The organism is Streptomyces sp. FXJ1.172, from assembly GCF_001636945.3.
Classification (GTDB): Bacteria; Actinomycetota; Actinomycetes; order Streptomycetales; family Streptomycetaceae; genus Streptomyces.
Genome location: NZ_CP119133.2, coordinates 2461139 through 2518315 on the forward strand (window position 1 = coordinate 2461139; position 57177 = coordinate 2518315).

Genomic DNA, 57177 nt, shown 5'->3' on the forward strand with positions numbered 1-57177 from the left:
CACGGCGACCGTACGGGGGCGGGGGCGGCGGTGCGGGGCGGCGGCCGGCGCGGGGCCGGTGTGCGGGGCGCTCACCGGGGCCTGAACCGGTAGTCGTCGATGTGCCGCCGCAGTCCCGTCTCGGCGAGGGCCATGAGCACGATGCCTCCGATCAGGATCCATCCCGCGGCGGACGCGCGGAAGCCGGTCTGTGCCAGGTACGAGGCGGTGTGCCGCCCCGCGTCGGTGATGAGCTGCCCGGTCAGCGGGCGGTCGAGCAGCGCGCGGGTGTGCGCCATGCCCCGGTGCGTCCACACGGTGAACAGCAGCGCGGTGCCGGTCCCGGCCACGAGCAGGGTGCCCGCCGCGAGGATCCCGCGGTTGTACCGGCGGCGCAGGCGGCGGCGCAGGAAGAGCTGGGCCTCCAGCAGGGCCGCGGCGAGGGCGGCGGCGAGCAGCAGGGTCACGGTCCAGCCGCACCACAGCAGCGGCCCGAACGAGGTCTGGCGCCGCACCGCGTCGCGCTGCTGCGCCCGCAGGGCGGTCAGCCGGGCCTGGATCCCGGAGCCCGGATCGGTCAGCACGCTGGTGGCGTAGCTGAGGTAGGCCTCGCGCAACACGCTGTCCGCCGACTGCAGTTGGGCCTGCTGGACCTTGACGGCGTACACCGTGATCAGTCCGGCGACCGTCTGCAGCGCCTGCCGGCCCGCCGGGCCGCCGACGCCGTCCCCGGCGGCGGCCGCCAGGCTCTGCGCGGCGACCGAGATCTGCTTCTGGAAGTCGCTGGTCGGCGTCGCCGCGCCGGCGTCCTGCTGGGCCTGGCCGAGCGCGTACAGCGCGGTGTCGAGCGACAGCACGGCCGGGGCGCTGGAGGTGCGCAGCGGGTCGGCGTCGCCGTGCACCCCTTCGTAGGACAGGAACAGCGACAGCGTCAGCAATGCCGACAGGGCGAGCAACAGGCGGTGCCGGACGGCGAGATCACGGGCGGTCGTGCTGCCGCCGTCGGCGGGCGGGCGCGGGCCGAGCCACAGGAGGAGGCGGGTCAGGAGAACGAGGCGGCGGCGGGGGCCGAGCGGGCGAGCGGGCCCTTGACGGTCGGCAGCGCCCGGCTGCCTCGGGGTGTCGGGGGTCGGGGTGGCGGGGGTCATGCGGGGGATCCCCTCAGGGGGCGGCCGCAGTCGCCTCCGCAGTAGGCGGAGTCGGCCGGGCCGAGCCACTTGCAGTCCGGGCACTCGATGAGGCCGCCGGGATCGGCGCCGCCCTCCGCCGCCGCACCGGGGCCGGGCGGCGTCGCGGGCGGCAGGCCGCAGGCGGGCGACTCGGACGGCGTCGTCATGGCGCTGGAGAGGATCAGGTGCTGCCAGTCGACGTCCTTCAGCCCCGCGCGGACCCGGCCCGTGCCCGCACCGGCCCCGCTGTCACCGCTGTCCCCGCCGTCCCCGCTGTCGCCCCTGTCCCCGCTGTCTTCGATTCGCCGCAGCGCGCCCAGGAGTTGGGGGTCACCCAGCTCGCCGGCCAGGACCAGCGCCCGTGTCAGCGCGCGGTCCGCCGCCGCCCGGCCGTCGGTGCCGCGCAGCCACGCCCGGTAGGCCTCGGCGACGGCGGCGCTCGCCTGCTGGTACAGCTCGTGCCGGCGGATGCCGGGATGCTGCCGGGAGGCGTCGAGCGGGTTGTCGGTCCAGCGCACCAGGACGGGGCGCGGCGCGGGCAGCCGTACCGGGCGCCCGAAGTCGGGTACGACGACCTCCACGGCGGCGAGCTGGAGGTCCTCGCCGGTCTCGCGGCCGGTCGGGTCGGCGCTCAGGACGGCCTGGAAATGCCGTACCTCGTCGCCCCAGGCGCGGGTGACGTACTCGGTGCCGCGCCCGCCGTGGCCGGCCGGGACGGCGGGCAGTTCCTGCTCGTTCGGCACCACCTGGGTGACCCGGCGGATCACCGTCCCGGGGGTGGGGGTGAGCCTGATGCGCAGCTCGGGAACGGCCGTGCCGAGCAGTCCCTGCACCAACTCCTCGTAGGCGGCGGTCAGTTCGGACTCGTCACGGACCGCCCCGGCGCGGCCGTGCAGCCGCCGGGTGATACCGAGCAGGAGTTCGGCGTCCCAGTCGTCGCCGATGCCCCAGGCGTCGCAGACGAACCGGCCCTCGCAGGCGTCCAGCGCGTTCTCCAGGCTCATGGCGGCCCGGTGGTCGTGCTCATTGCGTCCGTCGGTGAGCAGCAGGACGTGCTTGACGGGGGCCGGCTGCTGCTTGAGCAGCCGCCGGGCGAGGTCGAGCCAGGTGCCGATGGCGGTGCCGCCGTCCGCGTCCAGGATCCGTACGGCCCGCTCGGCGGCGTCCCGTTCGGCGGGCCCGGCGACGGCCAGCGGCGAGCGGCCGGGGCCGGGGTGGACCACAGTGGCGTCGAACCGCCCGGAGAGCACGGCGAAGGCGGTGCCCTCGGGCAGCAGCCGGACCGCGGCGACGGTGGCGTCCTTCGCGGCGTGCAGTTTGGCGGCGGGGTGGAGCATGGAGCGCGAGGTGTCGACGATCAGCACCTCGGCGAGCGCGGGCCCCGCCCCGTGACCGGGGGCGGCGGCGAGCCCCGGGCCGCCGTGGCTGCGCACGCCGATCTCCAGGATGGCGTGCATCTCCCGGCCCGCGGGCCCCGCGGCCCCGGGCGGTGCGGCGGGCAGTTCCTTCTGCTGGCCGACCGCGAGCGTGACCTCGATCTGTCCGGGCGCGGTCATCGTTGTCGTCCCCCAGGTCGTCGCGGGTGCTTCTCGGAGATCTGTACGAAGGTCGGTATCGGGGTCGGTACGCAGGCCGGTGGCGCCGGTCAGAAGGTGGTCATCGGCCGGACCCCGTGAGCCAGGTCGAGCAGCCGGCCGTGTTCCCCGGCGGTGCGGGCCTGTGCGGCCAGTTGCCGGAAGGAGTGCTCCAGCAGGCCCCGCAGGCTGTCCTCGTCGCCGGGGCCGAGCAGGTCCCCGGCCGGGAACCGCGCTCCCCGGCCCGGCTCGGGCGGGCCGTACAGGGCGTTCTCGCGGACCTCGGCGGCGAGCCGGGCCCGGGACTCGCCGTCGGCGGCGCCGCCGTCCAGGCGCAGCTCGGGCAGCCGCCGGGCGGCGTCCTCGAGGTCGGCCGGCGAGGGCGGGCGGCCGTGCAGGATGCCGGCGCGGACGCGTACGGCCGCGATGCGGGCGGCGTCGTGGTGACGGGAGGTGGCGGGCACGTCGTCGAGCACGCGGACGGCTGCATCCCGGTCGTCGCCGGCCAGATGGCACCGGGCCAGTCCGAACGCGGCGGCGGTGTGCGCGAAGTCCCGTTTCCACACGGCCTCGTAGCAGCGCATGGCCCGGGCGATGCGCTGCGCGCGGGCCTGCCGGGCACCACGGCCGGCTCCGGGCCCGGGTATGGCTACGGATGCGGGCGCGGGCACGGGTGCGGCTGCCCGTTCGGCGTCGGCGCCGTCCCCTCCGGTCCGCCCGGCGGCGTGTTCCGCGCAGTAGCCGAGGGCCAGCTTGGGGACGTACTCGCCGGGCAGGGCCCGGTGGACGGCGTCGAAGTGGGCGCCGGCCTCGGGGACTTCGCCCTTGCTCAGGTGCAGCACGCCGCGGTGCCAGGCGATGCGCCAGTCATGGGCGGCGGCTCGTTCGCCGAGCTGGGTCTCGGCCTCGGCGAGCCAGCTCTCGGCCTGCTGCTGCTCGCCGCGCCTGAGGTAGGCGCGGCACAGCCACAGCGCGGTCTCGGGGGTGCCGAGGCGGGACTCCCGGGGCCACTGCAGGGCGACCTGGTCGGGGGCGTCGGGAGAGAAGGTGTCCAGCAGTAGGGCGGCGCCGTCGTCGGGGTCGGGAACCGGCTCCGGGAGGGCGCCGGCGACCTCCGCGGCGTGCGGCGGGGAGACGTCCAGCCCCTCGGGCCGCTCGCCGGGGCGTGCGGTCCAGTGGTCCAGGGCCGGGATCGCGCCGAGTCCGGCGTCGAGGCTGGCGACGGTGGCGCGGAACCGGGTGGAACTCTCCGGCAGCTGTTCGCCGAACTGCAGCGAGCGGAACTCCCGCAGCACTTCCCAGAGTTGACGGGACATCTCGGCCGCCGAGCGGAACCGGGCGGCGGGCTCGGCGTGGGTGGCGCGGTCGACGATCCGGCGGAAGGAGTCGGGGGCGAGACCGCGGGCCGGTTCGATGGCGCGGGCCAGCGCCTGGAGGGTCATGCCGACGGTGTAGAGGTCGCTGTCGACGTGCCAGCCGCGCCGGTCGATCTCCTCCTTGGGCGGGGCGAAGCCGCCCGTGTAGACGTAGGCGGAGGTGCGGTCGCCGATCGCGCGGACCGCGCCGAGGTCGATGACCTTGACCGCCCGGCCGAAGTGGATGACGTTGGCGGGCTTCATGTCGCAGTAGAGCAGGCCGCGTTCGTGCATGTACTGCAGGGCGCCGAGGATCTTGCAGCCGTAGGTGAGGACGTGGTCGAGGCGGGGGCGGCCGTGGAAGATCCGCTCGGCGTCGTCGGCGTCGAAGAGCTGTTGCAGGGATCGGCCGCCGATGTAGTCCATGACCAGGTAGCCGGCCGGCGGGCGGCCGGGGGCCTGGTGGTCGGCGTAGGTGATGATGCGGACGATGTCGGGGTGGTGCAGGTCGGTCAGGGAGCGGCGTTCCTCGACGGCGCCCAGGCGGGCGAGCGCGTCGTGGACGTTGATCTGGCCCTTGAGGACGACCCGGTAGCCGTCGGCGCGGGTGTCCTCGGCGAGGTGGATCCAGCCGAGGCCGCCGCGGGCGAGACAGCCGAGGACGCGGTAGTGGCCGGCGACCATGTCGCCCTTGTCCAGCTGGGGCAGGAAGGAGTACGGCGTGCCGCAGCGGGGGCAGCGGCCGGTGGCGCGGGCGCTCTGGCCGCCGTAGCCGATGCCGACGGTCATGGTGCAGCCGTCCGCCCCGCAGCGGCGGCCCCCCGTGGGCGGGCTGGGGTCGGCCACGAGCACGCCGTCGGGGACGGGCACCTCGGGGAGTACGACGAGCCCGTGCTGGTCGAGTTCCCCGACCCCGGCGACGGCGTGCACGGCGGGCGGACCGGGGCTCTCCTCGGCGCCTTCCGCGACGGCCGGGGGCTCGGCACGCGGCGCCGGGTACGGCCGCGCGGGCGGCTCGGCAGGCGGCTCGGCACGCGGCTCGATGTGCCGGTGGCCGCAGGTGTCGCAGTAACCGGTACCCATGATGCGACCCGCACAGCCGGGCCGGGCGCACGAGGTCACGACGCGCTCTCCTCTCCGGAACGGGGCATGCGGCGCGGCGTCACTGCCTGCCGGGAGGCCGCCGGGTGACTGCGGGCGGCGGCCTGGTGACGGGGGGCGGTGGCCTGGTGGTCCGCGGCCGGGGCCGAATTCCCCGGCGCCCGGGCCGAGTTGTCGGGCGTCGCCGGACCGCCCGGGGCCGGGCCCGGCCTCAGGCCCGGACTCGGACTCGGGCTCAGGCCCGGACTCGGACTCGGGCTGTCCGGGGGCGGATTCCCTTCCTGTCCCTCTCCCTGATCCCCGGCTCGCGGGGGGCCCGTCGGCATACCCGGTCCTCCCGTCGCGCCCGCGGCTCCCGTCGTGCCCGTCGGGTCGCCGGGCGTCGGTGCCGACGTCGACGCCGGTGTCGAGCAGAAGGTGACGAAGCGTTCGACCGCCGTCTCGGCGCGCTCGATGTCGCACGGGGTGTGCCGCAGCAGCGAGAGGGCGTCTTCGTAGAGCCGGTACGCCTCCAGGACCGGGTCGCCCGGCACGGCAGCGGGCGTGCCGGACGAGGAGGTTTCGCCGGGTGCGCCCGACGCGGCGGCCGCTCGCCGGCGGCACAGGGGCCATTCGGCGCTCACCCGGCCGAGGAGTTCCTCGCGGCGGTGCAGCCGGGTGTCGAGGTGGCCGATGGCCCGCTCCAGGCGCGTGCGGCGGCGCTCGGCCGCCTCCTCGAAGGTGAACAGCAGGTCGGCGCGGCCGGGTTCGCTCTCGCGTTCCGGGGTGTGGGCGACCCAGGCGCGCAGCATCCGGGTGCGCCGTACGCCGCCGTCGGCCTGGTCGACCAGTTGCCGGGCACCGGGGCCGGGCAGCACCCGGTCCCGGAGCCGCTCGAGGGCCGGGCCCAACTCGTCCGCGATCCGGTCGAGTTCGCCGTGCAGCCGGACCCAGCGGTCGTGCAGCGGCCGGTCCACGAGCGCCTCGGCGGCCTGGTCGGCCCGCTCCCCTCGGCGGCGGAAGACCAGCAGCAGCCGGGCCCCTGCCGGGCGAGCCGGTCCAGCAGGCCGAGCAGGGCGCCGGGTTCGGCGGCCTGGTCGACGCCGACCAGGACCGCGGCGAGCGGGACGCGCAGCGCGCCGAGCCGTTCGGGCCGGGGGTCGTCGCGGATACCCAGGCGGGCGGCGACGCGGTCCATCACCTCGGCGGCGGTGAGCCCCTTGACGTCCAGCGCGAGATCGTGCGCGCCGGCCGGGGGCACGGTCTCGGGCGGGTCGTGGCTGAAGACACTGGTGTTCCGGTCGGTGCGCAGCTCCCGGTCGGCGAGTGTGACGGCCCGGTTCAGGGTCCAGGCGCGGTCGCTGCGGGCGGGGACGACGGTGACGAGGACCGGCCAGCCCTCGCCCCGGAACCAGGAGGCGAGTTCGGTGGCGAAGGGCACGTCGAGCACGCCGGCGCCGCCCCGTGCGCCGGTGCGCAGCCGGGGGTCGACCGCCTCGGCGCCGTCGGTCCAGGCGGCGGCCTGCGGCAGATGGCTGAGGATGGTCTCGGTGGGGCTCATGTAGCTGAAGGCGGAGCCCGGCCCCTCGTCGACGCTGAGGACGATCCCGATGACCTGGTCGGTGGCGTGGTCGACCACTCCCCCGCCGCTGAAGCCGGGCGCGGCCAGTTCGCCCGGGGTCAGCGGGCGCAGCTGCACCTGGCTGTCCCGGCCGCGGGCGGCGACCAGGGTGGCTCCGTGCCATCGGCCGCCGTCGTCGCCGTCCGGGAAGCCGTACATGCTCACCGGTCCGTGCGGTGCGGCGAGCCGGTAGAGCCGGGTGGTGTGCTCGGCGGGCAGGGGCCGGGCGAGGCGCAGCAGGGCGAGGTCGCCGCTGCGGTCGCCGAAGGCGTCCTCGCGCAGCGGCACGTGCTCGTCCTCGTGGACGGTGGCGGGTACGGCGTCGAGCCCGGGGACCGCGACGAGGCGTACGGCGTAGCGGCGGCCGGGAACGGCGACATGGGCGGCGGTGAGCACCCGGTCGGGGGCGAGCAGCACCCCCGCACCGAGGACCCGCCCGTCCGGCGCCTCGATGCGTGCGATCCAGGACGGCGTCCGCAACCGCGATGTGACGGCTCGCTCCCCCGTGCGCGTCATGGTCCCGAGGTTACTCCCAGTACCGGTCCGGTACTACTGGTGTGCACGGGAGCGTTGCCGAGGCGCGGGGGCCGGGGCTAGCGCTGTGGCCGGAAAGGTTTGCCGGAAAGCTCGCGGCGTCCGGTGCGGTGCATCGCAAGGCGGAGCATCGCCCGTGTACTGGATGTACTCGGGTGATGCGGCAACGCGGCGAGGTGCCGTGCCGGGCGTCGCGAGCCGGTGAACCTTTCCGGTCGCAGCACCAGCGAGGGGCCCGTGCTGTGCCCGCGCACCGGCGGGGGCGGGACCGGTGTGCCGGGCCGCCGCCCACGAGAGCGCTGCTCCCCCGCCCGCGCCTGTGTCCTTGCCCTCGGCGGGAGTTCAGTGCTGCGCGTTCAGGGCGGCGACCACCTGCGCGTCGGTGAGCTGCTCGAAGTCCTCGTACCACTGGCCCACGGCGGCGAAGCCGGCCGGGCGGTGCGGGCAGACGACCGTGTCGGCCTCGCCGGCGATCGAGTCCAGCGAGTCGGGGGCGCCGACGGGGACGGCGAGGACGAGGTGCGCGGGGGCGCGGCGGCGGACGTGGCGCAGGGCCGCGCGGGCGGTGGCGCCGGTGGCCAGTCCGTCGTCGATCACGATCACCGTGCGGCCGGCCGGGTCGGGGCGCGGGCGGTCGCCGCGGTAGTGCTGCTCGCGGCGGTGCAGTTCGCGCCGCTCGCGTTCGACCACCGGGGCCATGGACTCCTCGGTCAGGCCGAGCATGCCGAGGGTGTCGGTGTGGAAGAGGGGCGGATCGTCCGCGGCGAGCGCGCCGACGGCGAACTCCTCGTGGTGGGGGGCGCCGATCTTGCGGACGACGAGCACGTCCAGCGGGGCGCCGAGGGCGCGGGCGACCGGCTCGGCGACGGCGATGCCGCCGCGGGGCAGGGCGAGCACGAGGGGGTCGGAGAGGCCTTCCCGTTCGCACAGGCCGGCCAGCAGTCCGGCCAGTTCCCGTCCGGCTTCGGCGCGGTCCCGGAAGCGCATGACTGGTCCTCCTCGGCGGATCCCCCTTCCATGGTGCGCCTGACCGGGCCTTTGCGAAGACAAGAGCATTCACACACCAGATCTATACACTGCGTGTATAGTCCCTGCATGCCTCTTCGGACCGACAAGATCCCGACGACCCGGCGTGCGCCCGGGAAGATGCGCGAGACCTCCGGCAGGTTGCGTCCTGCCGCCCTCGCCGCGGCCGCCGCCTGCCTCGCGCTCACGCTGTCCGGCTGCGCGCAGGCCGACACGACCGCGCCGAGCAGCGCACGGGCCTCGGCGGCGAAGGGCGCACCGGCGAAGTTCGGGACCGCCGACTGCCGCGAGGCGAAGTGCATCGCGCTCACCTTCGACGCGGGGCCAAGCGAGAACTCGGCGCGGCTGCTCGACATCCTGAAGGAGAAGAAGGTCCCGGCCACCTTCTTCCTGCTCGGCAAGAACCACATCGAGAAGTACCCGCAGCTGGTCAAGCGGATGGCGGCCGAGGGACACGAGGTCGCGAGCCACACCTGGGACCACAGGATCCTCACGAAGATCCCGGACGCCCGGATGCGCGACGAGCTGAAGCGCCCCGACGACGCGATCGAGCGGCTCACCGGACGCAGGCCGACCCTGATGCGCCCGCCGCAGGGCCGTACCGACTCCGCCGTGCACAAGATCGCCAAGGAGGAGGGCCTGGCGGAGGTGCTGTGGAGCGTGACCGCCAAGGACTACACGACCGACGACTCGGCGCTCATCGAGAAACGCGTCCTCGGTCAGTCGTCCCGGGACGGGATCATCCTGCTGCACGACATCTACTCCGGCACGGTGCCCGCCGTCCCCGGCATCATCGACGCCCTGAAGGCGCGCGGCTACGTCTTCGTGACGGTGCCCCAGCTGCTCGCTCCGGGCAAGGCGGAGCCGGGCAGGGTGTACCGGCCCTGACGGCTCGGCCGCGTCGGCCGGGGACCGAACTGCCGGAAGACGGGCGGGCATTGCCTACGATCATGCCGTGCCCGTCTTCTCCTTCACCCGCACGGCGCCGCTCCCGCTCGACGAGGCGTGGCGCCGGCTCACCGAGTGGCCCCGCCACGCCGACGCCGTCCCGCTGACCCGGATCAGGGTGCTCACGCCCCCGCCGACCCTGGTGGGCACGCGCTTCGTGGCCCGCTCCGGCATCGGCCCGCTGGCCGTCGACGACATCATGGAGGTGACGGTCTGGCGCCCGCCCACCGGCGACGAGCCCGGCCTGTGCCGCCTGGACAAACGCGGCCGGGTGGTCCTGGGCTGGGCGGAGATCGAGGTCGGCCCGGGGCCCGGGGGCCGTAGCCGGGTGGTGTGGCGGGAGGAGGTGCGCGTGCGTGCGCTGCCGCGTGTCTTCGACGGCGTCCTGGAACGCACGGCACGCGTGATGTTCGGGCGAGCGGTGAACCGGCTGCTCCGGAAGGCGTGAGGGCCGGCCGCCGGGCGTGACGGCCGACCATCGGGCGTGATTGGCCGGCCGCCGGTCGTCGCCCGCCCCGTCGCGGCCGGCCGCTCCTGCCCGCGCTCAGTCCCTGCGGCCCGTCACCGCGACGGTGACCCCCAGCCCGATCATGGTCAGCCCGCCGGTCCCGCCGACGGCGGCCAGCCGCCGGGGCGAGCGGGCGAACCAGTTGCGCGCGGCGGAGGCGGCCAGCCCCCAGACGCTGTCGGAGGCCAGCGCGATGGCGTTGAAGACCAGCCCGAGCAGCAGCATCTGCCCAGGGACGTGCCCCTGGCCGGGATCCACGAACTGGGGCAGTGCGGCGGCGAAGAACACCATCGTCTTGGGGTTGGCCACGCCGACCGCGAAGCCTTCCCAGAAGGTGCGGACGAAGCCGTGCCCGGGGCCGCTCGCCTGCGCGAACGCGGCCCGCAGCGAGCCGCGTTGCCGCCAGGCCCGTACGCCGAGGTACACGAGGCAGGCGGCGCCCGCGAGCTTCAGCGCGGTGAAGACGAGCAGCGACCGCTCCACGACCGGGCCGATGCCGAGCGCGACGGCGCCGACGAGCACGTACGCGCCGAGCGTGTTGCCGGCGACGGTGGTCAGCGCGGCCCGGCGGCCGTGGGCCAGGGCGCGCCCGACCACGAACAGCACGCTGGGGCCGGGCACCACGATGAGCAGGAGGGACAGGGCCGCGAAGGCGGCCAGCCGGTCGGCGGACACCATGGGTTCATGGAAGCGAGGGCGGCCGCCGCCCCGCAAACCGTTTTCCGCGACCGTTCCCCCGCGGCCTCAGGCCACCGACCCGATCCGCGCGGCCGGCCGGGACGCCGTGTCGTGGTGGATGGGGGTGTGCGCGCCGGTCAGCGGGACCCCGCTGCCGCCGCGCCGGCCGGCGACGATCTCCGCGCCGATGGACAGGGCCGTCTCCTCGGGCGTACGGGCGCCGAGGTCGAGGCCGATCGGCGAGCGCAGGCGGGCCAGTTCCAGCTCGGTGACGCCGACGTCGCGCAGCCGCTGGTTGCGGTCGAGGTGGGTGCGGCGCGAGCCCATCGCGCCGACGTAGGCGACCGGCAGCCGCAGGGCGAGCTGCAGCAGCGGTATGTCGAACTTGGCGTCGTGGGTGAGGACGCACAAGGCCGTGCGGGCGTCGACCTGCGTGCGCTCGAGATACTTGTGCGGCCACTCGACGACGATCTCGTCGGCCTCGGGGAAGCGGGTCCTCGTCGCGAACACCGGGCGGGCGTCGCACACGGTGACGTGGTAGCCGAGGAACTTGCCGACCCGGACCAGTGCGGAGGCGAAGTCGATCGCGCCGAAGACGATCATCCGGGGGGCGGGGACGGAGGACTCGACCAGGACCGTGAGCGGGGCGCCGCAGCGCGAGCCCTGCTCGCCGATCTCCAGGGTGCCGGTGCGGCCCGCGTCCAGGAAGGCGCCGGCCTCGGCGGCGACGGTGCGGTCCAGTTCGGGATGGGCGCCGTAGCCGCCGTCACAGGAGCCGTCCGGACGCACCAGGAGGGCCCGGCCCCGCAGCTCGGCCGGGCCGTCCACGATCCGCGCGACCGCCGCCGCCTCCCCACGGGCGGCGGCGGCCAGCGCGGCCGCGACCACCGCCCGGGCGGGACCGTCCGCCCGGACCGGTGTGACGAGGATGTCGATGATGCCGCCGCAGGTCAGGCCGACGGCGAAGGCGTCCTCGTCGCTGTAGCCGAAGCGTTCGAGGACGGTTTCCCCGTCCTCGAGCGCCTGCCGGCACAGCTCGTACACGGCGCCCTCCACGCACCCGCCGGAGACCGAGCCGATCGCGGTGCCGCCCGAGTCCACCGCGAGGGCGGCGCCGGGCTGGCGCGGGGCGCTGCCGCCGACGGCCACCACGGTGGCGACGGCGAAGTCACGGCCCTGCTCGACCCACCGGTTCAGCTCCTCGGCGATGTCCAGCATCTGTCGGTCTCCTAACGGGTTGCGTGAAACGGGCCGCCGGCGCTAGTGCACGCCGAGCCAGGCCTCGATGGGATGAAGCGCGAAGTAGACCAGGAAGACCACCGTGAGGCCCCACATGAAGGCGCCGATCTCACGGGCCTTGCCCTGGGCGGTCTTGATGGCCGTGTAGGAGATGACGCCCGCGGCGACACCGGTGGTGATGGTGTACGTGAACGGCATCAGGACGACGGTCAGGAAGACCGGGATCGCGGTGGCGCGGTCGGCCCAGTCCACGTGCCGGGCGTTCATCAGCATCATGGCGCCGATGACGACCAGGGCGGCGGACGCGACCTCCTGCGGCACGATCGCGGTGACCGGGGTGAAGAACAGGCAGGCCGCGAAGAACAGGCCGGTGACGACGGAGGCGAGGCCGGTGCGGGCGCCTTCGCCGACGCCGGTCGCGGACTCGATGAACACGGTCTGGCCGGAGCCGCCCGCCACCCCGCCGACCGCACCGCCCATGCCGTCGATGAACAGCGCCTTGGACAGGCCGGGCATCCGGCCCTTGTCGTCGGCCAGCTCGGCCTCGGTGCCGACGCCGATGATGGTGGCCATCGCGTCGAAGAAGCCGGCCAGCACGAGGGTGAAGACGATCATGGCGACCGTCATCGCGCCGACCTTGCCCCAGCCGCCGAACTCCACGTGCCCGAGCAGCGAGAAGTCGGGCATCGACACGGCGCTGCCGTGCAGTTCGGGAGCGCCGTTGGCCCACTGCCTGGGGTCGATGACGCCGGCGGCGTTGAGGACCGAGGCGGCGATCGTGCCGGAGACGATGCCGATCAGGATGGCACCGGGGACGTTGCGGGCCTGGAGCATGAAGATCAGGAGCAGGGTGCCGGCGAAGAGCAGCACCGGCCAGCCGGTGAGCTGGCCCGCCGGGCCGAGGCTGAGCGGGGTCTCCTTGCCCTGGTGCACGAAGCCGGACTTGTACAGACCGATGAGGGCGATGAACAGGCCGATGCCCATGGTGATGCCGTGCTTGAGCGCGAGCGGGATCGCATTCATGATCATCTCGCGCAGGCCGGTGACGACCAGCAGCATGATGACCACGCCGTACATCACGCACATGCCCATGGCCTGCGGCCAGGTCATGTTGGGGGCGACCTGCGAGGACAGCACGCCGGAGACGGACAGGCCGGCGGCGAGCGCGAGGGGCACCTTGCCGACGAAGCCCATCAGCAGCGTGGTGAACGCGGCGGCGAGCGCGGTCGCGGTGATCAGCGCCTTCTGGGCGAGCGTGTCGCCGTGGACGTCCTTGCCGGACAGGATGAGCGGGTTGAGCAGGAGGATGTAGGCCATCGCCATGAAGGTGGTGATGCCGCCGCGCACCTCACGCGCGACCGATGATCCTCTTCTGGATATGTGGAAGTACCGGTCGAGCCAGGACCGTCCTGCCGGGACGCGGCTGCCATCGCCGGCGTCCTCGGATGCGGTCCTGGGCTCCACTGACTGCTGGGTCATGGTGCCAACTCCCAAGGTTCACAGGGGCACCCGTACAACTGCCCTGACAGGTACGGGATTTGGGAATGGACGACCCGGGGGACGGCCCGAGACGAACGAATTTCCTGGTACTTCAAGGACCGCGAGCGGAGCGGAACTCAAAGGGGTTCCTCCGGGCGGCGCGGCGGAGTGTGTGACGTTCCCTGCGCCGCCCGGAGAGCTGTGGGCTGGTTACGCGGTCCCCGTGAGGTGCTCGGGCCGTACCGGAGTGCGGCTCAGCTCCAGCCCGGTCGCGTTCCGGATCGCCGCGAGGACGGCCGGGGTGGACGACAGGGTCGGGGCCTCGCCGATGCCGCGCAGCCCGTACGGGGCGTGCTCGTCGGCGAGTTCGAGCACGTCGACCGGGATGGTCGGCGTGTCGAGGATCGTGGGGATCAGGTAGTCCGTGAAGGAGGGGTTCCTGACCTTGGCGGTCTTCGGGTCGACGATGATCTCCTCCATCACCGCGACGCCCAGGCCCTGGGTCGTGCCGCCCTGGATCTGGCCGATGACGGAGAGCGGGTTGAGCGCCTTGCCGACGTCCTGGGCGCAGGCCAGCTCGATGACCTTGACCAGGCCGAGTTCGGTGTCGACCTCGACGACCGCCCGGTGCGCGGCGAAGGAGTACTGGACGTGACCGTTGCCCTGGCCGGTGCGCAGGTCGAAGGCCTCGGTCGGCCGGTGCCGCCACTCCGCCTCGATCTCGACGCTCTCGCCCTCGAGGACGTCGGCCAGGTCGCCGAGGACCTCGCCGCCGTCGGTGACGACCTTGCCGCCCTCCAGCAGGAGTTCGGCCGTCGCCCAGGCCGGGTGGTAGCTGCCGAACTTGCGGCGGCCGATCTCCAGGACCTTCTCGCGGACCAGCTCGCAGGTGTGCTTCACGGCGCCGCCGGTGACGTACGTCTGCCGGGAGGCCGAGGTCGAACCCGCCGAGCCGACCTGGGTGTCGGCCGGGTGGATGGTCACCTGGGTGACGCCGAGCTCGGTGCGGGCGATCTGCGCGTGGACGGTGACACCGCCCTGTCCGACCTCCGCCATCGCGGTGTGCACGGTCGCGACCGGCTCGCCGCCGATGACCTCCATGCGGACCTTGGCGGTGGAGTAGTCGTCGAAGCCCTCGGAGAAGCCGACGTTCTTGATGCCGACCGCGTAGCCGACGCCGCGGACGACGCCCTCGCCGTGCGTGGTGTTGGACAGACCGCCGGGCAGCTGCCGTACGTCGGCGCCCTCGCTGGACTCCCACTGGCGCTCGGGCGGCAGCGGCATCGCCTTGATGCGGCGCAGCAGTTCGGCGACCGGGGCCGGGGAGTCGACCGGCTGCCCGGTCGGCATGATGGTCCCCTGCTCCATGGCGTTGAGCCGGCGGAACTCCACCGGGTCCATGCCCAGCTCCTTGGCCAGCTTGTCCATCTGCGCCTCGTAGGCGAAGCAGGCCTGGACCGCGCCGAAGCCGCGCATGGCGCCGCAGGGCGGGTTGTTGGTGTAGAGGGCGATCGCCTCGATGTCGACGTCGTCGATCACGTACGGGCCGACGGAGAGGGAGGAGGCGTTGCCGACGACCGCCGGGGAGGCGGAGGCGTAGGCGCCGCCGTCCAGGACGATCTTGCACTTCATGTGCGTGAGCTTGCCGTCCTTGGTGGCGCCGTGCTCGTAGTACAGCTTCGCCGGGTGCCGGTGGACGTGTCCGAAGAAGGACTCGAACCGGTTGTAGACGATCTTGACGGGCTTGCCGGTGCGCAGCGCCAGCAGGCAGGCGTGGATCTGCATCGACAGGTCCTCGCGGCCGCCGAACGCGCCGCCGACGCCGGCCAGCGTCATGCGCACCTTGTCCTCGGGCAGGCCGAGGACGGGCGCGATCTGGCGCAGGTCGGAGTGGAGCCACTGGGTGGCGATGTAGAGGTGGACGCCGCCGTCCTCCTCGGGGACGGCGAGGCCGGACTCGGGGCCGAGGAAGGCCTGGTCCTGCATGCCGAAGGTGTACTCGCCCTTGACGATGACGTCGGCCCGCTTGCGGGCCTCCTCCACATTGCCGCGGACGATCGGCTGGCGGTGCACGATGTTGGGGTGCGGGACGTGGCCCGCGTGGTGGTCGTCGCGGCCCTCGTGGACCAGGATCGCGTCCGGCGCGGTGGCGGAGGCCTCGTCGGTGATGACGGGCAGTTCCTTGTAGTCGACCTTGATCTTGGCGGCGGCGCGGCGGGCCGTCTCCGGGTGGTCGGCGGCGACGATCGCGACCGGCTCGCCGTGGTGGCGTACCTTGCCGTGCGCGAGGACCGGGGTGTCCTGGATCTCCAGGCCGTAGTTCTTCACCTCGGTGGGCAGGTCGTCGTACGTCAGCACCGCGTACACACCCGCCATGGCGAGCGCCTCGGAGACGTCGATCGACACGATCTCGGCGTGCGCGACGGTGGAGCGCAGGATCTGGCCCCAGAGCATGTCCTCGTGCCACATGTCGGACGAGTACGCGAACTCGCCGGTGACCTTGAGGGTGCCGTCCGGGCGGAGCGTGGACTCCCCGATGCCGCCCTTGGTCTGCGAGCCCTGCGTGATCTTCGTAGGAGCGCCGTTGGTCGGCATGTCTGTCAGACCCCCTCGGACTGGCGGGCGGCCGCGAGGCGGACCGCGTCCATGATCTTCTCGTAGCCCGTGCAGCGGCACAGGTTGCCCGACAGCGCCTCACGGATGTCCGCGTCGGACGGGTTGGGGTTGCGCTCCAGGAGTTCGTCGGAGGCGACGAGCAGACCCGGGGTGCAAAAGCCGCACTGGACGGCGCCGGCGTCGATGAACGCCTGCTGGATCGGGCTCAGTCCGGTGCCCTCGCCGGTCTGCGAGTCGGTGCCCTTGGCCCGCCACTGCTGGGCGTCCTGCAGCGTCGTGCCGCAGGCACCCGTACCGCAGGACCGCTCCTTGGCATAGTCCGCGAGGCCCTCGACGGTCACGACGTCGCGGCCCTCTGCCTGGCCGGCCGCGACCAGGCACGAACACACCGGCACGCCGTCCAGGCGGACCGTGCAGGAGCCGCACTCGCCCTGCTCGCAGGCGTTCTTGGAGCCGGGCAGGCCGAGGCGCTCACGCAGGACGTACAGCAGGGACTCGCCCTCCCAGACGTCGTCGGCCTCCTGCGGACGTCCGTTGACGGTGAAGTTGACGCGCATTACGCAGCTCCCTCAGATGCGCGGCGGGCGCCGCGGTACGACTCCCAGGTCCAGGTCAGCGTCCGGCGGGCCATCACGCCGACCGCGTGGCGGCGGTAGCTCGCGGTGCCCCGGACGTCGTCGATCGGGTTGCAGCCGGCCGAGCACAGATCGGCGAACTGCTTGGCGACCGACGGGGTGATGATCTTTCCGTTGTCCCAGAAGCCGCCCTCTTCGAGCGCCGCGTTCAAGAACTCCTCGGCCGCCTTGGCGCGCACCGGGGTCGGGGCGGCGGAGCCGATGCCGGTCCGGACGGTGCGGGTCGCGGGGTGCAGGGCGAGACCGAAGGCGCACACCGCGATGACCATGGCGTTGCGGGTGCCGACCTTCGAGTACTGCTGCGGGCCGTCCGCCTTCTTCACGTGCACGGCGCGGATCAGCTCGTCGGGCTGGAGCGCGTTGCGCTTGACGCCGGTGTAGAACTCGTCGATCGGGATCAGGCGGGTACCGCGGGCCGCGGACTGAGCCTCGACCTCGGCGCCGGCGGCGAGGAGGGCCGGGTGGGCGTCACCGGCGGGCGAGGCCGTGCCGAGGTTGCCGCCGACGCCGCCGCGGTTGCGGATCTGCGGGGAGGCGACCGTGTGCGAGGCGAGCGCGAGGCCCGGCAGCTCGCCGCGGAGGTTCTCCATGATCCTGGTGTACGGGACGGAGGCACCCAGCCGCACGCTCTCCTCGCCGACCTCCCACTCGTAGAGGTCGCCGATGCGGTTGAGGTCGAGCAGGTACTCGGGCCGGCGGTGGTCGAAGTTGATCTCGACCATCACATCGGTGCCACCCGCAATCGGCACAGCGGTGGGGTGCTCGGCCTTCGCGGCGAGCGCCTCCTCCCAGCTGGCGGGGCGAAGGAAGTCCATGACCGGCTCTCTTCTTCGTCTCGTGGGTCGTTCAGTTTGAGCCAATCCGTGTGCGGCGGGCCCGGCTCGTTCATGTCCTGTTAACGCGCAGTGGACTCAGTACACCGCCCCGTACTCCGGTGCGGTCAGTCACCGAAACCATGAAGGAGTTGGCTGGCCACGCTGGGCATCTTGTAGATTCGTATGAACGGGGGTCATCGGTAACCTCTCCGATTTCCTGGGGAAACGCAGGAAACAGCAAGGAGACCCCGGAGTGCGCCCTGTGCGGCCGCGTGCCGGGCCCTTCCCACGTCACCCTCCAAGATCCATCGTAGGTTTCGAGACAAAGAACGGCGGCGACGAGATGCGGCTGCGCGCACTTCTGGACACCGATGTGCTGGGGCTGCGGCTGCTCGGCGGCGAGGACGAGCTGGACCGCTCGGTGCGCGGGGTCATGACGACCGACCTGCGCGACCCGAGCCGCTACCTCTCCGGCGGCGAGCTGGTGCTGACGGGCCTCGCCTGGCGCCGGGACGCCGACGACTCCGAGTCGTTCGTGCGCATCCTGGTGCAGGCCGGGGTGGCGGCCCTCGCGGCCGGCGAGGCGGAGCTGGGCGATGTGCCGGACGACCTGGTGCTGGCCTGCGCCCGGCACCGGCTGCCGCTGTTCGCGGTGCACGAGTCGGTGGCGTTCGCGACGATCACCGAGCACGTCGTACGGCAGGTCTCCAGCGAGCGCGCCGGGGACCTGGCCGCCGTGGTGGACCGGCACCGGCGGATGATGACCTCGGGCCCGGCGGGCGGCGGTCCGGACGTGGTCCTGGACCTGCTCGGCACCGACCTGGACCTGCGCGCCTGGGTGCTCTCCCCCACGGGACGGATGATCGCCGGCTCCAAGGTGGCGGGAGCGGACCTGCCCGCCGAGACCTGCGCGAAGCTGGCCGCCGAGCACCTGGCGGCCACCCGCACCGGCCGGCGCGGCCCGCACCGCGTCCTGCTGGGCGGTGCGACGTACTCGCTGTTCCCGGTGCGCTCCGTCGGCCGCTCCCCGCAGGCCGCCCGCGACGTGCGCGAGACGGTCCTGTCGGACTGGCTGCTGGCCGTCGAGGCGGACGCGGGCGACTGGCCCGAGGAGCGCATGGACCTGCTCCAGGGCGTCACCCAGCTGATCGCCGTCGAGCGGGACCGCCGGGACGCGGCCCGCACGGTGCGGCGCCGGCTCGCCCAGGAGGTGCTGGAGCTGGTCCAGACGGGTGCCGCGCCCGCCGAGATCGCGGCCCGCCTCAGGGTGGCCGCCCCGGTGCTGCTGCCCGGGCTCGGCGCGGCCCCGCACTGGCAGGTCGTGGTGGCCCGCGTGGAGTGGGACGGCGAGCAGGTCGAGGGCGGCCCGGTCGCCCAGTCGCTGCTGGAGGAAGTGCTGGTCGACCCGCAGGCGACCGGCCCCGAGCCGTCCGACCGGATCGCCGTCGCGCACACCGGTGACGAGGCGATCGCCCTGGTCCCGCTGCCCGCCGTCTCCTCCGAGCACGACGGCTCGGAGACCGGTCTGCTCGCCGACGCCCTGCTGCGGTCGGTGCGCGAGCCGCTCTCGGCGGGCCTGGACGACGACGGAAGGGTCACGCTCGGCGTGAGCGCGGCCGTGCACTCGGCGGAGGGGCTGCGCGGCGCGCTGGAAGAGGCCCGGCACGCCCGCCGGGTGGCCGCGGCCCGCCCCGGCCGGGTCTGCGCGGCCGGCCATCAGGAACTGGCCAGCCACGTCCTGCTGCTGCCCTTCGTCCCCGACGACGTCCGCCGCGCCTTCACGGCCCGCCTGCTGGACCCGCTGACGGACTACGACCGCCGCCACCGGGCCGAGCTGATCCCGACCCTGGAGGCGTTCCTCGACTGCGACGGCTCCTGGACCCGCTGCGCCACCCGGCTCCACCTGCACGTCAACACACTGCGCTACCGGGTCGGCCGGATCGAGCAGTTGACGGGACGTGACCTTTCGCGCCTGGAGGACAAGCTGGACTTCTTCCTGGCGCTGCGGATGAGCTGAGGCCGGCGGGGGCGCGCGGGGGCCGAACCGGTCACGCCCGCACCCCACTACTTTGTGAAATCTTTCACCCACCCCCTTGGCCCGGCCCGGCGATCGGTGCTGGAATGCCGCCACCACTCAACAGCTCGATGGCGTGCTCGGGGAGGGCAAGTGGCGCACTCCGCCATGTCTGGCAACGGAACGACCGCAGGTGACGATCCGCTCCAGACCGCGGTGTGGCGATTGCGCTCGCGGGCCTGCTGGGCGGACGCGGCCGCCCTGCTGCCGCGGGACACCCCCGCCGCGGCGGTGCAACGGGCCGCGCTGCTGGTCGAACGGTGCCTGTACACGGAGCGGGGCTGGGCGGAGGCCGAGGACGCCCTGCGCACGGCGGAGGCGCTCGCGCACGGCGACGAGGAACGGGGCGCCGCCGCCTGCGAGCGCGGCCAGCTCGCCTACGCGGCCACGCTGCACGGCGTACGGGACCGGGCGGACGAGGCGCGGGCCGCGCTCGGCCGGGCGGCGGCGCTGATCCCTCCGGGGGCGCGGGGCCGGGCCCTGCTGGACTTCCGCCGGGGCCTGCTCGCCGAGAACCTGACCCGTTCCCCGCAGGCGGCCCGCGCGGCCTACCGCCGGGCGCACGCGGGCGCCACGGCCCACGCCGACCCGCTGCTGCTGTCCTTCACCTGGCGCCACCTCGCCGGACTCGCGCTGCGCGACGGCGAGTTGGCCGAGGCCCGGCACGGGTTCGCCGAATCGCTGCGGATCCTCGAGGAGCTGGGCTACCTGGTGGGTACGGCGCCCGCCCTGGCCTCGCTGGCCGAGACGGAGTCGGAGCCGGAGGCGTCCCGGCTGCTGGAGGAGGCACGGCGGCTGTTCCGGCTGCTCGGCGGGGTACCGACCTGGCTGGCGCGCCGGCTGGCCCCGCCGGCGCCGGGGGCGGCGACCGCCTGAGTGTGCTCAGAGGCGCCTGAGAGGTTGCTGTGCCAGTGTGACGCGCCCCTGCCCCCTCACAGGAGCGCGTCCTTGCGATGAACCTCGTCAACGGGCTGCCCGCCCATGTCCTGCTGGTCCATGTCGTCGTCGTGCTGATCCCGATGACCGCCCTCGCCCTGACCGCGGGCGCCCTGTGGCCGCGCGTCGCCCGCCGGCTCGGCGTGCTGCTGCCCTCGGTCGCCTTCGTGGCACTGCTCAGCGTGCCGCTGACCACCCATGCCGGGGAGTGGCTCGAGCGGCACGTGGACGACGACCCCCTGGTGCGCCGCCACACCGAGCTGGGCGACGGGCTGCTCCCCTGGGCGCTGGGCCTGTTCGTGCTGGCGGCGGTGGTGTGGTGGGCCGCGCGCCGGGCTCCGGCCGAGGCCGGCCGCTCCGGCGTCCTGCGCTGGTCCGCCGTTCCGGTACGGATCGTGGTGGCCGCGCTGTCGCTGGCCGTGGCGGTGGGCGCGGTGGTGGACGTGTACCGCATCGGTGACTCGGGCGCGAAGGCGGCGTGGCACGACAGCTTCTCGAAGTCGGCGGGCGGCTCGGCCGGCGGCTCCTGAGGCGCCCCGGAGTCCCGAGGCCCGGAGTCCCAGGCCCCCGGAGTCCTGAGGCTCCCCGCGGGAGGCACGCGGGCCGTGCCGATGCGCGGCCCCCTGCCGCGATGGAGTCCCCGGGTTCCCGACTCCGGGCGGAGCCGGGAACCCGGGGAGCGGCCGGCCACGACGGACCGGCACCCCGGGGGACGGCCGGGGGCCCTGCGGCGGGCCCCGAAGCGGCTCAGCCCGCGCCGTTGAAGTGCTCTCCCACCAGCTCCCGCACCACTTCCAGATCCCGCGTGATCAGTGCCTCCAGCAGGGCCGTGTGTTCCGCCGCGTCCGCGACCAGGCCGGCGCGGGCGTGCCGGACCGGGCCGCCGGCCAGCGGCCACTGGGCACGGCGGTGCAGGTCCTCGACGGTCCGCACGAGCTGCTCGTTGCCCGCGAGGGACAGCAGCGCACGGTGGAAGGCCCGGTCGCAGTCGGCGTACGCGGCCGGGCAGCCGGACGCGGCCACGCGGACCGTCTCCTCCGCCAGCGGACGCAGCTCGGCCCACCGCTCGGCGGGGACCGTACGGGCCAGCCGCAGCATCACCGGCACCTCGATGAGCGCCCGCACCTCCGCCAGCTCGGCCAGCTCCCGCGCGCCCCGCTCGACGACCCTGAAGCCGCGGTTGGGCACGACCTCGACGGCGCCCTCCAGGGCGAGCTGCTGCATGGCCTCGCGCACGGGCGTCGCCGAGACCCCGAAGCGTTCGCCGAGCACCGGCGCCGAGTAGACCTCGCCCGGCTTCAGCTCGCCGGACACCAGCGCCGTGCGCAGCGCGTCCAGGATCTGCCCGCGCACCGAGGAGCGCTGCACCACGGCCCGCGGCCCGGGAATCGGCCGCTCCGCGTGCGTGTGCTCGCCCCGCGCACCGGGCAGGGCGTCCTCCCGCTGCCGCGGGCGGCCCTCCGGTACGGCCATGGCGCGCACCTGCGCGGGCACCCGGGCGGCGCCCTGCGCGCTCTGCTTCACGGGTCCTCCTGGCGGCTTGTCGGCACTTGGGTCATTTAACGACGGGTTGTTACTTGTCCGTCAAGCACCTTAGGCGCACAGCGTGACAGTTCACATTCCGGGTCACCTCTACCCAGAGAGAAGTGAAGTCAGCCTTACCTTCATCGGTCGATCATGTCCGCTAAGATCATCTCCGCCGGCCTCCCCGCGCGGGCCGACCCCCGGACAGGCAATTCACAGCTTCCTCACGCGTCACGGGAACTTTCCGGGGAACCATCCGTGCGGGTAGTCTTATTCGAACTCAACTCCCGCCCCTCATGCGGCAGTTCGAGCAGAACGCCGTCCTGGGCATCCCCTTGCACCTTCTTGGCGGCCTCTTGCCCCGAAACCCTCTGAGGGCCGTCGGGAGTGGGCCACTATGGCGGGCGTTACGCCCTATCCCAATGCAAGGGACCCCTGATGAAGCTGATATCGCTGAACTGGCTGCTTCCGGGCGCCGTGCTGCTCCTGGGCATGCTGGCGGCGGTGGCGGTGCTCGCGCGCGGCAAGCGCTCCTCCGGGGAGAACGCGAGCGCGGACGACTCCTGGGAGCGCAGCGAGGAGCGCCGGCGGCGCAAGGAGGCCATATACGGCACGGCCTCCTACGTGCTCCTGTTCTGCTGTGCGGCGGTCGCCGCCGCCCTTTCCTTCCACGGCCTCGTCGGCTTCGGCGAACAGAACCTGGGGCTGACCGGCGGCTGGCAGTACCTGGTGCCGTTCGGCCTGGACGGCGCGGCGATGTTCTGTTCCGTCCTCGCGGTGCGCGAGGCCAGCCACGGTGACGCGGCGCTCGGCTCCCGGATCCTCGTGTGGATGTTCGCCGCGGCGGCGGCCTGGTTCAACTGGGTGCACGCACCCCGGGGCGCCGGCCACGCGGGCGCTCCCCAGTTCTTCTCCGGCATGTCGCTGTCGGCGGCCGTCCTGTTCGACCGCGCCCTGAAGCAGACCCGCCGGGCCGCGCTGCGCGAGCAGGGCCTGGTGCCGCGTCCGCTGCCGCAGATCCGTATCGTGCGCTGGTTGCGTGCTCCCCGCGAGACCTACCGGGCCTGGTCGCTGATGCTCCTGGAGAACGTGCGCAGCCTGGACGAGGCGGTCGAGGAGGTCCGCGAGGACAGGCGGCAGAAGGAGGAGACCCGCCGGCGCCGGCGCGATCAGCAGCGCATCGAGCGTGCCCAGCTGAAGGCCATCAGCCGGGGCCACCGCGGCTTCGCCGGGCGCGGCGGCGGCCGGCAGGTCGAGGTCGAGGTGCAGGCGGTGGAGCGAGGCCCCGCCCAGGCGACCGCGGAGCCTGCCATATCCGGCGCGGAACAGCTGCCCGTACGCGCCCGTCCCTCCCTGCAGCCGGTCCGCAGCGCCGCTGAGCCGGTGACCGTCGACCTCACGGCCGAGGACGACACCATGGCCCTGCCGCGCCTGGACTCCCTGGAGCGCAAGCTGAAGGACCTTGAGCAGCAGTTCGGTTAGGGCCGCGGCGGCCCGAGGGCCTGTGCCGTGCACGACGGGCCGGGGGGCGTGACCGCGCGGGTCACGCCCCCCGGCCCGTCGCATGCCGCCCCGCCGTCACACCGCCGCCGCGCCGCTGCCGTGGCGCCGCCTCACGCCGCCTCGGCGCCCAGTTCGAACCACACCGCCTTGCCCACGCCGTGCGGCCGCACGCCCCAGGAATCCGCGAGGGACTGCACCAGCACCAGGCCCCGCCCATGGGTGTCGTCGTCCGTGTCCCGGCCTCTCAGCTCGGGTCTGCGGGCCAGGAAGTCCCGTACCTCCACGCGCAGTCCGCCCGGCTGTACGACGGCCGTGAGGACCGCGTCGTCGTCGGTGTGGACGAGCGCGTTGGTGACCAGCTCGCTGGTGAGCAGTTCGGCGATCTCCGAGCGGCCCGGTTTGCCCCAGTGCCGCAGCAGTTCGCGCAGCTCCCGGCGGGCCTCGGGCACCGCCTTCAAGTCCGCCCGCCCCAGCCTGCGCCGGAGCCGGTGCGCGTGCTGCGTGGTGGTGCCGGCCTCTTCCCCCGTGGTGTCCGTGACGGTCCCGACGACCATGGGACCGCCCCCTCGTGCCTGCCTCTTCATGACCCCCGCCCGCACGATGTCTGACCCTGCCCCTCCTGGTCGAACACGTTCACGGGGGATGCTTGCCCAGCAGGATCCAGGGCAGTCCTGGCCCCCGGCCGAGCACCGCTGTTCGGCCACGGCCCCACGGCGGGCGGGCCGCCCGCCGGGGCGGGCCGCACCCGCCCGGCAGGCTCCCCGGACGGCGCTGGGCGCCACGGATGCCCCGGGGCGGCGCGACGGATGCGCCCGGCACCGGCCGTGGGAACACCGTCACGCGCCGTGAAACTGGCCGAAATCCGCCCCTCCGGTCCGCTGTTCCCGCTACGGGCGGGGCATGTTGCGCAGGTTGGAGCGGGCCATCTGGACCATCCGGCCGACGCCGCCGTCCAGCACGATCTTGGAGGCGGACAGCGCGAACCCGGTGACCATCTCGGCGCTGATCTTCGGCGGGATGGACAGCGCGTTGGGGTCGGTGACGACGTCCACGAGCGCCGGTCCCTTGTGCCTGAAGGCGTCCTTGAGGGCACCGGCGAGCTGCTTGGGCTTGTCCACCCGCACCCCGTGGGCGCCGCAGGCCCGCGCCACGGCGGCGAAGTCGGGGTTGGTGTTGGCCGTGCCGTACGAGGGCAGTCCGGCGACCAGCATCTCCAGCTCGACCATGCCGAGGGAGGAGTTGTTGAACAGCACCACCTTGACCGGAAGGTCGTACTGGACAAGGGTCAGGAAGTCGCCCATCAGCATCGAGAAGCCGCCGTCGCCCGACATGGACACCACCTGCCGGCGCCGGTCGGTGAACTGGGCACCGATCGCCATGGGCAGTGCGTTGGCCATCGACCCGTGCGAGAACGAACCGATGATCCGCCGCCGCCCGTTGGGCGAGATGTAGCGCGCCGCCCAGACGTTGCACATCCCGGTGTCGACCGTGAACACCGCGTCGTCCTCGGCGACTTCGTCGAGCACGGCGGCCACGTACTCGGGGTGGATCGGGATGTGCTTGTCGACCTTGCGGGTGTAGGCCTTGACCACGCCCTCGAGCGCGTCGGCGTGCTTCTTCAGCATCCGGTCGAGAAACCGCCGGTCGGTCTTCTCCCCGACCCGCGGGATCAGACAGCGCAGCGTCTCGCGTACGTCGCCCCAGACCGCGAGGTCGAGCCGGGAGCGGCGGCCGAGCACTTCGGGCCGTACGTCGATCTGCGCGATGGTCACGTCGTCGGGCAGGAAGGCGCTGTACGGGAAGTCGGTGCCGAGCAGGATCAGCAGATCGCACTCGTGGGTGGCCTCATAGGCGGCGCCGTAGCCGAGCAGCCCGCTCATGCCGACGTCGTACGGGTTGTCGTACTGGATCCACTCCTTGCCGCGCAGGGCGTGTCCCACCGGCGACTTGATCCTCCCCGCGAACTCCATGACCTCGGCGTGCGCGCCGGCCGTGCCGCTGCCGCAGAACAGGGTGACCTTCCCGGCCGCGTCGATCATCTCCACGAGTGCGTCGATCTCGGCGTCGCCGGGGCGGACGGTGGGCCGGGAGGTGACGAGGGCGCTCTGCGCGGCCTTCTCGGGGGCCGGTTCGGCGGCGATGTCACCGGGCAGCGAGACGACGCTGACACCGCTCTGCCCGACCGCGTGCTGGATGGCGGTCTGCAGCAGCCGGGGCATCTGGTTCCGGTTGGAGATCAGTTCGCTGTAGTGGCTGCACTCCTGGAAGAGCCGGTCGGGGTGGGTCTCCTGGAAGTAGCCGAGGCCGATCTCGCTGGAGGGGATGTGGGAGGCGAGCGCGAGCACCGGGGCCATCGAGCGGTGCGCGTCGTACAGGCCGTTGATCAGGTGGAGATTGCCCGGGCCGCAGGAGCCGGCGCAGGCGGCCAGCTTCCCGGTGATCTGCGCCTCGGCGCCGGCCGCGAAGGCGGCGCTCTCCTCGTGGCGGACATGGATCCAGTCGATGGCGGAGTTGCGGCGGACGGCGTCCACGACGGGGTTGAGGCTGTCGCCGACCACCCCGTACAGGCGGCGCACGCCGGCGCGGACGAGGATGTCGACGAACTGCTCGGCAACATTCTGTTTGGCCATATTCTCTCGTCCGCCCCTTCGATGGTCCCGACTGTCCCGATGACCTCCGTGGTCCTTGGTCCCATCAATCCACAGGGGCGGCGGTTACGCCTCCCACACGGCCGCGGCCGTACGGTCGTCGGCGTAACCCTTCACCCGTACCTGGGCGTCGGCGAGGAACGCGGCGAGGCCCGGCGGCCTGCGGCCGGACCAGCGGCGGGCGAGGTAGGCGCACAGGGCGGGCTCGCCGCGCAGCGGATCGGCCAGGCCCGCGCTGCACATCACCAGGGCGTCACCCGGACGGGCGAGCGGGGCGCGGAACCGGAACGGCTCCCGGGGCGGCGAAGGGGCGGGCTCGAAGGGGCTCGGCGGGGTGGGTATGCCGAGGTCCATGGTGAGCCGGTCGCCCTCGCAGGTGTCGGCACGGCGCGTCGCGGGCCGCGAGCCGGAACCGGAACCGGGGACGGCATCGCCGGTGGCGTCGTCCGGCGTGACGTCCGGCTCCATGTCCTGCCAGGAGCCGTCGCGCAGCCGGAACAGGCCGCCGTCGCCGACGCCGAAGAACACGCGCGTACGGCAGTCAGGGTCGGCGGGCAGCAGCAGGCAGCGCAGGCTCGCCGTGTACTCCTGCGGGTCGGCGCCCTGTTCGGCGGCGCTCGCCCGCAGTCTGCCGAGGCTGCGGTCGGTCAGCCGGTGCAGCCCCGACTTCAGCTCGCCGCGCCGGGCGGCCCGGATGTCCGCCACGAGCCGGAGATGGCTGCGGCCCACGGCCTGCCCGATCCACCGGCACGCCTCGGCCGCCGCCAGGTGCGCACCCGGCGTGGCCCGCGCACCGGTCGCCACCGCGACGAGCACCAGCGCCTGCTCCCCCGTCCCGAACCGGGCGGTGAGCAAGGCGTCCCGGCGCGGCTCGCCCCGGTACCGCGCGGAGTCCCCGCGCAGCGACACGGCCCGCAACGTGCACGCCCCGTACCGCGCCCCGTCCAGCACGGTGTCCGCGACAAGCTCCCCGAGCCCCTCCGGCTCGGCCAAGGGCAACGCGGTGGGCTCGGCGTCGTAGGTGGGGGGCCCGGAACCCACGTAGTCGACGGCGGAGGGGGGTGGGGGCGGGGGCGAGACCGGGAGCGGCGGCTCCGCGGGACCGGCGGCGGGCGGGGACGCCTCAGGGGTGACCGGGACCGGTTCCACGGGACCGGCGGTGGGCGGGAACTCGGGCTGCGCTGGGGCCGGTTCCACGGGGCCGGCGGTGGGCGGGAACTCGGGCTGCGCCGGGGGCGGTTCCGGGGGCATCGGCGCCAGGCGGAGCGTAAGGGGAGCCGGGGGCGGCGGGGCGGGAGGAGGCTCGGGCGTGCGCCGGGGCGCCGGGGCGGGCGCGGAGGGAGGATCGGGCGTGCGCCGGGGCGGCGACGCGGCTGCCGCCCCGGACTCCCACGGGGCCGTTCTCCCCCGCTCGTCGGCATCCCGGCCCGTGGCGCCGCCGCCCCTTCCCGCGTCACGGTGGCCGGCCGGGTCCGGGTCCGGGTGGTCCGGGTCGCGTCGCGGTGGTGGGACCGGGCGGCCCGTGACCGTGGTCTTCGCCGAGGCGAAGCGGTCGTCCAGGGAATCGGGGGCGGCCGTGGGCCCCGTGTCGTCCGTGGAGTCGTCGTAGAGCTGCCCCCACCAGTCGTCCTCGTGACCGGCGGGCCTTCCCCCCTGCTGGTTCATGCCCCCGATTGTCCACCGCAGGGGCCGGATGAAAACGGGGCATCGGGAAAATCCGGCACGTACAGCCGTGCCGAACGGCGCATCGGGTGAGGCGGTGAACAGCCGTACGAGCAACGGCCGGTGGCCGCCGGGCGGCCCCACCCCCCACGGGAGGACCGCCCGGCGACGTCCGCGGTGGCCCGGCCCCGAATCCCCTTCGCGCATCTCGCACGCGCACGGGCCCGGACCACGCTCCGCGCGACCGGGCCGTGAACGGGCACCGGTCGGATAGCCGGATTGTGGCTTGGTTTCCTGAGACGAGGCTGTGAATCGCGACCGCGACCGCACGTCCCCGGTACCGCCACCTTGGCAGCGGCACCTGCGGTACGGCGATGATGTTCCGCGGCGGGTTTGTGCCGTGGCCGGTTTCCGCCAGGCCGGGCCCGTCGCGACGGCTTGTTCCCGGGCCCGGATTCCGGGTCCGGCCGTGCGGGAGGGCGCAGAGGCGATGCTGGCGGCGATAGGGCTGGACGACACGCACGAGGCGGCGTACCGGGCGCTGGTGTCGGTCGGTGCGGCCGATGTTCCCGACCTGGCGCGCCGCCTGGCCCTGGCCGAGCCGGACACCGAGCGGGCGCTGCGCGGGCTGGAGCGGCAGGGGCTCGCCGCGCAGTCCCCGGCCCGGCCGGGCCGCTGGGTGGCGGCGCCGCCGGGGGTGGCGCTGGGCGCACTGCTCACCCAGCAGCGGCACGAGCTGGAGAAGGCGGAGCCGGCGGCGGCGATGCTGGCCGAGGAGTACCGGGCGGCGGCGGCCGAGCCGGCGGTGCACGACCTGGTGGAGGTGGTGACCGGTGCCTCGGCGGTCGCCCAGCGCTTCCTCCAGCTCCAGCTGGGCGCGGCGACGGAGGTGTGCGCGCTGGTGACCGACCGCCCTGTGGTCGTGTCCGGCATGGAGAACGAGGCCGAGGAGCAGGCGGCCGCGCGCGGGGTCGCCTACCGGGTGGTCGTGGAGCGCGCGGTGCTGGACCTGCCGCACGGTCTGACCGAGCTGGCGGCCGCGCTGGGCCGGGACGAACGGGTGCGGGTGGTGGACCGGGTGCCGACGAAGCTGGTGGTGGCCGACCGCTCGCTGGCGATGGTGCCGCTGACCTCGACGGCGGCGGAACCGGCCGCGCTGGTGGTGCACGCCAGCGGACTGCTGGAGTTGTTGTGCGGGCTGTTCGAGTCGCTGTGGCGGGAGGCGCTGCCGCTGCGACTCGGCGCGTCGGGGGTGCCCGAGGAGCAGCCCGCCGGTCCGGACGGCACCGATCTAGAGGTGCTGTCGCTGCTGCTGGCCGGGCTGACCGACGCGAGCGTGGCCAAGCAGCTCGACCTGGGCCTGCGCACCGTGCAGCGCCGGGTGCGGCGGCTGATGGAGCTGGCCGGCGTCACGACCCGGCTGCAGCTGGGCTGGCACGCGTACGAGCGGGGCTGGGTGACCCGGTCGTAGGCCGCGGCCGGGCCGGTCACCGGCCTGCCGTACGGATGCTTCTCCGGCACTCTGGGCAGATGGGAGTGTCGGAACTCCTGCTGGTCGGCGTGGTCATCGTGCTGGGCCTGTGCGGGGTGCTGGTGCCCGGGGTGCCCGGGTCGTGGCTGGTGTGGGCCGCGGTGCTGTGGTGGGCGCTGACGGATCCGCAGCCGGTGGCCTGGGGTGTGCTGGTGGGCGCCACCGGGGTGCTGCTGCTGTCGTTGGCGGGGCGCTGGGCGCTGCCGCCGCGCCGGCTGCGGCAGAGCGGCGCCACGCCCCGGATGGCGGCGTACGCGGGCGCCGGGGCCCTCCTCGGTTTCGTGCTGCTGCCGGTGCTGGGCGCGCTGCCGGGCTTCATGGGCGGGATCTACCTGTACGAGCGGCTGCGTCTGGGCCGCCACGGCGAGGCGATGGCCGGCCTGCGTACGGCGATGCGTTCGGGCGGCTCCAGCGTCCTGGCGGAGCTGTTCGCCTGCCTGCTGATCGCGGGGGCGTGGCTGGGGGCGGTGCTGTGGGGCTGAGCGGCGCGGAGAGCGTCGGCCGACCGCCTGAGCGGCCGACGTCCAGCGGAGGCCGGCGGGGCAGGCGCCGGCCGGTCAGTGGGGCAGGGCATGGAGGACGGTGTCAGCCACGGCCGTCATGCCGTCGTCGTCGAAGTGCAGATGGTCGCCGGGGTCGTAGGCCGGCAGGATGCGGGCGGGGTCGGCCGGATCGCGTACGGCGGTGTCTGCGTCGGCGACCGCGTCGAAGACGCCCGCGGTACGGATGAAGGCGTTCACCTGCTGTCGTACCGCCTCACGGGCGTCGGTGTAGGCGGCGAAGCCGCGGAACGGGGTGAGGGTGACGCCGACAACCCGGACGCCGCGGGCGTGGGCGCGGCTGACGAGCGTGCGGTAGGCGTCGGCGTACGCGCTGACGTCGTCGGCCACGGGGCTGCCCTTGATGTCGTTGATGCCCTCCAGGACCACCAGGATCCGTACGCCCGCGCGGTCCAGGGCGTCGGGGTCGAGGCGGGCGAGGGCGTTCGGTCCGGTGCCGTCGTGCAGGAGGCGGTTTCCGGAGATCCCGGCGTTGAGCACGCCGAACCGGTCGGTGCGCAGATACGCGGCGAGCCGGTCGGGCCAGCGGTGGTTGGCGTCGGGGGTGGAACCGTTGCCGTCGGTGAGCGAGTCGCCGAACGCGACGACGCTGCCGGCGCCGTCGCCGAGGACGTCGACGCCGGTGACGTAGTACCAGCGGCCGACGACGGTCGTGTAGGCGCCGCCGTCCCCGTCAGTGGCCCGGCCCGCGCCGGCCGGGGCCAGGTAGCTGGTCTGCAGCGCGGTCTCGTGGGAGGTCGCCGGGCCGCTGTCGTCCGGGGTGTACACGGTGACGAGGAGGTCCGTGCCGGCGGGCACGGTCAGCGGCACGGGGTCGGTGAACAGGTCCTGGCCCGGCGGGACGGTGACGGAGACGGCGCCCTGGAAGGTGGCGGTGCGCAGGGTGCCGGGCTGGGCCGCCGGGCCGGCCCGGCGCAGCGCGACGGTGACCTCGCCGAGGTGCAGGGGCCCGGTGCCGAACCGGTTGCTCAGCCGTACGCGTACGGCGGTGCCGCCGATGCTGAGGTGGACGACGTTGCGGATGGCGGCACCGGGGCGTGCGGCGGTGGTGCCGGACGGCGCGGTCTCCCAGCTGCCGGCCCAGGACACCGCCGCCGGCGTCACCGGCGTCGCCGTCGTCACCGGCGTCGCTGCCGTGGCCGTCGGAGCCGGCTCCGGGAGGGCGAGGGCCCGGGTCGTCGGGCCGGGCAGCATCGCCAGCAACAGCACCGCGAGGATCCGTCCGACCTTGGCCATGTCCGCGCCCGCCCTTCCCCGTGGCTCGTCGCAGGTGACGGTCCCACACGGCCGGCCCGCACCCCGGCACCGTGGACGCTGGTCCACCCGCTCGGCGTAACCGCTGCGGGAGCGTGGCGCGGGGCGGGCCGCACAGGCGCCGGCCGGTGGTCACGCATCCGGCATCAGGAGAATCGGCCCGAGGCATCGGGGGAACCCGGATCCGGCATCAGCAACCCGGCACCGCCCGGCCCTCCCTCTCCGGCTCCCGCTCCCCCTCCGCCTTCCGCTCCCCCTCCCGCTCCGCCCCGGCCTCGATGCCGTCGAGCGCTCCCTCCAGGGTCAGCAGCCGGATCTTGCGCTCGACTCCGCCCGCGTACCCGGTCATCGAACCGTCCGCGCCGATCACCCGGTGGCAGGGGCGCACGATCAGCAGGGGGTTGGCGCCGATGGCCCCGCCGACGGCCCGAACGGCCGCGCGGGACGCGCCGATGCGCGCGGCGATCGCACCGTAGGTGACAGTGGTGCCGTACGGCACCTCGTCCAGCGCGGCCCACACCAGCTGCCGGAAGTCCGTGCCGTGCGCGGCCAACGGCAGCCGGAACACGGTGAGTTCACCGGCGAAGTAGGCGGCGAGCTGTTCCCCGGCGACGCGGAACGGCCCGGCGTCGCACCGCCACCCCTCCTCGGCCCTGCGACCGCCCTTCTGCCCGGGTACGGACAGCGAGGTGAGCGCCCCGTCCGCGTCGGCGGTGAGCAGCAGCGCTCCGACCGGGGACTCCAGCCGCGTCCAGTACACGTCCGCCGCCGTCATACCTGCTCCCCCGCCACGCGCAGATGCTGGACGGCGTACGACCGCCAGGGCCGCCAGGCGGACGGCACCTCGGTGCCGGGCGGGGCGACGTCCGGATCGCCGAGCGCGCGGGCGCGTACGGCGGCGACGGTGGCCGGGTCCATGCCGGGCAGGGCGCGCAGGGCCGCCTCGGCGTCGTCCCGGTCGGCACCCGCGTCCAGCCGCAGGGTGCCGTCGGCGAGGGCCGCGGCGAGCGCGCCCAGCGGGCCGCCGGGTTCGGCCTCGGCGAGCACGGCGGGCTCTGGGAAGAGGTGGGTGAGCCCGCCGCAGGGCGCGTCGAGCGCCTTGCCGTACCGGCGGACCAGCGGCTCGGCTGCCGCGCTGCCCACGAGCGCGCGTACGGCGGCCTCCAGCGGGTCCACGGCGCCGGGCGTGCGCAGCCCGGGCCGGGCGGCGACCAGCGGGGCGAGCCGCGGGTCGGTGCCGAGCCGTTCGTCGACGGCGTACGGGTCGGCGTCGAGGTCGAACAGCCGCCGCAGCCGCTGCACCGCGGTGGTCAGGTCCCTGGGGTCGGTGAGGCGCAGCCGCGCGTCGAGCCAGCCGCCCGGACGGGTGCCGCTGCCGCTCTTCGGCGCCCGGGTGCGCTCCTCGACGGCGGCGATCCCCGTGCCGTACGGCAGCCGGAGGGTGCGCCGGTAGGTACGGCCGTCCGGCGGGCCGGACACCTCCTCGACGCCGGGCACCGCCTCCGCCGCCAGCTGGTCGAAGACGGCGCCGGCCTGGTACGGGCCCCGGTGGGCGAGCCGCAGCGGGATCCCGGCGCCCGGGGCGGCCCGCCGGCCGGCCCGGCCGCGGGGGGCGGCGGCGCGCACCTCGGTCGGTGTCGAGGCGTACACCTCGCGGACGGTGTCGTTGAACTGCCGCACACTGGCGAACCCGGAGGCGAAGGCGATCTCGGTGATGGGCAGGTCGGTGGTCTGCAGCAGCACGCGCGCGGTGTGCGCCCGCTGGGCCCGGGCGAGCGCCACGGGCCCGGCGCCGAGTTCGGTGGTGAGCTGCCGCTGCACCTGCCGGGCGCTGTAGCCGAGCCGGGAGGCGAGCCCGGCCACGCCCTCCCGGTCCACGACGCCGTCCGCGATCAGCCGCATGGCCCGCCCGACGACGTCCGCCCGCGCATTCCACTGCGCCGACCCCGGCACGGCGTCGGGCCGGCACCGCCGGCAGGCCCGGAACCCGCAGCCCTGCGCGGCGGCGGCGGTCGCGAAGAACCGCACGTTGTGCCGCTTGGGCGTCACCGCCGGGCAGCTGGGCCGGCAGTAGATCCCGGTGGTCTCGACGGCGAAGAAGAACGCCCCGTCGAACCGCCCGTCCCGGCTGCGCACCGCCTCGTACCTGGTGTCCTCGTCCATCACGTGTTCCAGTGTGGGGCGCCGCGGGACGAGGGGCTAGCGGAAATCGGACGCGACGCTGCTCAGCGGTGCTGCTCAGTGGCACTGCCGGCCCTGCTCGAAGCGCCCCCGCTTGATCTCCATCGCGGCCCTCCCGGCGGCGCCTTTCCGCTTCCAGTCCCGCCGAAGCTCCGCGCGGACCCGCGCATCGGTCTTCGCGACGATCCACTGGTTCTCCCGGATGAGCTTGCGGTAGCTCTCCAGCCGTCGCGCGGGCAGTTCCCCGCTCTCGACGGCCAGGCGGACGGCGCAGTCCGGCTCGATCTGGTGGGAGCAGTCGTGGAAGCGGCACCGCCCGGCCAGTTCCTCGATCTCGGAGAACACCTGGCCGACCCCGCTCCCGGCGTCGTACAGCCCGACACCGCGCAGCCCGGGTGTGTCGATGAGGACGCCGCCGCGGGGCAGGGCGAGCAGATTGCGGGTGGTCGTGGTGTGCCGCCCCTTGCCGTCGATGTCCCGCGCGGCGCGTACGTCCATGACGTCCGCGCCGACGAGGGTGTTGGCCAGCGTGGACTTGCCCGCGCCGGACTGGCCGAGCAGCACGGACGTGCCGGAGCCGACGAGCGCGAGGAGGGCGTCGAGCCCGTCGCCGTGCAGGGCGCTGACGCCGAGCACGGGCACCCCGGGCGCGCTCGTCTCGACGTCGTGGACGAGGTGGGCGAGGGTGACCGGGTCCGGCACCAGGTCGGCCTTGGTGAGGACGACCACGGGCTGGGCACCGGACTCCCAGGCGAGGGCGAGGAAGCGCTCGACGCGCCCGAGGTCGAGTTCGACGGCGAGGGACACGGCGATGACGGCGTGGTCGACGTTGGCGGCGAGGATCTGTCCGTCGGACCGTTTGGAGGAGGTGGAGCGTACGAAGGCGGTACGGCGGGGCAGCAGCGTCCGCACGTACCGCGGGTCGCAGCCTTCGGGGTCGACGGCGACCCAGTCCCCCGTGCACACGACCTTCATCGGGTCACGGGGCACGACGAACTCCGTGTCGGCACGGACGGTGCCGGCGGGGGTGACGACGTCGCACTGGCCGCGGTCGACCCGTACGACACGGCCGGGCAGGAGGCCCTGCCCGGCATGGGGAGCGAACTCGGCTTCCCAGCCCTCGTCCCAGCCGTAGCGGGCCAGAGGGTGCGACGACGCGGAAGAAGCCGAAGCAGAAGAGAGATTCAAGGGGAACCCTTCACAAGGGCGGCCCCGGCACACGCACGTCGGCGCGGAAAAGGAAAGGTCAGCCGGAAGCCACGGAGGTGAACTGGATGAACGTCCGGATGCGCGCAGCACCCACCACAGAGACAGCCATCGGTCACACCTCCCGTTCCTCACTCGGCCGACAGCGGCGGTCAACGGCCGCCGTTCGAAGCAGTCCTGACTGTAGAACGGCACGCACCCGGGTGCCACCGATTTACTCGGCCCGGGAAGTGCGAAACACCACCGTGCAGATCGGCACCAGGCGGGTGCCGGTCACCCCCGCCCCGTACGGAATCGGCAAGGTGCCAACGAATGCCGGCGATTCTCAACCGGCCGCGCAGGGCGACCCGTTGAGCGCGAAGGCGTGGGGCGCCCGGTTCCGGTCCTGCCAGGTGGCGATGAAGCCGAAGGTCAGGGTGCCGTGTGCGGCGACGGTCTTGTTGTAGTCGGCGGCCAAGGCGGTGACGCGGGGACCGTCCTGGTGGACGGTGGCGTCCCACATCTGGCCGACCTGCTGTCCGTCGCGGAACGTCCAGGACACCCGCCAGTCGGTCAGGGGCCGGTCGGTGGTGACGGTGACGGTTGCCTGGAAGCCCTCGGGCCACTGGTTGACGAGGTCGTAGGCGGCCCGGCAGCCGGCGGCGGAGGCGCCGGCGTCGCCGGGCTGCCCCGGGGTGGCGGAGGTGCTGCCCTGCGGCTCGGGATCGGACTTGGCGGCGCCGGGGTCCGCCGTCGTACCGGTCGCGGAGGGGGTCACGGACGGGGCGGTGGCGGTGGGGGCCGACGGCGAGGCGGGGCGGCCGGCGCCGCGGCCCGCCGGGCGGGAGACGCTGGGGTCGGCGACCGGCTGGCGGTCGTCGCGGCCGGAGGCCGTGTCGTCGCCGGAGCCGCCGAACGGCATCATCGACACGCCGAGTGCCAGCGCCGACAGCAGTACGGCGGCGGCGAGCAGGCCGCCGCGCAGCACCCGGCTGCGGCCGCCGCCCTCCTCGGTGTCGCCGCCCGCCGGTTCGGCGCCGCCGGGCGGCCCGCGCCGAGCCGGACCTCGGCGGCGCGCCGGCGGCGCTCCAGGTAGGCGAGGCCGCCCCAGCCGATCACCCCGCCGGCGAGCGCGGCGGGCACTGAGCCGCCGTGCAGGCGCAGACAGGCGGCGGCCTCGGCGCACCTGACGCAGGTGGCGAGGTGCCGGGAGAGGTCCTCGGGAGTGTCAGCGGCCGGTGAGCGGGTGACCGCGTCCAGCAGCCGGGCGTAGGAGCGGCACCGCGTGTCCATCGGGGTGTCCAAGTGGGCGCGGTGGCAGCGGTCGCGGAACAGGGTGCGGACCTGGTCGAGTTCGGCGCCGACGGTGGCCGGGTCCAGGCCGAGCCGGCGGGCGACGGTGGGCAGGGGCAGCGCCTCCACCTCGGCCAGCCACAGCAGCGAGGCGTCCGCCTCCTGCATGTCCCGCAGGCCGCGCAGCGCGATGGGGCGCTCCAGCGGCGGACCCGAGAAGCGCACCGCCTTGCCGGAGTTGAGCCACAGCCTGAGGTCGGGGTCGAGCCTGTGCCCCGTGCCGCCGGCCTCCCAGCCGGCTGCCGTGTCGCGTACGGCGGTGAGCAGTGCCGGGATCGTCGGCAGCCGTGGGGTACGGCGGCCGGCGCCGCGCACATGGGTGCGCTCGGCGGCACGGACCTCGCGCACGCCGAGCGCGAACGCCTCAGTCGCCAGCTGATGAGCCGTCAGGGACCCGGAGGTGCACAGGTCCGCGTAGCTGAGCACCGCGTCCCAGCCCTCCGAGAACAGCGCGGCCTCGGTGGCGTCCTTGGGGGTCGGCAGGTCGGGCATGGGACTCCTGCATCCACGAGCGAGGGCAACTCACCATAGGGGAAGGGAAGTTGCAGGGAACCTCGCGGCAGGACACCGAGCCTTTCACGACCCCGACACAACTGACAAGCGGCCTGTTCACATCCGGTGACGGATGGTGGCGGGACGGATGCGTGTCGCGACGAACCCCCAACTCCGCTGTCCAGTACGGGCGCGGGGGCCGTTTGACTCACCGCCGCGCCGGCCGGTGCGCGGGATCACACCTCGGCCGGTGCCGTCCGCCCCGGTTCGCCGGCGGACTCGTCCGCGGGCAGGCTGTCCATGAAGGAGCTGACCGAGAAGACCGCGCGGCCGGGTCCGGGCGGGCCGTAGCCGGGCGGCGAGGAGAGTCCGAAGTCCTCCATCGTCTGACGGTAGGCCTGCAGCAGCCGGATGTGGTACTCGAGCGGCGCACCGTGCGGGTTGGCCTTGCCGAGCGGGGTGGTGGGCTCCGGGCACCAGGTGGTGAACCGGGGCGTGATGCCGTGCGACATGAAGAAGCGCAGCCCCTCGGTGGTCGAGTCGATCGCCTCGTCGACCGTCGTGAAGCCGAACGGCTCGGCCATCTCCACGCCCGCCACGAAGTTCGGGATCACGTTGCGCGCGCCGAACACCTCGGCGGAGTCCAGGATCCGCCTGTGCCACTCGTCGCGGCCGACGTAGCGCTCCTTGCCGGGGCAGTACAGCTCGAACAGCCGGCGGTCCCACACCTCGAAGTTGGGGTGGTAGATCTGCACGCCGTAGTCCTTGAACCGCTGCACGTCCGCCTTCGGCAGCGCCTGGGCCACCACCTTGCCGATCCAGCGGCCCGGGAAGCGCTCCTCGATGGCCTTGGCGTAGTGGCCGTAGAAGTCGGCCTCGTCACGGCCCTGCAGCCTGGAGGTGATGGCTCCGCCGGTGAGCGTGTACGCGGTGGAGGCCTTCTGGGTGTCGTACCGGTCGATGATCTCGAGGGCCTCCAGCACCTCCTCGACGTCCTTCACACCGGTGTACGGCCGCCCGGCCGCCTTGTGCTGGCGCCAGTTGTGGTTGATGTCGCAGTACTGGCACTCCTCCTTGGCGCCGAAGTACTGGCAGACCCGGAAGACGGTGAGATAGATCAGGTAGCCCCACTGGATGGTCGGGGCCACCTCCATCACGGACTTCCCGTTGGACAGGGTGTGCCGGTAGTACTCCGGCATCGGCGGCACGCCGACGTCCGCGATGCGCCTGCCGTCGAGGTAGAGGCCGAGCATCCCCTCGTCGTCGGCGGCGACCCGGTACGGCGAGGCGGGGTTCACCCGTACGGAGACGACCGTGCGGCGCAGGCCGTAGGGGCCGCCCGTGAGGATGATCTCCTCCGGCGGGCGCCTGAGGGCCGCCTCGCCCAGCTCGGGCAGGGTGCCGTGGTCGAAGGAGAAGATGAAGTACGACTTCGGCTTGACCTCGCCGCCCTCGTTGTCGCTGAGGGCGGACGGGTCGAAGGCGACACCGCCGCGGAGCAGGTCCTCCTTGAAGACGGCTTCCCGCGGCACATGCGGGAAGCGCTCCATCAGATCCTCGACCAGCGCTGTACGACTGCCCATCCGTCTGTCTCCTCCCGGCTCAGGCATACGGCTCTCACCGTATGCCCCCGCCCGGCGCTCAGCCGTGCCGGGTCCCCGCACGACGCGCGATGTGGTCCGGTACGGGGATGCCGGGCGCCAGGGCCGGGTCGGGCTCCGGGGTGCCCCAGAGCGCGGTCAGCGGCAGGACCCCGGCCCACAGGCCGAGCGCCGCGTCGGGTCCCTCGCCGTCCTCCGGGGCGCCGGTGCGGATCTTGACGGAGGCTTCCTCGAGGGACAGCGCGAGCAGGGTGGTGGCGGCCAGTTCCTTACGGCTGGGGCGGCGGGCGTACGACCACTGCCCCGGCGTCGCGTGCTCGGTGAGCCGGCGCAGGCCCTCGAGCTTCTCGTCGGGGCCGGTCACCTTGCGGGCGGTGCCGTGGATCATGGCGCTGCGGTAGTTGACGCCGTGCTCGAAGACGGACCGGGCGAGCACCAGCCCGTCCACGTGCGTGACCGTCACGCACACCGGGGTGTCGCCGGCCAGGCTGCGGCTGGCCACGGAGCCGTGCAGATACAGCACGTGTGCGTCGCGCCCGTACACGGTGGGCACGACGACCGGCCGCCCGTCGACCACCACGCCGAGATGACAGACGAAGGAGGCGTCGAGGATCGCCTCCAGCTCCGGCCGTTCGAGGCTGCCCTGTTCGCGCAGCCGGCGGTGCCGGGTGCGGTCGGTGACGGGCAGCCGGCCGGGAAGCGGTTCCTGATGCATACGCCTGAAGGTACCGATATCGCATGTATACGGCCAGCAGAATTTTGCATACATCAATCCATGCCGTCTGTTGCAACGAAATCCGTAGAGGGTCTCTCGCTCGGCCCTCGGTGGATGAGAGGGTCGGAGCCGGCGCACACGCACTCTCCGGGAGGAACGCACCGATGACAGGCACGGCCGGCACCGCCGGAGCGGTCACGAACTGGGCGCGCACCATCACCTACCGCGCGCGGGAGTTCCACCGTCCGCGCTCGCTGGACGAGCTTGCGGCGCTGGTGGCGGGCAGTTCGCGGGTGCGGGTGCTGGGCAGCGGGCACTCCTTCAACCGGATCGCCGACCCGGGGCCGGACGGCGTGCTGCTGTCCACCGCCGGACTGCCGCCGGTGACCGAGGTCGACACGGCCGCGCGCACGGTCCGGGTGTCGGGCGGGGTCCGCTACGCCGAACTGGCCCGCACGGTGCACGCGCACGGCCTGGCCCTGCCCAACATGGCGTCCCTGCCGCACATCTCGGTGGCCGGTTCGGTGGCGACCGGCACCCATGGCTCGGGCGTGGACAACGGCCCGCTGGCGTCGGCGGTCCGGGAGGTGGAGCTGGTCGTCGCGGACGGCACGGCTCAGGTGATGGGCCGGGACGACCCGCGCTTCGACGGTGCCGTGACCTCCCTAGGCGCACTCGGCGTCGTCACCGCGCTCACGCTCGACCTGGAGCCGGCCTACGAGGTGGAGCAGCGCGTCTACACCGAACTCCCGCTGGAGGGGCTGGACTTCGATGCCGTGGCGGCCGCGGGGTACAGCGTGAGCCTGTTCACGGACTGGCGGGAGCCGGGCTTCAGGCAGGTGTGGGTCAAGCGGCGCACGGACCGGTCGGCGGTGGACTTCCCATGGGCCGCGCCCGCGGCGGGCCCGCTGCACCCTGTGCCGGGCATGCCCGCGCACAACTGCACCGAGCAGCTGGGCGCGCCCGGGCCGTGGCACGAGCGGCTGCCGCACTTCCGGGCGGAGTTCACGCCGAGCAGCGGGGAGGAGATCCAGTCGGAGTATCTGCTGCCGCGGTCGACTGCCGTCGATGCACTGTATGCAATCGACGGTATCCGGTCGGCAGTCGCCGGTGTACTGCAGACCTGCGAAGTGCGTACGATCGCCGCCGACACCCAGTGGCTCAGCCCGGCCCACGGGCGGGACTCGGTCGCGCTGCACTTCACCTGGGTGCGGGACGAGGCGGCGGTACTGCCGGTGGTGCGCCGGCTGGAGGAGGTGCTGACCCCGTTCGACCCGCGTCCGCACTGGGGGAAGGTATTCGAGATCCCCTCGGCCGTACTCCGCGGGCGGTATGCGCGGTTCGCCGGCTTCCGGGACCTGGTCCGCTCCCTGGATCCTTCCGGCACGTTCACCAACGCCTTCCTGCGCGGCCTCCTCGGCCTCCCCGACACCGACGGGCTCACCACTGACGGCTGACGGCTGACGGCTGAGGGACTTTCTACAGCCCCTTTCCTAACCCCTTGTCGAACCCCCCTCGCAGCCCATAGCCTGACGGCCGCGCCGGTGCCGATGCCGCTCCGGTCCGGACGGGATGGGACGGCATGGGAGGGGAGAGCCGCGTGAAGCGCACATCACGTGACATCCGCACCGCGAACCGCTACGAGGTGTTGCGCCAGATCATCGCCGAGTCCCCCACCTCCCGGCAGGAGCTGGCGGCCGCCACCGGCCTGAGTCTTGCCACGGTCGCCACCCTGGTCGGCGAGCTGCTGGACCTGCGCATGATCACCGAGGTCGGGTTCGAGGACTCGGCCGGGGGCCGGCCCCGGGGCCTGGTCGCCGTCAACGCGCCGGACGGCGCGCTGATCGGTGTGGACATCGCGGAGACGTACGTCCATGTCGAGCTGTTCGACCTGGCGCTGAACGTCCTGGCCCGCGCCGACGAGGACATGCGGCCCGGCGAGAGCCGCCCGGAGCAGGTGGTCGGCCAGGTCGCCGCCGCCGTCGGCTCGGTGGTGGCGCAGGCCGGGATCGAGGCGGCCCGGGTGCTCGGCGTCGGGGTGAGCGTGCCGGGCCAGGTGGACCGGGACAGCGGCGTCGCCGAGTACGCGCCCAACTGGGACTGGCACGACGTGCCGTTCCTCGACCTGCTCGCCGAACACATCGCGTACCCGCTGTACTTGGACAACCCGCTGCGCGCCTGCGCGGTGGCGGAGCTGTGGTTCGGGGCCGCGCGGGGCCGCGGGGACACGGTGGTGGTCAATCTGGGCACGGGGGTCGGCGCCGGTCTGGCCCTGGGCGGCGCACTGCACCGGGGCGTGAGCAACAGCGCCGGCGAGTGGGGCCACACCACGCTCGTGCTGGACGGGCGGCTGTGCCACTGCGGCAACCACGGCTGTGTCGAGACGTACGTCGGCGCCCCCGGCATCATGCAGAACCTGCGTGAACTCAGCCCGCGCTCGGCGCTGTTGCACCCCGAGGACCAGACGGCCACCATCGACGCGCTGGCCGGTGCGGTCGCCGCGGGCGATCCGGTGGCACTCAAGGTCGTCCGGGACACCGCCCGTTACCTCGGCGCCGGCATCTCCGATCTGATCAACCTGCTCAACCCCGAAGTGGTCGTGCTCAGCAGCTGGGTCGCCGCCCGGCTGGGCGAGCCGCTGCTCGACGAGGTCCGCCAGGCCGTGGCCCGGCACACGCTGCGCCGGCCGCTGGCCGCCACCGAGATCGTCCTCTCCCCGATTCCCACCGACCCGGTGTCCCTCGGCGCGGCCACGTTCGCGCTGGAGGGAGCGCTGCAGTCCGTCGGGCAGAGGCAGGGCACCGCCAAAGACACCGTCAAGCGCACCACCCTCGCAAGGGGCCGTACCGCACCGCCTTCATGACGACGGAAGGGATGCACGTGTCTGACCCCCGCAAGAGGTCCCTGCTGCTCGCGGCCTCGGCCGCGCCGGCCGTGGGCGCGGCCCTCCTCACCACCCCGGCCCGCGCCACCGAGGACTTCCTGAAGGCCGACGGCTCCTACGGCTGGAGCCGGGACAAGGGCGGCCGGACGTTCCTGCTGCGGCCAGGAGGGCATGCCGGTGCCGGTCGGCCAGCGCGACGTACCCAGGCAGTAGCCCTGCCCCGGTGATCCCCCGCTCCCCCTGATCCGAGGGCCGCCGGCCACACTCCTGACCCGGCGGCTCTCATCTCCCTTGCCCCTGCGCTCCGTTCGTGATCCCGAACGACATACAACGCTTCGAACCTACTTCGTCCAACCCCTTGCCGAAGCCTTAGCCGAAGGTTAACGTCCCGCTCCGCACCCTCGTTCCAGCCATCCAGCCCATCAGGCCATCAGGCCATCAGGCCATTCGGCCGTCCGGCCGCTGGGCGCAGAGCCGCACGCCGCACTCGACAGACAAGGACGTCAGCATGTCGGCACAGAGCAACAGCAACTGGGACCGCCGTTCGATACTCCGGGCCGCCGCCGGTCTGGCCGTCGCCGCCCCGCTCGCCGCCTGCGGCAGCAACAACGGCCGCGGCTCGGGCAGCGGGTCGGGCAAGCAGCTCAGCCAGATGTTCCACGCCTACGGCGAGGCAGGCACGGAGCAGGCGGTCAAGCGGTACGCCGCCGCGTACAAGAACGCCCGTGTGAACACGGAGTGGATCACCAGCGCCGACTACGAGAGCAAGCTCTTCGCCACACTGCTCACCAAGAACGCGCCCGACCTGTTCGAGTTCCACCCGCAGATCCAGCTGGTCAAGAGCGGCCAGGTGGCGGACCTGAGCGACATCGTCGATCCGGTCAAGAACGACTTCAACCCGGCCGACATCAAGTCGCACACGGTCGACGGCAAGGTCTACGGCGTCCGCACGCTCGACGACCCCCAGTTCTTCTTCTACCGGCCCTCCCTCTTCGAGAAGGCCGGCGTCAAGGTCCCCGAGACCCTGGACGAGCTGATCGAGGCCGCCGCCAAGCTGACCACCGGCACGACCAAGGGCGTGTTCCTCGGCAACGACCTGCACGCGGTCGTCAACCCGCTGATCTGGTCGGCGGGTGCCGACACCCTCGACGACAACAACCGCATCGCCTACCACACGCCCGGCGTCATCGAGGGCCTGAAGAAGATGCGCCGGCTCTTCGCCAGCGGCCACATGCTCCTCGGCGCCCCGACCGACTACTGGGACCCGTCCTCGCTCAGCCAGGGCCTGTGCGCCATCCAGTTCTGCGGTATGTGGGCCATGCCGCAGTTCCAGCAGGCGCTCGGTGACGACCTCGGCGTCTTCCCGTTCCCGAAGACCGTCGACTCCGGCAAGCCCTCGGTCTACAACGGCGGCTGGTCGGTGTTCGTCAACGCCAAGGGCGACAACGTCGAGGCGGCCAAGGAATACGTGAAGTGGCTGTGGATCGAGCAGAAGAAGTACCAGGAGGACTGGGCGACTTCGTACGGCTTCCACATCCCGCCGCGCACCTCGATCGCCGCGCAGGCCACCAAGCTCAAGTCCGGCCTCGGGGCCCAGGGCGTCAAGCTCTTCAACGAGTACGGGCACTTCGACAACATCGGCTGGACCCAGGCCATGATCAGCGCGTCCTGGGACGTCATGGCCGACTGTGTCCGCAAGGACGGGGATCCGGAGGCCGCGCTCGACAAGTGCGACAAGGCCGTGGAGCGCGAGCTGAAGAAGCTCTTCGGATAGGCCGGCGGACGGACCACGACATGTCGACCACCACGAAGCCCGCCCTCACGAGCCCCGCCCCGGTCAAGTCCCGCCCGGCCCGGACACGGCGGGGGCTGCGGGGCAGCCGCACCTTCAACTTCTGGCTCTTCATCAGCCCCTTCCTCGCCGGGCTGGTCATCTTCGTCTACGTGCCGATCGGCTGGAGCGTCTACCTCAGCTTCTTCGACGCCCGCTTCACGGTCACGCCGTCGAAGTTCATCGGCTTCGACAACTACACGTACATGCTGACGGACCCCAAGTTCGTCCACTCGCTCGGCACCTTCACCGTCTTCGCCGCGTTCATCGTGCCGACGACCTGGGCGATGTCGCTGGGCCTCGCTCTGCTGGTGAACCGGCTCAGGTTCATGCGGGCGTTCTTCCGGTCGGTGTTCTTCCTGCCGACCGCGTGCAGTTACGTCGCCGCGTCGCTGATCTGGAAGATGTCCCTCTTCAGCGGCGTACGCTTCGGCCTCGCGAACACGGTCCTCGGCTGGTTCGGGATCGACAACATCGCCTGGCTGGCGAGCCCCGATCCGCCCTGGTACTGGCTGGTCATCGTCACCGCGCGGCTGTGGCTGCAGTCCGGCTTCTACATGATCCTGTTCCTGGCCGCGCTGCAGAACATCCCGGGCGAGCTGTACGAGGCCGCCGCCATCGACGGCGCAAGGCCCGGCTGGCAGACCTTCCGGCACATCACGCTGCCGCAGCTGCGCGCCACGTCGACCGCGGTGGTCCTGCTGCTGCTCATAGCCGCCTACCAGGCCTTCGACGAGTTCTACAACCTGCTCGACAAGACGACCTGGGGCCGCCCACCACTGGTCGAGCTGTACTACACCGCCCTGGGCACGGAACAGGACTACGGGGCCGGCAGCGCGGGCGCCGTCATCCTGACCGCGCTGATCATCGTCGTGACCCTGTTCCAGGGCAGGATCATGGGCTTCGGAAGGGGGGACGAATCCAAGTGACCACCACCACGCCCGGCATCCGGAAAACCGCGCCGTCGGCGGGCGCACGCCGCGGCAGGCGCGGCGGAGGAGTCATGCGGAGCACCGGCCTGTGGATCGCCACCGGTGTCGCCGTCGTCCTCTTCCTGATCCCGTTCTACGTACTGCTCCGCAACGCCTTCTCCACCGATGCCCAGATCACCGGAGATCACTGGGAGTTCTTCCCCACGCACCTGCAGTGGGGCAACATCAGTGAGCTGTTCGACGACCAGACGGTGCCGTTCGCCCGGTCACTGCTGAACTCCGCGGTCGTCGCCGTCTCCATGACCGCCGGCATCCTGCTGGTGTGCTCGCTCGCGGGCTACGCCCTGGCCCGCATCCCCTACCGGCACGCCAACAAGATCTTCTACGTCGTCCTCGGCACCCTGATGGTCCCGACCTCGGTGACCTTCGTGCCCAGCTTCGTCCTGGTGTCCTCCCTCGGCTGGGTGGACACCTACCGCGGGCTGATCATTCCGGGGCTGTTCAGCGGTTTCACCTGCTTCCTGTTCCGGCAGTACTTCCTCGGGTTCCCCAAGGAGCTGGAGGAGGCGGCACGCGTGGACGGGCTCGGCCACTGGGGTGCCTACTGGCGGGTCGTCGTCCCCAACTCGCTGAACTTCTTCGCGGCGATCGCCACGATCACCTTCATCAACGGCTGGAACGCCTTCCTGTGGCCGCTGGTCATCGGCCAGGATCCGAACGCGTGGACCGTCCAGGTCGCGCTCTCCTCCTACATCACCAACCAGACCGTCGTCTTCCACCAGATCTTCATGGCGACCGCCATTTCCATCCTGCCCCTGCTGTGCGTGTTCCTCTTCCTCCAGCGCTGGCTGGTGCAGGGGATCGCACAGACCGGTATCAAGGGCTGACCTAGGAGACCGATGTCTTTGAGCACCCACACCGACACCGCCTACGTCGAGGACGTCTCCCCGGGTTCCGGCGCGCTCCCGCCGCGCGCCCGGTACACCTCTCTTGACGCCAAGTCCCTTTCCCTGAACGGCAGCTGGCGATTCAGGCTGTCGCCGACGGCCGACGCCGAGGACGACTCCTTCGCCGAGGAGGGGTACGACGCCGCCGAGTGGGCGCAGGTCTCGGTCCCCGGCCACTGGGTCCTGCAGGGGCACGGTTCGCCCATCTACACCAACCACCTCTACCCGTTCCCCGTCGACCCGCCGCGCGTGCCGACCGAGAATCCGACCGGCGACCATCTGCGGGTCTTCGACCTGCCGGCCGACTGGCCGGACCTCGCCGAGGGCGGCGCGGTGCTGCGCTTCGACGGGGTGGAGTCCTGTGCGCGGGTGTGGCTGAACGGCACGGACCTCGGTGAGTTCAAGGGCTCGCGGCTGCCGCACGAGTTCGCGGTCGGCCATCTGCTGAAGACTGCAGACAATGTACTGGCGGTCCGCGTCCACCAGTGGTCGGCCGGCTCGTATCTGGAGGACCAGGACCAGTGGTGGCTGCCGGGCATCTTCCGTGACGTCACCCTGCTGCACCGCCCGGCGGGCGCCGCCCTCGACTTCTTCGTCCACGCCTCCTACGACCACCGCGCGCACGCCGGCACCCTGCGGATCGACTCCGACGTGGACGGCCGGGTCACCGTGGCCGAGCTGGGCATCGACATCGCGACCGGCGAGAGCGTGACCGTGCCGGTCGAACCGTGGTCGTCGGAGACGCCCCGGCTCTACGACGGCGAGCTGGCCACCGAGGGCGAACGGGTGCCGCTGCGCATCGGGTTCCGTACGGTCGAGCTGTCGGACGGCCTGATCAAGGTCAACGGCCGACGGGTGCTCTTCAAGGGGGTCAACCGGCACGAGTGGCACCCGGAGCGGGGCCGTGCCCTCGGCCTGGAGACCATGCGCGAGGACGTGCTGCTGATGAAGCGGCACAACATCAACGCCGTCCGCACCTCCCACTACCCGCCGCACCCGGCCTTCCTCGACCTGTGCGACGAGTACGGCCTGTGGGTGATCGACGAGTGCGATCTGGAGACGCACGGCTTCACCGAACAGGGCTGGCGGGACAACCCCGTCGACGACGACCGCTGGACCCCGGCCCTGCTGGACCGGGCGTCCCGCATGGTCGAGCGGGACAAGAACCACCCCAGCGTCGTCATCTGGTCTCTCGGCAACGAGGCCGGCACCGGCCGGGGCCTGACCGCGACGGCCGAGTGGATCAAGGGCCGGGACTCCTCCCGGCTGCTGCACTACGAGGGCGACCCCGGCTGCCGTGACACGGACATGTATTCCCGGATGTACGCCTCCCACGCCGAGGTCGAGCGGATCGGCCAGGGCCTGGACGGCGGTACCCACAAGCGGCGCGGGCTCCCCTTCATCCTGTGCGAGTACGCCCACGCCATGGGCAACGGCCCCGGCGGACTCGCCGACTACCAGCGGCTGTTCGAGTCCTACGACCGGCTCCAGGGCGGCTTCGTCTGGGAGTGGATCGACCACGGCATCGCGCATCCGCAGCTGGGTTACGCCTACGGCGGCGACTTCGGCGAGGAACTGCACGACGGCAACTTCGTCTGCGACGGCCTGCTCTTCCCGGACCGGCAGCCTTCCCCCGGGCTGGTCGAGTACAAGAAGGTGATCGAACCGGTCGGCATCACCGGCGACCCCGGCGACGGCACGGTCCGCGTCACCAACAAGCAGGACTTCGCCGGCCTGTCGGCGCTGGCGTTCACATGGTCGTACGAGGTCGAGGGTGAGCCGGTGGAGTCCGGCACCCTGACCGTGCCCGCGCTGGCGCCCGGCGAGTCGGCCGACGTCAAACTGCCCGCGCCGCCGGCCACGGCACCCGCAGGCGAGGCCCACTGGACGGTCCGGGCGGTGCTCGCGGCCGACACCCCGTGGGCACCGGAGGACCACGTGGTCGCCTGGGGCCAGATCCCGGCGTCACCGCGCCGGGTGCCCACGGTCGCGCCGACCGCCCGACCGGCGGCCCGCGACGGGGTGATCACCCTCGGCCCCGGCACCTTCGACGGCCGCACCGGCAGCCTGACGGCCATCGGCGAGGTGCCCGTCTGCGGTCTGCGGCTGGACGTGTGGCGGGCCACCACCGACAACGACGACGGCGCGGCCTGGCAGAGCGATGAGCGCTACGGCCTGGTGTGGCGCACGCTTGGCCTGCACCGGATGCGGCACCGGCTGGACGCGGTGGAGACCGGCGAGAACGCGCTGACGGTCCGCACCCGGGTGGCACCGGCGGCACGGGAGGTGGGACTGTCGACGGTATACCGCTGGACGTCCAACGGAGACAGTCTGCGGTTGACCGTATGGACCATCCCGGAGGGCGACTGGACGGTCCCGCTGCCGCGGCTCGGCATCCGCTTCGGGCTGTCCGCGGCCGACGAGGTGCGCTGGTTCGGCGGCGGGCCCGGTGAGGCGTATGCGGACACCAGGATGGCGTCGACGGTCGGCAGTTGGCGGTCGACTGTAGACGATCTGCAGACGCCGTACCTCCGTCCGCAGGAGAACGGCGCCCGCATCGACGTCCGCTGGGCGGAGCTGGGCGGTCTGCGCATCGAGGGCGACCCGGCGTTCTTGCTCACCGCCCGCCGCTGGACCACCGAGCAGCTGGACGCCGCCACCCACCGCACGGACCTCACACCCGGTGACACGGTCTGGGTCAACCTCGACCACGGCCAGCACGGCATCGGCTCCCAGTCCTGCGGCCCGGGCCCGCTGCCCCAGTATCACCTGCGCGCCCAGCCGGCGGAGTTCTCCTTCGTGTTCACCACCGCCCAGGATCCACGCACGCGGTGACGCACCGGCATGATCCCGACCCCCGCCGCGGCCGACGCGGCGGGGGTCGCTCACTCCATGGGAGAAGTGAGCGGATGACCGCGACGGGACAGTTCGGCGGCCGGTGGTCACGGTGCTGATCGGCCGGGTGAACAGCCGGCTGCCGAGCCTGGCCGCCGCCACGCTCGTGCGCTTCCATCGGCTTCCTCGGCTCGTTCGTGGAGGGTGCGGCCTCGCAGTGGAGTTCGGTGTACAGGGCGGACTTCCTCTGTGTCCTGCCGTCGGCGCGTCCTCTAACCTAAATGCTCTAGGATCCAGCCTGGGGGTCCAAGGAGGAGGTGTCGGATGGCCCGTGCGGGAATCACCGTCGACCGGTTGATCGCGGCGGCGGCCGGCCTCGCCGACGAGGCGGGGTTCGAGAACGTCACCCTGTCCGCGCTGGCCCGCCGCTTCGGCGTGAAGGACGCGAGCCTGTACTCGCACGTCAAAGGCCTGGACGACCTGCGCACCCGGCTCGCGCTGCACGCGGGCGGCGAGCTGATCGACCGGATCGCCACGGCCGTGGCCGGGCGGGCCGGCAAGGACGCGCTGGCCGCCTTCGCCGGGGCGTACCGCGCGTACGCCCTGGAGCATCCGGGCCGGTACGCGGCCACCCAGATCCGTATCGACCAGTCCCTGATCGCCGGCTCCCCCGCCATGCGCCGTACGGCCGAGATCACCTACGGGATGCTGCGCGCCTACGGCCTCGGCGAACCCGATCTGACGGACGCCGTACGCCTGCTGCGCAGTACCTTCCACGGCTACTGCGCCCTGGAGTCCACGGGCGGCTTCGGCGCGGACCGCGACGTGCGGGCCTCCTGGGACAAGGCCGTCGAAGCCCTGCACCTCGCCCTGACCCACTGGCCCCGGGAGACGAACGACGATGACTGAAACGCCGCACCACGACGTGACCGGCAGCGGTCCCGTACTGCTGATCGTGCCGGGCGGGGCCGGACACCCGATGGGGCTGGAGCCGCTGACCGAACGGCTGGCGCGACGCTTCACCGTGGTGACGTACGACCCGTTGGGGCTCGCCCACGGCCGGCTCGGCCTGCCGGTTGCGGACCAGCGTCCGGCGGACTGGAGCGACGGGGCGCACCGGCTGCTGGAGGCGGTGCTGCCGCCGGGCGAGCGGGCGTACGTCTTCGGGACCAGCTCCGGCGGCATCGCCGTCCTCGACCTGCTCGCCCGGCACCCGCGGCGGCTGGCGGGCGTGGTCGCGCACGAGCCGCCGTGTGTGACGGTGCTGCCGGACGGGGCGGAACGGCGGGCCGAACTGCTCGGGCAGTTCGCCGGGGCCGGGCGGCCGCCCGCCGAGGGCGAGTCGGCGACCCCGATGGGCGTCTTCCTCGCCCACGTCCTGCAGCCCTTCACCGCGTACGCCCCGTCCGCCCCTTCCGTCCTGTCCGCCCCGTCCGCCCTCTCCGCTCCCCCTGCCGGCCCCCGTGTCACCCTCGGCGCCGGGGCCGACTCGCGCGGCCAACTCCTGTACCGCACCGCCGAGTTCCTCGCTGACCGCCTGGACGGCTCCTTCGCGGAGTTCCCGGGCGGGCACCTCGGCACCCTGGATCATCCCGGGGACTTCGCCGGGCTGCTCACCGAGACGTTCCTGTCCGGCGCGCACACCTCGGCGTAGGACGGCGTGGTACCGCCCGGCACCCGCCCGGCCGCGATGTCTTCCACCGCGTCCAGCGCCGCGCCCAGTGCCCGCCGGTAGAGCAGGGAGCCGAGGCTGACGCGGGCGACACCGAGGCCCGCGAGCTGGGAGACCGTGGGACCGGTGGGCGAGTAGAGGATGTTGAGCGGGGCGTCGGTGTGCCGGACGAGAGCACCGATCCGTTCCGGGTCGGTGAGTCCGGGCACGAACACCCCGTCGGCACCTGCCTGTTGGTAGGCGTCGAGGCGGCGCAGGGTGTCCGCCTCGACGCCGTCGCCCAACCAGTGGGTGTCCGTACGGGCGTTGACGAACAGGCCGGGTACGGCGGCCTTCACCGCGGCGATCTTCGCGGCGTGCCGGGCGGCCGGTCCGAGCCCGTCCTCCAGGTTGATGCCGACGACCCCGACGGACCACAACTGGCGGGCCAGTTCGGCGACTTCGTCCGGATCGTCGGCGAAGCCGTCCTCCGCGTCGACGGAGAGCAGAAACGGCTCCGAACCGAGGGTCAGGGCGAGGCTCAGGGTCTGCTCGCGGGTTGCGCCCCGGCCGTCGGGCAGGCCGGCCGCCGCCGCGACGGCCAGGCTGGTCGTGGCGATCGCCGCGAACCCCCGGGCGGCGAGCGCGGCGGCCGAGGCGTGGTCCCAGGCGTTGGGGAGCAGCAACGGCTGTCCGCGGCGGTGGTGCAGGGCGGCGAACGCGGTCACATCGTGCTCTGCGGTCATACGGCAACGCTAGGCGCCGGACGGTTCGGCGCCCACCGAACGATGGACGACCGCACGCCTCCCGTCCCGCAAGCGCACCGGGGCACCCGGGCACCGCACAGCGGGGCACACCGGTGCGCCGGCGCTCCGGAAACGGTTTCGGCAACCTTTCCGTCCCCGGCGGCGACCCAGGGCATGACTCAAGCACGACGCACCACAGGTCACCGCCGCGTGCGCGCGGCCCGCAAGCCCGTGATCGGTGCGCTCGCCGCCGCCGGGCTGCTGGCGGGCACGTGGCACGCCACGGCCGGGGCGGCCACACCCGCCGCACCGCAGTTGACCGTCACCAGCACGGCCGTCTCCCTGTCGGCCAAGTACCCCTGTCTGTCCGCCGGTTACAACAACGCCCGCGAGTGGAACCGCACCGCCACCGCGGTCGCCCCCGACGGCACACTCCGGGTCGCCTGGCCCGCGACGGACGGCGTGCACGTCACCCACTGACGGCCGCGGGGAAGCGCGCCGGTGCGGACACGGTCGTCGCGGGGGCCCGGGAGGTCGACGGGCTGGTCGCCCACGACGACGGGTTCGCGCTGCTCACCCGGTTCGCCGACACCAACAAGTGGAAGGAGACGGCCGCCGCGATCGTCCGCTACGCCGGCGGCAGACGGACCTGGACCACGAAGCTGACCGGCACCGCCTCGCACGACACCTCACCGGTGCTGGACGGGCAGCTGACCTGGAACGGCACGAAGTACGGCGCCTACTTCGTGGTGCACGACGCGGGCGGTTTCGCCGACGGGCACTTCGGCGACAAGCTGTCGTACCTCAGCGCCAAGGGTGCCAAGCTCAGCGGCGGCTGGAGCTGGGGCTGCAGTCACAACGAGGGCATCGCCCTGCACGCGGAGTCCTCCGGCGCTTTCACGTCCCTGTGCTTCGACGACTGGCGCTCGTGCCTGTTCGTCTCGACCGGCATCGGCGCCCCGGACGTGGCGCCGATGGTGCAGCGCGAGCAGTGCTGGGCGGGGTACTGCGGTGGTACGTTCCCCGGCCGCACCGGCGATCTGGTGAAGTCCGCCGACGGCCGTTACGCAACCGCTTTCTCCTCCCGGCGTGCCGCCTCCGCGAGGAAGAATCCGGCCGATTAGCGGACGCGGCTGGAGCGTCACCCCGAAGACCGCCACCCACCAGGTCGCGATCGCCTTTCTGAAGAACCGCAACTCCGGCCCCGGCAAGACGGTGTACCTGTCCGCCGACAAGGGCACCGAGCACGTCGATGTGCACCTCGCCCCGTACGGCAAGGACAAGCTGCTGCTGTCCTGGGAGTCGCTGAAGAACGCCAAGTGCTCCGCCGGCACCTGCACCGGCACCTTCACGGGCACACACCTGCGGCTCGTGGACCGGAACGGGAAGTTCGCCGGCGCCGGCACGGTGGTGAGCGCGCGGATCACCGGTGACATCGCCGTTCTCAAGGACGGCACGCTCAGCTGGGCCTACGCGCCCGTCACCCCGTCCTCGCCACTCCGCTCACCGGGGCGTCACCGACCACGACGAGCCTGCGGATCGCCCGGCTGAAGCCGTGAACGCGAAGACGCCCTCCGCGCCGGACGCCCAGCGAACGCTCACCGCATACCCCTTACACCTCTTGCACCCCTTGCATCCCTCACATCTCTCATGCCCCTTATGCCCCGCCTGCCCCTCATCGTCCTCCCCCGCTCGGACGGACACCAGGTCCGTGAGGGGCCGGGGGGCCGCCTCACCGGTCAGCCGGGCGAGCGCCACGAACAGTGTGACCTCGCCCGGGCCGGTGTGGCCGGTCAGGTCCGCCGACAGGCCGCAGACCGGGAGGAGTTCGGCGCGCAGCCCGTTCGGTGCCGGCCAGCCGGTGATCCGCACCGGCGTCCCGGGCTCGGCCCCGGCGACGAGGTGGGCCCGCACCTCGGCCGCGCCCTCGGCGAGCACGAGGCTGGTGACGGTGATCCCGTCGCGCACGGTGTGCCGCGAGGCGATCCAGCCGTCGCCGGTACCGAGCGGCTCGATCCGCGTCCGGTCCGGGGTGCCGCCGACGATCACGCTGTTGTCGGGGGCGGTCCGCTCGGGCGTGGTCGCGGTCGAGTAGGCGAGCCGGGTGTAGTAGGGGTCGTAGCGGACGTCCTCGCTGCCGTGGTTGTGCAGCCGGACCAGGCCGTCCGAACGAGTGCTCTGGATCAGCCAGTTGGGGGCGGCTACGGGTGTGACCTCGTCGGCGCGGTCGGCCGGTCCCGGTTCCTCGGTCGCCGTCCACACCTCGTGCTCGGGTGGCAGGAGCAGACCGAGAAAGCCTTTGCTGGCCCAGTAAGGGGAGGCCGGGCCGGAGTAGCTCTGCACGAGCGACTCGTCGGGGCCAAGCCAGCCCAGCGGGAGCAGCCCGCGCTCGTCGACCGCGCCGCCGTCGAGGAAGTAGCGCAGCGCGCCGGAGGCCAGGCGCCGGGTCTCGCCGGAGGGCAGCGGGGTGTGGCCGGTCAGCGCGCCGAGCCAGAGCGGGGCGGTCGTGGCGAAGCGGTAGGTCAGGGAGCGGCCCTGGTGGAGGGGGGCGCCGTCACCGCCGAACAGGCGGGCGTAGTCGGCGAGGTGGACGGACAACCGTCGACCGTATACAGAAAGCAGTTCATTGTCGTCCGCCAACCATGCGTGGACGACTGTATACAGGTGCATCGCCCAGCCGTTGTAGTAGTCGAACTTCCGGCCGTCGCCGTCGGTGTACCAGCCGTCGCCGAGGTACCAGCCCTCGATCCGCTCCAGGCCGCGGTCGATCGCCTTGCGGGCGGCCTGCGGGCGGTGGCCGATCTCCTGGAGGAAGCCGCCGACGGTGACAGGGAACAACTCCCAGTTGCACGGCCAGGGTGCGGCGGTGAGTGCGTCGGCCAGCCACTCGGCGGTGCGCTGCCGCACCGGGTCGTCCAGCCGGTCCCACAGCAGCGGGCGGGTCAGCCGCAGGGCGAGCGCGATGGAGGCGGCCTCGACGAGCGGCTGGCTGCGGTCCTCGATCCGCGGCCAGATGCCGCCGGGCCCGGTCGCAAGGCCCTCGGCGTAGCGGCCGAGCGCGGTCTCGTCGCGGCGGAAGGCGGCCAGCAGCAGCGTCCGGGCGTACCCCTCCAGGCCGTCGGAGAGGCGGCCGGCGTGGCTGACGTGGTTGCCGGGGAGGTGGTAGAGGGCGCGGTCGGGGGTGGCGTAGGGGGCGACGGCGGCCAGCAGGGCGTCGGCTGCGGCCTCCCAGTGCGCACGGGTGTAACCGGTGCGGGGACTGACGTCGCGGTCGTCGGCGGGCAGTCGGATCACGGCGGTGGCGTTCCTTCCTGGCGGGACCTGGGGTGCCCCGGTTCCGGTCGGGGCGCCCCAGGAGTTCATCCCACGCGCACCAGGCCCTCGGGCACCAGACGCATCGCGACGAGCGCGTCACGGACGAGGCCCGCGTAGACGGTGGCGCCATGGACGGAGGTGTGGGTGTTGTCGTGCTCCTCGGTGTAGAGGTAGATCGCCTTGGAGCCCTCCACGCCGAGGGACTCCACCAGCGCCTTGGTGTTCGCCGTGAGGTCGATCAGGGGGACGTGCTCGGCGCCGGCGACGGACCGGATGACGGCCGGGAGGTCTACGCCGAGGCCGTTGACCAGCAGGGCGGTGGTGTTGTTCAGGGTGCCGTCGGCGCTGAACCAGCGGCGGACGATCGGGGTGACGAGCACCGGCTCGCCGCCCTTGGCCCGGATGCCCGCGACGAGGGTCTCGAGGTTGGTCCGGTAGGTGGCCTCGTCCGTGGTCTTGTCGTTGTGGGCGAGCTGGACGAGGACGAGGTCGCCGGGGCGGATCAGCGGCTGGACGGTGCCCCAGAGCCGAGGATCGGCGAGGTAGGTGACGGTGCTCTCGCCGGAGTCGGCGTAATTGGCGACGGACAGGCCCTTGCGCAGGTACTGCGGGAGCTGCTGGCCCCAGCCGGAGTAGGGGGCGGCGGGCTGGTCGCAGACGGTGGAGTCGCCGATCAGGATGATCTGGCGGGCGCGGTGAGCCGGGGTGACCTGGATGCCGGCGAGGGCGGGGGCAGGGCCGCCGAGGGCCAGGTCCAGGCCGGGGGTGCCGTCGGGGCCGGTCGGCTCGCCCTCGGGGGTGCGGACGTTCACGGTGAAGCTGCGGGTGACGTGTGCGCCGGCCGGGACGGTGGTCTCCGGGAGCAGGGAGCGGCGGGTCTCACCGGTGATGGCGGTGCTGGAGGCCGCCCGGCCGCCGAGCCGGACCGTCACGTCGTACGTGCCCGGCGGGACGTCGAAGTGGCAGGCGGCCGGGGTGCAGTTCTCGAGGCCGGGCGGGCGCGGCCCGGGGCGGGCCTGGGCGGGGGTCGCCGCCAGGGTCGCGCACAGGGTGACCGTGGCCGCGGTCAGCGCGGCGCCGCGCACGGCGTTGATCCGTCTCACTCGTGACTCCTCAGGCGCTGGACAAGGTCCGGCCGGTGGACCGTACCGCTTGATGCAAGCGCTTTCTAGCTCTCCGGATGAATTCATACGATCACCAACTGCCAAGCGGTGAAAGCTCTTTCGCGAAATCGATTCAACTGTCACTCTGCCTCACACCCGCACTCCCCGGACCTCCCGAAGGAGGCACCCCCATGTCCGGAACCCGGAACAGCGGCGCGGTCACCCGCCGCGCCTTCGTCGTCACCGCCGCGGCCGCCGCCGGCACGGCCGCCCTCGCCGGTCCGCTCGCCGGCGTCGCGTCGGCGGCGGGCTTCGGCTGGAGCGACGACGGTTCCCACTACGTGGTCGACACCGGCGCGCACCTCGTCTTCAAGGTCAGCAAGGCCAACGGCGACCTGACGTCGCTGGTGTACAAGGGGACCGAGTACCAGGGCTACGGCGGCAAGAACTCCCAGGTCGAGTCCGGCCTCGGCACCTCCGCCGTGACCATCGCCCAGTCCGGCTCCACCATCCTGATCTCCGTCAGCCACGGCACGCTGAAGCACTACTACGCCGCCCGCAGCGGCGAGAACAACATCTACCTGTGGACCGACAAGGCCGACCCCTCGGTCACCGCCACCCGGTACATCGTGCGGGTGAAGGCGGGCCTGTTCCTCAACGACGAACCGGACTCCTACACGTACACCACCAGCACCGTCGAGGCCTCGGACGTCTTCGCCAAGTCCGACGGCCAGACCCGCTCCAAGCACTACTCGAAGCTACGGGTCATCGACTACGACTATGTCGGCTGGACCACCGGCGGCGTCGGCCTGTGGATCGTCCGCAGCAACCACGAGAAGGCCTCCGGCGGTCCCTTCTACCGCTCGCTGCTGCGCCACCAGAGCGCCGACGGCGGCGGACTGTACGAGATCCTCCACTACGGCGAGAACCAGACGGAGCCCGAGCGCTTCGGCCTGCAGGGCCCGTATGTCATCGCCTTCACCGACGGCGGGGCACCGTCGCCGTCGCTGTATCACGGCACGCTGACCACGGCGTGGGCCGACTCGCTCGGCATCTCCGGGTACGTCGCCGACAGCGGCCGGGGCCGGGTCGCCGGCGTCGGCATCAGCGGACGGGACACCGCGTACACGTACACGGTCGGGCTCGCCAACTCGTCCGCGCAGTACTGGGGTACGGCGCGGTCGGCGGACGGCTACTTCTCGGTGTCCAGGATCCTGCCGGGTGTATACACGCTGACCGTCTACAAAGGCGAGTTGGCTGTATACAGTACACAGGTGACCGTATCCGCGGGCGCGACGACCACCCTCAACACGATCACCGTCGCGTCGTCCAACGATCCGTCGAACGCGAGCGCCATCTGGCGGATCGGTGACTGGGACGGCACGCCGGGCGGGTTGAAGAACGCGGACCTGATGACGTACGCGCACCCCTCGGACGTACGGGCCTCCGCCTGGACCGGGAACGTGGTGATCGGCAGCGGCAGCGAGACGTCCGCCTTCCCCTGCTACCTATGGAAGGACGTCAACTCCGGCCTGCTCGTGTACTTCAAGCTCACCGCCGCGCAGGCCGCCGCCGCGCACACCCTGAGGATCGGCGTGACGACCGCCTACGCCAACGGCCGGCCGCAGGTCACGGTCAACGGCTGGACGTCGCCGGTCCCCTCCGCGCCCACCCAGCCGAGCACCCGGTCCCTGACGGTGGGCTCCTACCGGGGCAACAACAACACGTTCACCTACAGTGTCCCGGCCAGTGCGTGGCTCACGGACACCAGCCAGTACAACGTGCTGAAGATCGACATCGTGAGCGGTTCGGGTACGACCGGCTTTCTCAGCGCAGGAACGGCGATCGACGCGATCGACCTGCTGGCCTGAGTTCCGCTCAAGTCCCCCGAGTCCACTGCTGGTTGGAGCCGCCGTTGCAGGTGTAGGTGATGAAGGCGGCGGAGTTGGCGGTGGAGGCGCCTGAGACGTCCAGGCACTCGCCGCTCGCGCGGGCCTTGATGTTCACGTACGAGCCCGAGGCGACGAGCGACCACAGCAGTTGCCCCAGCGGTCGCCCATGTAGAGGTACGAGGTACCCGAACGGCCTTGCACGGGAAGGACGTACGCGGTCTGCGAGCCGTAGGCGGTGAAGTCGCCGGTGTCGGTCCAGGGGGTCCAGGGGCCGGCGACGGAGGTGGCGGTGGCGTACTGCTGCTGGTTGGGGCTCCGGCCCGTGGCGCCGGACGTCAGCCTGAAGTAGACGCCGTTCCGCTTGAACAGGGCGGGGGCCTCGCGGTGGCCGCCGGGCCAGGGGTCGGCGACGAGGCTGTCGATGCCGGTGTAGTCGGCGGTGAGCCGGTAGATGTTCAGGTCGTAGTTGTCGTTGGCGGACGAGACCAGGTAGGCGGTGCCGTCGGTGTCGACGTACGTGGTCATGTCGCGGGACTGGTACTGGCCGAGCGGCTGGAAGCTGCCCC

At 73.0% G+C, this 57177-nt stretch carries 47 protein-coding genes and 2 pseudogenes (2 of these 49 only partly in view); 21 read left to right on the forward strand and 28 right to left on the reverse strand.

Going from position 1 to position 57177, the window contains the following annotated elements:
* From A6P39_RS10925 to A6P39_RS10950, 6 genes are all read right to left on the reverse strand, one after another.
* Positions 1-75, reverse strand: partial view of an ABC transporter substrate-binding protein gene (locus tag A6P39_RS10925; protein ID WP_067044909.1) — the start only. Its footprint begins 1239 nt before the window's first position; 75 of the gene's 1314 nt are visible here — the first part of the coding sequence; it begins with the start codon at positions 73-75; its stop codon lies off the left edge, out of view.
* A complete protein-coding gene (locus A6P39_RS10930; RefSeq protein WP_234378855.1) occupies positions 72-1127 on the reverse strand; it encodes a hypothetical protein in 1056 nt (351 codons plus the stop codon). Before A6P39_RS10930 ends, A6P39_RS10925 begins: the two co-directional genes overlap by 4 nt.
* Complete coding sequence (locus A6P39_RS10935) at positions 1124-2704, reverse strand: VWA domain-containing protein (RefSeq protein ID WP_067044912.1); 1581 nt, start codon at positions 2702-2704, stop codon at positions 1124-1126. The genes A6P39_RS10930 and A6P39_RS10935 overlap by 4 nt, the downstream gene beginning before the upstream one ends.
* Positions 2705-2793: 89 nt before the next feature.
* Positions 2794-5199 (reverse strand): serine/threonine-protein kinase, encoded by a 2406-nt coding sequence (locus A6P39_RS10940; RefSeq protein ID WP_067044915.1) that lies wholly within the window; start codon positions 5197-5199, stop codon positions 2794-2796.
* Positions 5200-5797: 598 nt separating this feature from the next.
* A complete protein-coding gene (locus tag A6P39_RS10945; protein WP_275883843.1) occupies positions 5798-7294 on the reverse strand; it encodes a trypsin-like peptidase domain-containing protein in 1497 nt (498 codons plus the stop codon).
* Between the two features lie 360 nt (positions 7295-7654).
* Positions 7655-8299, reverse strand: coding sequence for a phosphoribosyltransferase (locus tag A6P39_RS10950; protein WP_067046199.1), 645 nt, complete (start codon positions 8297-8299; stop codon positions 7655-7657).
* Positions 8300-8458: 159 nt separating this feature from the next.
* Here A6P39_RS10950 and A6P39_RS10955 point away from each other — a divergent pair, with 159 nt between their 5' ends.
* Positions 8459-9226, forward strand: coding sequence for a polysaccharide deacetylase family protein (locus tag A6P39_RS10955; protein WP_067046197.1), 768 nt, complete (start codon positions 8459-8461; stop codon positions 9224-9226).
* A 67-nt stretch (positions 9227-9293) separates the two neighbouring features.
* Positions 9294-9734 carry an Immediate-early protein 2 gene (locus A6P39_RS10960; protein ID WP_067046195.1) on the forward strand — a complete coding sequence of 147 codons (441 nt, stop codon included), beginning with the start codon at positions 9294-9296 and terminating at the stop codon, positions 9732-9734.
* A 96-nt stretch (positions 9735-9830) separates the two neighbouring features.
* Here A6P39_RS10960 and A6P39_RS10965 read toward each other — a convergent pair whose 3' ends face one another.
* The 6 genes from A6P39_RS10965 to A6P39_RS10990 all read right to left on the reverse strand — a co-directional run bounded on the left by A6P39_RS10965 (position 9831) and on the right by A6P39_RS10990 (position 17256).
* The gene (locus A6P39_RS10965; RefSeq protein ID WP_067046192.1) at positions 9831-10472 is read right to left on the reverse strand and encodes a LysE family translocator; all 642 of its coding nucleotides are present in this window, start codon (positions 10470-10472) and stop codon (positions 9831-9833) included.
* Positions 10473-10538: 66 nt separating this feature from the next.
* Positions 10539-11690, reverse strand: coding sequence for an XdhC family protein (locus A6P39_RS10970; protein WP_067046190.1), 1152 nt, complete (start codon positions 11688-11690; stop codon positions 10539-10541).
* Between the two features lie 42 nt (positions 11691-11732).
* Positions 11733-13190: an NCS2 family permease gene (locus tag A6P39_RS10975; protein WP_067046188.1), complete on the reverse strand. Its 1458-nt coding sequence runs from the start codon at positions 13188-13190 to the stop codon at positions 11733-11735.
* Between the two features lie 210 nt (positions 13191-13400).
* Complete coding sequence (locus A6P39_RS10980; RefSeq protein WP_067046186.1) at positions 13401-15785, reverse strand: xanthine dehydrogenase family protein molybdopterin-binding subunit; 2385 nt, start codon at positions 15783-15785, stop codon at positions 13401-13403.
* Between the two features lie 5 nt (positions 15786-15790).
* A complete protein-coding gene (locus A6P39_RS10985) occupies positions 15791-16363 on the reverse strand; it encodes a (2Fe-2S)-binding protein (RefSeq protein ID WP_067046184.1) in 573 nt (190 codons plus the stop codon).
* Complete coding sequence (locus tag A6P39_RS10990) at positions 16363-17256, reverse strand: FAD binding domain-containing protein (protein ID WP_067046182.1); 894 nt, start codon at positions 17254-17256, stop codon at positions 16363-16365. Before A6P39_RS10990 ends, A6P39_RS10985 begins: the two co-directional genes overlap by 1 nt.
* A 343-nt stretch (positions 17257-17599) precedes the next feature.
* Here A6P39_RS10990 and A6P39_RS10995 point away from each other — a divergent pair, with 343 nt between their 5' ends.
* The 3 genes from A6P39_RS10995 (at position 17600) to A6P39_RS11005 (ending at position 20796) form a co-directional block, all read left to right on the forward strand.
* A complete protein-coding gene (locus A6P39_RS10995; RefSeq protein WP_067046180.1) occupies positions 17600-19273 on the forward strand; it encodes a PucR family transcriptional regulator in 1674 nt (557 codons plus the stop codon).
* A 165-nt stretch (positions 19274-19438) separates the two neighbouring features.
* Entirely contained in the window at positions 19439-20206 is a 768-nt protein-coding gene (locus tag A6P39_RS11000; protein ID WP_067046201.1) for a hypothetical protein, read from the forward strand.
* A gap of 77 nt (positions 20207-20283) precedes the next feature.
* Positions 20284-20796, forward strand: a complete 513-nt coding sequence (locus tag A6P39_RS11005) for a DUF2231 domain-containing protein (RefSeq protein WP_067046178.1) — start codon at positions 20284-20286, stop codon at positions 20794-20796.
* 217 nt (positions 20797-21013) lie between these two features.
* Here the strand turns inward: A6P39_RS11005 and A6P39_RS11010 are convergent, their stop codons facing one another.
* Entirely contained in the window at positions 21014-21790 is a 777-nt protein-coding gene (locus tag A6P39_RS11010; protein WP_067046176.1) for a GntR family transcriptional regulator, read from the reverse strand.
* A gap of 438 nt (positions 21791-22228) precedes the next feature.
* Here A6P39_RS11010 and A6P39_RS11015 point away from each other — a divergent pair, with 438 nt between their 5' ends.
* On the forward strand, positions 22229-23272 hold the full coding sequence (locus A6P39_RS11015) for a DUF2637 domain-containing protein (protein ID WP_067046174.1): 1044 nt from the start codon (positions 22229-22231) through the stop codon (positions 23270-23272).
* Between the two features lie 131 nt (positions 23273-23403).
* Here A6P39_RS11015 and A6P39_RS11020 read toward each other — a convergent pair whose 3' ends face one another.
* From A6P39_RS11020 to A6P39_RS11030, 3 genes are all read right to left on the reverse strand, one after another.
* Positions 23404-23847 carry an ATP-binding protein gene (locus A6P39_RS11020; protein ID WP_067046172.1) on the reverse strand — a complete coding sequence of 148 codons (444 nt, stop codon included), beginning with the start codon at positions 23845-23847 and terminating at the stop codon, positions 23404-23406.
* 333 nt (positions 23848-24180) lie between these two features.
* On the reverse strand, positions 24181-25923 hold the full coding sequence (locus tag A6P39_RS11025) for a pyruvate dehydrogenase (RefSeq protein WP_067046170.1): 1743 nt from the start codon (positions 25921-25923) through the stop codon (positions 24181-24183).
* A gap of 84 nt (positions 25924-26007) precedes the next feature.
* The gene (locus tag A6P39_RS11030; protein ID WP_067046168.1) at positions 26008-27606 is read right to left on the reverse strand and encodes a protein phosphatase 2C domain-containing protein; all 1599 of its coding nucleotides are present in this window, start codon (positions 27604-27606) and stop codon (positions 26008-26010) included.
* Between the two features lie 487 nt (positions 27607-28093).
* Here A6P39_RS11030 and A6P39_RS11035 point away from each other — a divergent pair, with 487 nt between their 5' ends.
* Positions 28094-29074, forward strand: coding sequence for a helix-turn-helix transcriptional regulator (locus tag A6P39_RS11035; protein ID WP_067046167.1), 981 nt, complete (start codon positions 28094-28096; stop codon positions 29072-29074).
* Between the two features lie 59 nt (positions 29075-29133).
* Positions 29134-29616: a DUF456 domain-containing protein gene (locus A6P39_RS11040; RefSeq protein WP_067046162.1), complete on the forward strand. Its 483-nt coding sequence runs from the start codon at positions 29134-29136 to the stop codon at positions 29614-29616.
* A gap of 75 nt (positions 29617-29691) precedes the next feature.
* Here A6P39_RS11040 and A6P39_RS11045 read toward each other — a convergent pair whose 3' ends face one another.
* From A6P39_RS11045 to A6P39_RS11075, 7 genes and pseudogenes are all read right to left on the reverse strand, one after another.
* Positions 29692-30930, reverse strand: coding sequence for an SGNH/GDSL hydrolase family protein (locus tag A6P39_RS11045; protein WP_067046160.1), 1239 nt, complete (start codon positions 30928-30930; stop codon positions 29692-29694).
* A 208-nt stretch (positions 30931-31138) separates the two neighbouring features.
* The gene (locus A6P39_RS11050; RefSeq protein ID WP_079133407.1) at positions 31139-31723 is read right to left on the reverse strand and encodes a methylated-DNA--[protein]-cysteine S-methyltransferase; all 585 of its coding nucleotides are present in this window, start codon (positions 31721-31723) and stop codon (positions 31139-31141) included.
* Positions 31720-33111, reverse strand: a complete 1392-nt coding sequence (locus tag A6P39_RS11055) for a DNA-3-methyladenine glycosylase 2 family protein (protein ID WP_199840807.1) — start codon at positions 33109-33111, stop codon at positions 31720-31722. The genes A6P39_RS11050 and A6P39_RS11055 overlap by 4 nt, the downstream gene beginning before the upstream one ends.
* A gap of 75 nt (positions 33112-33186) precedes the next feature.
* On the reverse strand, positions 33187-34317 hold the full coding sequence (gene rsgA, locus A6P39_RS11060) for a ribosome small subunit-dependent GTPase A (protein ID WP_067046156.1): 1131 nt from the start codon (positions 34315-34317) through the stop codon (positions 33187-33189).
* 343 nt (positions 34318-34660) lie between these two features.
* Positions 34661-36159 (reverse strand): annotated as a pseudogene (locus A6P39_RS11065) (cellulose binding domain-containing protein).
* 236 nt (positions 36160-36395) lie between these two features.
* A complete protein-coding gene (locus A6P39_RS11070) occupies positions 36396-37742 on the reverse strand; it encodes a radical SAM protein (RefSeq protein ID WP_067046152.1) in 1347 nt (448 codons plus the stop codon).
* Positions 37743-37800: 58 nt separating this feature from the next.
* Positions 37801-38475: a pyridoxamine 5'-phosphate oxidase family protein gene (locus A6P39_RS11075; RefSeq protein ID WP_067046150.1), complete on the reverse strand. Its 675-nt coding sequence runs from the start codon at positions 38473-38475 to the stop codon at positions 37801-37803.
* 164 nt (positions 38476-38639) lie between these two features.
* Here A6P39_RS11075 and A6P39_RS11080 point away from each other — a divergent pair, with 164 nt between their 5' ends.
* From A6P39_RS11080 to A6P39_RS11120, 9 genes are all read left to right on the forward strand, one after another.
* On the forward strand, positions 38640-39932 hold the full coding sequence (locus tag A6P39_RS11080; protein WP_067046148.1) for an FAD-binding protein: 1293 nt from the start codon (positions 38640-38642) through the stop codon (positions 39930-39932).
* Between the two features lie 125 nt (positions 39933-40057).
* Positions 40058-41338, forward strand: coding sequence for an ROK family transcriptional regulator (locus A6P39_RS11085; RefSeq protein ID WP_199840804.1), 1281 nt, complete (start codon positions 40058-40060; stop codon positions 41336-41338).
* A gap of 17 nt (positions 41339-41355) precedes the next feature.
* Complete coding sequence (locus A6P39_RS11090; RefSeq protein WP_234378927.1) at positions 41356-41586, forward strand: hypothetical protein; 231 nt, start codon at positions 41356-41358, stop codon at positions 41584-41586.
* Positions 41587-41867: 281 nt separating this feature from the next.
* Complete coding sequence (locus A6P39_RS11095; protein ID WP_067046142.1) at positions 41868-43133, forward strand: ABC transporter substrate-binding protein; 1266 nt, start codon at positions 41868-41870, stop codon at positions 43131-43133.
* A gap of 20 nt (positions 43134-43153) precedes the next feature.
* Positions 43154-44119 carry a carbohydrate ABC transporter permease gene (locus tag A6P39_RS11100; protein ID WP_067046140.1) on the forward strand — a complete coding sequence of 322 codons (966 nt, stop codon included), beginning with the start codon at positions 43154-43156 and terminating at the stop codon, positions 44117-44119.
* Entirely contained in the window at positions 44116-45009 is an 894-nt protein-coding gene (locus A6P39_RS11105; RefSeq protein ID WP_079133406.1) for a carbohydrate ABC transporter permease, read from the forward strand. Before A6P39_RS11100 ends, A6P39_RS11105 begins: the two co-directional genes overlap by 4 nt.
* A 12-nt stretch (positions 45010-45021) precedes the next feature.
* Positions 45022-47904, forward strand: a complete 2883-nt coding sequence (locus tag A6P39_RS11110; RefSeq protein ID WP_067046136.1) for a glycoside hydrolase family 2 TIM barrel-domain containing protein — start codon at positions 45022-45024, stop codon at positions 47902-47904.
* A gap of 324 nt (positions 47905-48228) precedes the next feature.
* Positions 48229-48813 (forward strand): TetR/AcrR family transcriptional regulator, encoded by a 585-nt coding sequence (locus tag A6P39_RS11115; protein ID WP_067046133.1) that lies wholly within the window; start codon positions 48229-48231, stop codon positions 48811-48813.
* Entirely contained in the window at positions 48806-49558 is a 753-nt protein-coding gene (locus A6P39_RS11120) for an alpha/beta fold hydrolase (RefSeq protein ID WP_067046130.1), read from the forward strand. Before A6P39_RS11115 ends, A6P39_RS11120 begins: the two co-directional genes overlap by 8 nt.
* On the opposite strand, the gene A6P39_RS11125 is transcribed toward A6P39_RS11120, so the two are convergent.
* Positions 49492-50301 (reverse strand): isocitrate lyase/PEP mutase family protein, encoded by an 810-nt coding sequence (locus tag A6P39_RS11125; protein ID WP_067046128.1) that lies wholly within the window; start codon positions 50299-50301, stop codon positions 49492-49494. The genes A6P39_RS11120 and A6P39_RS11125 overlap by 67 nt on opposite strands.
* A 174-nt stretch (positions 50302-50475) precedes the next feature.
* Between A6P39_RS11125 and A6P39_RS11130 the strand changes: the two genes are divergently transcribed.
* From A6P39_RS11130 to A6P39_RS11140, 3 genes are read left to right on the forward strand one after another with little or no spacing between them, the layout of a single operon-like run.
* Entirely contained in the window at positions 50476-50781 is a 306-nt protein-coding gene (locus A6P39_RS11130; protein WP_234378926.1) for a hypothetical protein, read from the forward strand.
* Positions 50694-51425 (forward strand): hypothetical protein, encoded by a 732-nt coding sequence (locus A6P39_RS11135; RefSeq protein WP_234378925.1) that lies wholly within the window; start codon positions 50694-50696, stop codon positions 51423-51425. Before A6P39_RS11130 ends, A6P39_RS11135 begins: the two co-directional genes overlap by 88 nt.
* The gene (locus A6P39_RS11140) at positions 51391-51852 is read left to right on the forward strand and encodes a hypothetical protein (RefSeq protein WP_234378924.1); all 462 of its coding nucleotides are present in this window, start codon (positions 51391-51393) and stop codon (positions 51850-51852) included. Before A6P39_RS11135 ends, A6P39_RS11140 begins: the two co-directional genes overlap by 35 nt.
* Here A6P39_RS11140 and A6P39_RS11145 read toward each other — a convergent pair.
* Together A6P39_RS11145 and A6P39_RS11150 are read right to left on the reverse strand one after the other, a co-directional pair.
* The gene (locus tag A6P39_RS11145) at positions 51805-53592 is read right to left on the reverse strand and encodes a DUF2264 domain-containing protein (RefSeq protein WP_199840806.1); all 1788 of its coding nucleotides are present in this window, start codon (positions 53590-53592) and stop codon (positions 51805-51807) included. The genes A6P39_RS11140 and A6P39_RS11145 overlap by 48 nt on opposite strands.
* Positions 53593-53660: 68 nt before the next feature.
* A complete protein-coding gene (locus A6P39_RS11150; RefSeq protein WP_107304358.1) occupies positions 53661-54806 on the reverse strand; it encodes a rhamnogalacturonan acetylesterase in 1146 nt (381 codons plus the stop codon).
* Positions 54807-54910: 104 nt separating this feature from the next.
* Here A6P39_RS11150 and A6P39_RS11155 point away from each other — a divergent pair, with 104 nt between their 5' ends.
* Entirely contained in the window at positions 54911-56590 is a 1680-nt protein-coding gene (locus tag A6P39_RS11155) for a rhamnogalacturonan lyase B N-terminal domain-containing protein (protein WP_067046125.1), read from the forward strand.
* A 7-nt stretch (positions 56591-56597) separates the two neighbouring features.
* Here A6P39_RS11155 and A6P39_RS45480 read toward each other — a convergent pair whose 3' ends face one another.
* Positions 56598-56726, reverse strand: a complete 129-nt coding sequence (locus A6P39_RS45480) for an RICIN domain-containing protein (protein ID WP_443052852.1) — start codon at positions 56724-56726, stop codon at positions 56598-56600.
* Between the two features lie 23 nt (positions 56727-56749).
* A pseudogene (locus tag A6P39_RS11160) lies at positions 56750-57177 on the reverse strand (family 43 glycosylhydrolase) (its annotated part continues 456 nt past the right edge of the window); the annotation flags it as partial.

Coding starts and splice junctions, on each gene's coding strand:
- A6P39_RS10930 (WP_234378855.1), bottom strand. CDS start 1,127: ATGACCCCCGCCACCCCGACCCCCGACACCCCGAGGCAGCCGGGCGCT.
- A6P39_RS10935 (WP_067044912.1), bottom strand. CDS start 2,704: ATGACCGCGCCCGGACAGATCGAGGTCACGCTCGCGGTCGGCCAGCAG.
- A6P39_RS10945 (WP_275883843.1), bottom strand. CDS start 7,294: ATGACGCGCACGGGGGAGCGAGCCGTCACATCGCGGTTGCGGACGCCG.
- A6P39_RS10950 (WP_067046199.1), bottom strand. CDS start 8,299: ATGCGCTTCCGGGACCGCGCCGAAGCCGGACGGGAACTGGCCGGACTG.
- A6P39_RS10955 (WP_067046197.1), top strand. CDS start 8,459: ATGCGCGAGACCTCCGGCAGGTTGCGTCCTGCCGCCCTCGCCGCGGCC.
- A6P39_RS10965 (WP_067046192.1), bottom strand. CDS start 10,472: ATGGTGTCCGCCGACCGGCTGGCCGCCTTCGCGGCCCTGTCCCTCCTG.
- A6P39_RS10970 (WP_067046190.1), bottom strand. CDS start 11,690: ATGCTGGACATCGCCGAGGAGCTGAACCGGTGGGTCGAGCAGGGCCGT.
- A6P39_RS10975 (WP_067046188.1), bottom strand. CDS start 13,190: ATGACCCAGCAGTCAGTGGAGCCCAGGACCGCATCCGAGGACGCCGGC.
- A6P39_RS10980 (WP_067046186.1), bottom strand. CDS start 15,785: ATGCCGACCAACGGCGCTCCTACGAAGATCACGCAGGGCTCGCAGACC.
- A6P39_RS10985 (WP_067046184.1), bottom strand. CDS start 16,363: ATGCGCGTCAACTTCACCGTCAACGGACGTCCGCAGGAGGCCGACGAC.
- A6P39_RS10990 (WP_067046182.1), bottom strand. CDS start 17,256: ATGGACTTCCTTCGCCCCGCCAGCTGGGAGGAGGCGCTCGCCGCGAAG.
- A6P39_RS10995 (WP_067046180.1), top strand. CDS start 17,600: ATGCGGCTGCGCGCACTTCTGGACACCGATGTGCTGGGGCTGCGGCTG.
- A6P39_RS11000 (WP_067046201.1), top strand. CDS start 19,439: ATGTCTGGCAACGGAACGACCGCAGGTGACGATCCGCTCCAGACCGCG.
- A6P39_RS11005 (WP_067046178.1), top strand. CDS start 20,284: ATGAACCTCGTCAACGGGCTGCCCGCCCATGTCCTGCTGGTCCATGTC.
- A6P39_RS11015 (WP_067046174.1), top strand. CDS start 22,229: ATGAAGCTGATATCGCTGAACTGGCTGCTTCCGGGCGCCGTGCTGCTC.
- A6P39_RS11020 (WP_067046172.1), bottom strand. CDS start 23,847: ATGGTCGTCGGGACCGTCACGGACACCACGGGGGAAGAGGCCGGCACC.
- A6P39_RS11025 (WP_067046170.1), bottom strand. CDS start 25,923: ATGGCCAAACAGAATGTTGCCGAGCAGTTCGTCGACATCCTCGTCCGC.
- A6P39_RS11030 (WP_067046168.1), bottom strand. CDS start 27,606: ATGAACCAGCAGGGGGGAAGGCCCGCCGGTCACGAGGACGACTGGTGG.
- A6P39_RS11035 (WP_067046167.1), top strand. CDS start 28,094: ATGCTGGCGGCGATAGGGCTGGACGACACGCACGAGGCGGCGTACCGG.
- A6P39_RS11040 (WP_067046162.1), top strand. CDS start 29,134: ATGGGAGTGTCGGAACTCCTGCTGGTCGGCGTGGTCATCGTGCTGGGC.
- A6P39_RS11045 (WP_067046160.1), bottom strand. CDS start 30,930: ATGGCCAAGGTCGGACGGATCCTCGCGGTGCTGTTGCTGGCGATGCTG.
- A6P39_RS11050 (WP_079133407.1), bottom strand. CDS start 31,723: ATGACGGCGGCGGACGTGTACTGGACGCGGCTGGAGTCCCCGGTCGGA.
- A6P39_RS11055 (WP_199840807.1), bottom strand. CDS start 33,111: ATGGACGAGGACACCAGGTACGAGGCGGTGCGCAGCCGGGACGGGCGG.
- A6P39_RS11070 (WP_067046152.1), bottom strand. CDS start 37,742: ATGGGCAGTCGTACAGCGCTGGTCGAGGATCTGATGGAGCGCTTCCCG.
- A6P39_RS11075 (WP_067046150.1), bottom strand. CDS start 38,475: ATGCATCAGGAACCGCTTCCCGGCCGGCTGCCCGTCACCGACCGCACC.
- A6P39_RS11080 (WP_067046148.1), top strand. CDS start 38,640: ATGACAGGCACGGCCGGCACCGCCGGAGCGGTCACGAACTGGGCGCGC.
- A6P39_RS11085 (WP_199840804.1), top strand. CDS start 40,058: ATGGGAGGGGAGAGCCGCGTGAAGCGCACATCACGTGACATCCGCACC.
- A6P39_RS11095 (WP_067046142.1), top strand. CDS start 41,868: ATGTCGGCACAGAGCAACAGCAACTGGGACCGCCGTTCGATACTCCGG.
- A6P39_RS11100 (WP_067046140.1), top strand. CDS start 43,154: ATGTCGACCACCACGAAGCCCGCCCTCACGAGCCCCGCCCCGGTCAAG.
- A6P39_RS11110 (WP_067046136.1), top strand. CDS start 45,022: ATGTCTTTGAGCACCCACACCGACACCGCCTACGTCGAGGACGTCTCC.
- A6P39_RS11115 (WP_067046133.1), top strand. CDS start 48,229: ATGGCCCGTGCGGGAATCACCGTCGACCGGTTGATCGCGGCGGCGGCC.
- A6P39_RS11120 (WP_067046130.1), top strand. CDS start 48,806: ATGACTGAAACGCCGCACCACGACGTGACCGGCAGCGGTCCCGTACTG.
- A6P39_RS11125 (WP_067046128.1), bottom strand. CDS start 50,301: ATGACCGCAGAGCACGATGTGACCGCGTTCGCCGCCCTGCACCACCGC.
- A6P39_RS11130 (WP_234378926.1), top strand. CDS start 50,476: ATGACTCAAGCACGACGCACCACAGGTCACCGCCGCGTGCGCGCGGCC.
- A6P39_RS11150 (WP_107304358.1), bottom strand. CDS start 54,806: ATGAATTCATCCGGAGAGCTAGAAAGCGCTTGCATCAAGCGGTACGGT.
- A6P39_RS11155 (WP_067046125.1), top strand. CDS start 54,911: ATGTCCGGAACCCGGAACAGCGGCGCGGTCACCCGCCGCGCCTTCGTC.